This is a genomic window from Pandoraea sp. NPDC090278, assembly GCF_044772185.1.
Lineage (GTDB): Bacteria > Pseudomonadota > Gammaproteobacteria > Burkholderiales > Burkholderiaceae > Pandoraea.
In genome coordinates this window covers 1,383,583-1,440,694 of sequence record NZ_JBIVYJ010000001.1, presented here as the reverse complement: position 1 = coordinate 1,440,694, position 57,112 = coordinate 1,383,583, and the positions used below count along the sequence as shown (strand labels likewise).

The 57,112-nt window shown below is 64.2% G+C and carries 50 protein-coding genes (2 of these 50 running past the window's edge); 30 read left to right on the top strand and 20 right to left on the bottom strand.

Annotated elements, in window-relative coordinates; all coding sequences use genetic code 11:
* The 4 genes from bcsA to ACIQWO_RS06180 all read left to right on the top strand — a co-directional run.
* Positions 1 to 2,414 carry the 3' portion of a UDP-forming cellulose synthase catalytic subunit gene (gene bcsA, locus ACIQWO_RS06195; RefSeq protein ID WP_402820629.1) on the top strand. Its footprint begins 271 nt before the window's first position, so 2,414 of the gene's 2,685 nt are visible here — the last part of the coding sequence; its start codon lies off the left edge, out of view; the stop codon is at positions 2,412 to 2,414.
* Positions 2,415 to 2,432: 18 nt separating this feature from the next.
* Entirely contained in the window at positions 2,433 to 4,073 is a 1,641-nt protein-coding gene (gene bcsG, locus ACIQWO_RS06190; RefSeq protein WP_402820626.1) for a cellulose biosynthesis protein BcsG, read from the top strand.
* A gap of 127 nt (positions 4,074 to 4,200) precedes the next feature.
* Positions 4,201 to 5,199, top strand: coding sequence for an aldo/keto reductase (locus ACIQWO_RS06185; RefSeq protein WP_402820623.1), 999 nt, complete (start codon positions 4,201 to 4,203; stop codon positions 5,197 to 5,199).
* A 247-nt stretch (positions 5,200 to 5,446) separates the two neighbouring features.
* Positions 5,447 to 6,385, top strand: coding sequence for a universal stress protein (locus tag ACIQWO_RS06180; protein WP_402820620.1), 939 nt, complete (start codon positions 5,447 to 5,449; stop codon positions 6,383 to 6,385).
* Positions 6,386 to 6,411: 26 nt separating this feature from the next.
* Here the strand turns inward: ACIQWO_RS06180 and ACIQWO_RS06175 are convergent, their stop codons facing one another.
* Complete coding sequence (locus ACIQWO_RS06175) at positions 6,412 to 7,662, bottom strand: NAD(P)/FAD-dependent oxidoreductase (RefSeq protein ID WP_402820617.1); 1,251 nt, start codon at positions 7,660 to 7,662, stop codon at positions 6,412 to 6,414.
* A gap of 359 nt (positions 7,663 to 8,021) precedes the next feature.
* Between ACIQWO_RS06175 and ACIQWO_RS06170 the strand changes: the two genes are divergently transcribed.
* The gene (locus tag ACIQWO_RS06170; RefSeq protein WP_402820614.1) at positions 8,022 to 9,284 is read left to right on the top strand and encodes an MFS transporter; all 1,263 of its coding nucleotides are present in this window, start codon (positions 8,022 to 8,024) and stop codon (positions 9,282 to 9,284) included.
* 70 nt (positions 9,285 to 9,354) lie between these two features.
* Here the strand turns inward: ACIQWO_RS06170 and ACIQWO_RS06165 are convergent, their stop codons facing one another.
* The 4 genes from ACIQWO_RS06165 to ACIQWO_RS06150 are packed head-to-tail and all read right to left on the bottom strand — an operon-like array spanning position 9,355 to position 15,921.
* Positions 9,355 to 10,005 (bottom strand): TetR/AcrR family transcriptional regulator, encoded by a 651-nt coding sequence (locus ACIQWO_RS06165; protein WP_402820611.1) that lies wholly within the window; start codon positions 10,003 to 10,005, stop codon positions 9,355 to 9,357.
* Complete coding sequence (locus ACIQWO_RS06160; RefSeq protein ID WP_402820608.1) at positions 10,002 to 11,519, bottom strand: efflux transporter outer membrane subunit; 1,518 nt, start codon at positions 11,517 to 11,519, stop codon at positions 10,002 to 10,004. The genes ACIQWO_RS06165 and ACIQWO_RS06160 overlap by 4 nt, the downstream gene beginning before the upstream one ends.
* Positions 11,516 to 14,725 (bottom strand): efflux RND transporter permease subunit, encoded by a 3,210-nt coding sequence (locus ACIQWO_RS06155; protein ID WP_402820605.1) that lies wholly within the window; start codon positions 14,723 to 14,725, stop codon positions 11,516 to 11,518. The genes ACIQWO_RS06160 and ACIQWO_RS06155 overlap by 4 nt, the downstream gene beginning before the upstream one ends.
* The gene (locus ACIQWO_RS06150; RefSeq protein WP_402821862.1) at positions 14,722 to 15,921 is read right to left on the bottom strand and encodes an efflux RND transporter periplasmic adaptor subunit; all 1,200 of its coding nucleotides are present in this window, start codon (positions 15,919 to 15,921) and stop codon (positions 14,722 to 14,724) included. The genes ACIQWO_RS06155 and ACIQWO_RS06150 overlap by 4 nt, the downstream gene beginning before the upstream one ends.
* 694 nt (positions 15,922 to 16,615) lie before the next feature.
* Here ACIQWO_RS06150 and phbB point away from each other — a divergent pair.
* A complete protein-coding gene (gene phbB, locus ACIQWO_RS06145; RefSeq protein WP_402820602.1) occupies positions 16,616 to 17,359 on the top strand; it encodes an acetoacetyl-CoA reductase in 744 nt (247 codons plus the stop codon).
* A 42-nt stretch (positions 17,360 to 17,401) separates the two neighbouring features.
* Entirely contained in the window at positions 17,402 to 17,992 is a 591-nt protein-coding gene (locus ACIQWO_RS06140) for a hypothetical protein (protein WP_402820599.1), read from the top strand.
* Here ACIQWO_RS06140 and ACIQWO_RS06135 read toward each other — a convergent pair.
* On the bottom strand, positions 17,974 to 19,971 hold the full coding sequence (locus ACIQWO_RS06135; RefSeq protein ID WP_402820596.1) for an alpha/beta fold hydrolase: 1,998 nt from the start codon (positions 19,969 to 19,971) through the stop codon (positions 17,974 to 17,976). The genes ACIQWO_RS06140 and ACIQWO_RS06135 overlap by 19 nt on opposite strands.
* A 111-nt stretch (positions 19,972 to 20,082) precedes the next feature.
* On the bottom strand, positions 20,083 to 20,766 hold the full coding sequence (locus tag ACIQWO_RS06130) for a phosphatase PAP2 family protein (protein WP_402820593.1): 684 nt from the start codon (positions 20,764 to 20,766) through the stop codon (positions 20,083 to 20,085).
* Between the two features lie 200 nt (positions 20,767 to 20,966).
* On the opposite strand from ACIQWO_RS06130, the gene ACIQWO_RS06125 reads away from it, so the two are divergent.
* The 8 genes from ACIQWO_RS06125 to tam all read left to right on the top strand — a co-directional run bounded on the left by ACIQWO_RS06125 (position 20,967) and on the right by tam (position 28,413).
* Positions 20,967 to 22,118 (top strand): acyltransferase family protein, encoded by a 1,152-nt coding sequence (locus ACIQWO_RS06125; protein WP_402820591.1) that lies wholly within the window; start codon positions 20,967 to 20,969, stop codon positions 22,116 to 22,118.
* 125 nt (positions 22,119 to 22,243) lie between these two features.
* Positions 22,244 to 23,236 (top strand): diguanylate cyclase domain-containing protein, encoded by a 993-nt coding sequence (locus ACIQWO_RS06120; RefSeq protein WP_402821859.1) that lies wholly within the window; start codon positions 22,244 to 22,246, stop codon positions 23,234 to 23,236.
* 171 nt (positions 23,237 to 23,407) lie between these two features.
* Positions 23,408 to 24,331, top strand: coding sequence for a M23 family metallopeptidase (locus ACIQWO_RS06115; protein ID WP_402820588.1), 924 nt, complete (start codon positions 23,408 to 23,410; stop codon positions 24,329 to 24,331).
* Positions 24,332 to 24,475: 144 nt separating this feature from the next.
* Positions 24,476 to 25,462: a metallophosphoesterase family protein gene (locus ACIQWO_RS06110; protein ID WP_402820585.1), complete on the top strand. Its 987-nt coding sequence runs from the start codon at positions 24,476 to 24,478 to the stop codon at positions 25,460 to 25,462.
* A gap of 15 nt (positions 25,463 to 25,477) precedes the next feature.
* Positions 25,478 to 25,864, top strand: coding sequence for a cupredoxin family copper-binding protein (locus ACIQWO_RS06105; RefSeq protein ID WP_402820582.1), 387 nt, complete (start codon positions 25,478 to 25,480; stop codon positions 25,862 to 25,864).
* Between the two features lie 55 nt (positions 25,865 to 25,919).
* Entirely contained in the window at positions 25,920 to 26,690 is a 771-nt protein-coding gene (locus ACIQWO_RS06100) for an RNA polymerase sigma factor (protein WP_402821856.1), read from the top strand.
* On the top strand, positions 26,683 to 27,552 hold the full coding sequence (locus ACIQWO_RS06095) for an anti-sigma factor family protein (protein ID WP_402820579.1): 870 nt from the start codon (positions 26,683 to 26,685) through the stop codon (positions 27,550 to 27,552). The genes ACIQWO_RS06100 and ACIQWO_RS06095 overlap by 8 nt, the downstream gene beginning before the upstream one ends.
* Before the next feature lie 45 nt (positions 27,553 to 27,597).
* The gene (tam, locus tag ACIQWO_RS06090) at positions 27,598 to 28,413 is read left to right on the top strand and encodes a trans-aconitate 2-methyltransferase (protein ID WP_402820576.1); all 816 of its coding nucleotides are present in this window, start codon (positions 27,598 to 27,600) and stop codon (positions 28,411 to 28,413) included.
* Here tam and ACIQWO_RS06085 read toward each other — a convergent pair.
* The 3 genes from ACIQWO_RS06085 to ACIQWO_RS06075 form a co-directional block, all read right to left on the bottom strand.
* On the bottom strand, positions 28,344 to 29,753 hold the full coding sequence (locus tag ACIQWO_RS06085; protein WP_402820573.1) for a chloride channel protein: 1,410 nt from the start codon (positions 29,751 to 29,753) through the stop codon (positions 28,344 to 28,346). The genes tam and ACIQWO_RS06085 overlap by 70 nt on opposite strands.
* Before the next feature lie 112 nt (positions 29,754 to 29,865).
* Positions 29,866 to 31,380, bottom strand: a complete 1,515-nt coding sequence (locus tag ACIQWO_RS06080; RefSeq protein WP_402820570.1) for an ATP-binding protein — start codon at positions 31,378 to 31,380, stop codon at positions 29,866 to 29,868.
* Positions 31,373 to 32,182, bottom strand: coding sequence for a response regulator (locus ACIQWO_RS06075; protein ID WP_402820567.1), 810 nt, complete (start codon positions 32,180 to 32,182; stop codon positions 31,373 to 31,375). The genes ACIQWO_RS06080 and ACIQWO_RS06075 overlap by 8 nt, the downstream gene beginning before the upstream one ends.
* A 303-nt stretch (positions 32,183 to 32,485) precedes the next feature.
* Here ACIQWO_RS06075 and ACIQWO_RS06070 point away from each other — a divergent pair, with 303 nt between their 5' ends.
* From ACIQWO_RS06070 to ACIQWO_RS06045, 6 genes are all read left to right on the top strand, one after another.
* Positions 32,486 to 33,571 carry an ABC transporter substrate-binding protein gene (locus ACIQWO_RS06070; RefSeq protein WP_402820564.1) on the top strand — a complete coding sequence of 362 codons (1,086 nt, stop codon included), beginning with the start codon at positions 32,486 to 32,488 and terminating at the stop codon, positions 33,569 to 33,571.
* Complete coding sequence (locus ACIQWO_RS06065; RefSeq protein WP_402820561.1) at positions 33,568 to 34,704, top strand: FecCD family ABC transporter permease; 1,137 nt, start codon at positions 33,568 to 33,570, stop codon at positions 34,702 to 34,704. Before ACIQWO_RS06070 ends, ACIQWO_RS06065 begins: the two co-directional genes overlap by 4 nt.
* Positions 34,704 to 35,516, top strand: a complete 813-nt coding sequence (locus ACIQWO_RS06060) for an ABC transporter ATP-binding protein (protein ID WP_402821853.1) — start codon at positions 34,704 to 34,706, stop codon at positions 35,514 to 35,516. Before ACIQWO_RS06065 ends, ACIQWO_RS06060 begins: the two co-directional genes overlap by 1 nt.
* Positions 35,517 to 35,728: 212 nt before the next feature.
* Positions 35,729 to 38,221: a TonB-dependent receptor gene (locus ACIQWO_RS06055; protein WP_402820558.1), complete on the top strand. Its 2,493-nt coding sequence runs from the start codon at positions 35,729 to 35,731 to the stop codon at positions 38,219 to 38,221.
* A gap of 28 nt (positions 38,222 to 38,249) precedes the next feature.
* Positions 38,250 to 38,939: a Fe2+-dependent dioxygenase gene (locus ACIQWO_RS06050; protein WP_402820555.1), complete on the top strand. Its 690-nt coding sequence runs from the start codon at positions 38,250 to 38,252 to the stop codon at positions 38,937 to 38,939.
* A gap of 78 nt (positions 38,940 to 39,017) precedes the next feature.
* Positions 39,018 to 39,908: an AraC family transcriptional regulator gene (locus ACIQWO_RS06045; protein ID WP_402820552.1), complete on the top strand. Its 891-nt coding sequence runs from the start codon at positions 39,018 to 39,020 to the stop codon at positions 39,906 to 39,908.
* Here the strand turns inward: ACIQWO_RS06045 and ACIQWO_RS06040 are convergent.
* Positions 39,841 to 40,824, bottom strand: a complete 984-nt coding sequence (locus ACIQWO_RS06040) for a LysR substrate-binding domain-containing protein (protein ID WP_402820549.1) — start codon at positions 40,822 to 40,824, stop codon at positions 39,841 to 39,843. The genes ACIQWO_RS06045 and ACIQWO_RS06040 overlap by 68 nt on opposite strands.
* Before the next feature lie 170 nt (positions 40,825 to 40,994).
* On the opposite strand from ACIQWO_RS06040, the gene ACIQWO_RS06035 reads away from it, so the two are divergent.
* Positions 40,995 to 41,747, top strand: a complete 753-nt coding sequence (locus ACIQWO_RS06035; protein WP_402820546.1) for a sulfite exporter TauE/SafE family protein — start codon at positions 40,995 to 40,997, stop codon at positions 41,745 to 41,747.
* Positions 41,748 to 41,789: 42 nt separating this feature from the next.
* Here the strand turns inward: ACIQWO_RS06035 and ACIQWO_RS06030 are convergent, their stop codons facing one another.
* The gene (locus tag ACIQWO_RS06030; protein ID WP_402820543.1) at positions 41,790 to 42,683 is read right to left on the bottom strand and encodes a LysR substrate-binding domain-containing protein; all 894 of its coding nucleotides are present in this window, start codon (positions 42,681 to 42,683) and stop codon (positions 41,790 to 41,792) included.
* Positions 42,684 to 42,851: 168 nt separating this feature from the next.
* On the opposite strand from ACIQWO_RS06030, the gene ACIQWO_RS06025 reads away from it, so the two are divergent.
* Positions 42,852 to 43,382, top strand: a complete 531-nt coding sequence (locus ACIQWO_RS06025) for a sugar ABC transporter (protein ID WP_402820540.1) — start codon at positions 42,852 to 42,854, stop codon at positions 43,380 to 43,382.
* 48 nt (positions 43,383 to 43,430) lie between these two features.
* Positions 43,431 to 44,276 (top strand): MBL fold metallo-hydrolase, encoded by an 846-nt coding sequence (locus tag ACIQWO_RS06020; RefSeq protein ID WP_402820537.1) that lies wholly within the window; start codon positions 43,431 to 43,433, stop codon positions 44,274 to 44,276.
* Positions 44,277 to 44,294: 18 nt separating this feature from the next.
* On the opposite strand, the gene ACIQWO_RS06015 is transcribed toward ACIQWO_RS06020, so the two are convergent.
* A complete protein-coding gene (locus ACIQWO_RS06015; RefSeq protein WP_402820534.1) occupies positions 44,295 to 45,497 on the bottom strand; it encodes a YbfB/YjiJ family MFS transporter in 1,203 nt (400 codons plus the stop codon).
* Between the two features lie 177 nt (positions 45,498 to 45,674).
* Positions 45,675 to 46,604, bottom strand: a complete 930-nt coding sequence (locus ACIQWO_RS06010; protein WP_402820531.1) for a LysR family transcriptional regulator — start codon at positions 46,602 to 46,604, stop codon at positions 45,675 to 45,677.
* A 102-nt stretch (positions 46,605 to 46,706) separates the two neighbouring features.
* On the opposite strand from ACIQWO_RS06010, the gene ACIQWO_RS06005 reads away from it, so the two are divergent.
* On the top strand, positions 46,707 to 47,378 hold the full coding sequence (locus ACIQWO_RS06005; protein WP_402820528.1) for a glutathione S-transferase family protein: 672 nt from the start codon (positions 46,707 to 46,709) through the stop codon (positions 47,376 to 47,378).
* 119 nt (positions 47,379 to 47,497) lie between these two features.
* A complete protein-coding gene (locus ACIQWO_RS06000; protein WP_150808821.1) occupies positions 47,498 to 47,962 on the top strand; it encodes a nuclear transport factor 2 family protein in 465 nt (154 codons plus the stop codon).
* Positions 47,963 to 47,998: 36 nt separating this feature from the next.
* Here ACIQWO_RS06000 and ACIQWO_RS05995 read toward each other — a convergent pair whose 3' ends face one another.
* Together ACIQWO_RS05995 and ACIQWO_RS05990 are read right to left on the bottom strand one after the other, a co-directional pair.
* The gene (locus tag ACIQWO_RS05995) at positions 47,999 to 49,336 is read right to left on the bottom strand and encodes a DUF2252 family protein (protein WP_402821848.1); all 1,338 of its coding nucleotides are present in this window, start codon (positions 49,334 to 49,336) and stop codon (positions 47,999 to 48,001) included.
* Between the two features lie 54 nt (positions 49,337 to 49,390).
* Positions 49,391 to 50,245: an NAD(P)H-binding protein gene (locus tag ACIQWO_RS05990; protein ID WP_402820525.1), complete on the bottom strand. Its 855-nt coding sequence runs from the start codon at positions 50,243 to 50,245 to the stop codon at positions 49,391 to 49,393.
* A gap of 130 nt (positions 50,246 to 50,375) precedes the next feature.
* On the opposite strand from ACIQWO_RS05990, the gene ACIQWO_RS05985 reads away from it, so the two are divergent.
* Positions 50,376 to 51,290, top strand: a complete 915-nt coding sequence (locus tag ACIQWO_RS05985; protein WP_402820522.1) for a LysR family transcriptional regulator — start codon at positions 50,376 to 50,378, stop codon at positions 51,288 to 51,290.
* Positions 51,291 to 51,323: 33 nt separating this feature from the next.
* Here ACIQWO_RS05985 and ACIQWO_RS05980 read toward each other — a convergent pair whose 3' ends face one another.
* Entirely contained in the window at positions 51,324 to 52,553 is a 1,230-nt protein-coding gene (locus tag ACIQWO_RS05980) for an epoxide hydrolase family protein (RefSeq protein ID WP_402820520.1), read from the bottom strand.
* A 157-nt stretch (positions 52,554 to 52,710) separates the two neighbouring features.
* Here ACIQWO_RS05980 and ACIQWO_RS05975 point away from each other — a divergent pair, with 157 nt between their 5' ends.
* On the top strand, positions 52,711 to 53,295 hold the full coding sequence (locus ACIQWO_RS05975; RefSeq protein WP_402820517.1) for a TetR/AcrR family transcriptional regulator: 585 nt from the start codon (positions 52,711 to 52,713) through the stop codon (positions 53,293 to 53,295).
* A gap of 2 nt (positions 53,296 to 53,297) precedes the next feature.
* Here ACIQWO_RS05975 and ACIQWO_RS05970 read toward each other — a convergent pair whose 3' ends face one another.
* Together ACIQWO_RS05970 and ACIQWO_RS05965 are read right to left on the bottom strand one after the other, a co-directional pair.
* Entirely contained in the window at positions 53,298 to 53,744 is a 447-nt protein-coding gene (locus ACIQWO_RS05970; RefSeq protein ID WP_402820515.1) for a type II 3-dehydroquinate dehydratase, read from the bottom strand.
* A 4-nt stretch (positions 53,745 to 53,748) separates the two neighbouring features.
* Positions 53,749 to 55,092 carry an MFS transporter gene (locus ACIQWO_RS05965; RefSeq protein WP_402820512.1) on the bottom strand — a complete coding sequence of 448 codons (1,344 nt, stop codon included), beginning with the start codon at positions 55,090 to 55,092 and terminating at the stop codon, positions 53,749 to 53,751.
* 128 nt (positions 55,093 to 55,220) lie between these two features.
* Here ACIQWO_RS05965 and ACIQWO_RS05960 point away from each other — a divergent pair, with 128 nt between their 5' ends.
* Positions 55,221 to 56,006 (top strand): IclR family transcriptional regulator, encoded by a 786-nt coding sequence (locus ACIQWO_RS05960; RefSeq protein WP_402820509.1) that lies wholly within the window; start codon positions 55,221 to 55,223, stop codon positions 56,004 to 56,006.
* Between the two features lie 68 nt (positions 56,007 to 56,074).
* Complete coding sequence (locus ACIQWO_RS05955; protein WP_402820506.1) at positions 56,075 to 56,752, top strand: HD domain-containing protein; 678 nt, start codon at positions 56,075 to 56,077, stop codon at positions 56,750 to 56,752.
* 16 nt (positions 56,753 to 56,768) lie between these two features.
* Here ACIQWO_RS05955 and ACIQWO_RS05950 read toward each other — a convergent pair whose 3' ends face one another.
* Positions 56,769 to 57,112, bottom strand: partial view of a LysR family transcriptional regulator gene (locus ACIQWO_RS05950; protein WP_402820503.1) — the final stretch only. Its footprint extends 556 nt past the window's final position; the window shows 344 of its 900 coding nt (coding positions 557–900); its start codon lies off the right edge, out of view — the gene reads right to left on this strand; its stop codon occupies positions 56,769 to 56,771.

Sequence of the window (57,112 nt, the reverse complement as noted above, 5' to 3'; positions counted from 1 at the left end):
GTCCCGACTACCCGGGCCGGGCCTTCGCGTGGTTCAACGAACGTTTGACGCAACGGTTAGATGTCCCCGCCGATGCGGGCTTCTGGCAGATCGTGGGTGCAATGCTGTGGCGTCGCGCCGACCGGCGTCCGGCGTTTCCCCCCTATACGGCATGGCTCGCGTTTCGACGGGGCAACGAACGGCTGCGTCTGTGGCTCGTGCAGTCGCTCTTCGGCATTCCACCCGATACGCCCGCCGAACTCGCGCATAAGTTCGACCGGAAGCTGGAAAAGGTCATGCAATGGCGCGTGACGTCGACCGTCGTCGCCTTGCTGGGGCTGTTCGGCGTGTTCTGGATCGTCACCACGCCGTTCGATCCGTTCTCGCAGTTGCTGTTCTCGATCTGCACGCTCACGCTGGCGCTGGTGTTCCGGCGGCTCGACAGCCAGTACTCGGTGCTGGTGCTGATCGGCCTGTCGCTCACGTCGACGGTGCGTTACGTGTGGTGGCGTCTCACGCAGTCGCTCGCGTTCGATACCGTGGCGGAAGCGACCGTCGGCTACACGCTCGTCGCAGCCGAGATGTACACGTGGATGATTCTGCTGTTCGGCTACATCCAGACGATCTGGCCGCTGCATCGCCGCATTACGCCGTTGCCGCCGGACACGCGCGAATGGCCGACCGTCGACGTCTACATCCCGACGTACAACGAGGGGTTGGATGTGGTGCGCCCGACCGTGTATGCCGCGTGCGGCATCGACTGGCCGCCCGAGAAGCTCAACATCTATCTGCTCGACGACGGACGTCGCGAGGAGATGCGCGAGTTCGCGGCGCAAGCCGGGGTGCATTACGTGACGCGCCCCGACAATCGTCACGCGAAAGCGGGCAACATCAACCATGCGCTCGGCAAGACGCAGGGCGAGTTCATCGCGATCTTCGACTGCGATCACATTCCCGTGCGCTCGTTCCTGCAAACGACGATGGGGTCGTTCCTTAAGGACGAACGTTGCTCGCTCGTGCAGACGCCTCACCACTTCTTCTCCGACGACCCGTTCGAGCGCAACCTCGCCACACGTGGTGCGGTGCCGAACGAAGGGCGTCTGTTCTACGGGATCGTGCAGGACGGCAACGACTTCTGGAACGCTTCGTTCTTCTGCGGTTCCTGCGCGGTGCTGCGCCGCACGGCGCTCGACGAGGTCGGAGGCGTGGCGGTCGAGACGGTGACGGAAGACGCGCATACGGCGCTCAAGATGCACCGTCGCGGCTGGAACACGGTGTACCTCAAGGTCGTGCAGGCCGCAGGTCTGGCGACGGAATCGCTGTCGGGGCACGTCGGGCAACGCATTCGTTGGGCGCGCGGCATGGCGCAGATCTTCCGCGTCGACAATCCGCTGTTCGGCCGAGGCCTGAAGATCGGTCAGCGCATCTGCTACGCGAACGGCATGCTGCACTTCTTCTACGGCATTCCGCGCATCATCTTCCTGCTCGCACCGATCTGCTATCTGTTCTTCGGGCTGCATATCGTGCAGGCCGCGGCGTTGAGCATCTGCGCTTACGTGCTGCCGCACATCGCGCACGCGAACATCGCCAACTCGCGCATTCAGGGCAAGTACCGGCACTCGTTCTGGTCGGATGTCTACGAAGCGGTGCTGGCCTGGTACGTCGCGCTGCCGACGACGGTCGCCTTCATCAACCCGCGCTACGGCAAATTCAACGTGACCGCGAAGGGCGGGCTGATCGAACAGAGCTTCTTCGACTGGAGCATCTCGAAGCCGTATTTGGTGCTGCTCGGCTTTAACGTCGCGGGCTTTCTCGCGGGCATTCTGCGCTACTTCTACGGTCCCGCACACGAGTCGGGCGCGTTGGTGTTCAACCTGCTCTGGGTGATGTTCAACCTCGCCGTGCTGGGGGCGGCGGTGGCCGTGGCGACCGAAGTGAAGCAGGTGCGACGCACGCACCGGGTGTCGATGCGCATGCCCGCTACGCTTTATCTGCCGGACGGCCGCACCGTGGCCTGTCACACCCGCGACTTCTCGGGCGGCGGGCTGGCACTGGTGCTGCCGGTCGTGGTCGATCCGGCTGTGGGCACTGAAGCGCACGTGGCGCTTGCACGGGGCGCGACCGAGTACGGCTTCCCGGTGAGTGTCGTCGGTGCGCGCGGCAACCAGCTCTTCCTCGCGTTCATGCCGCTCACCGCCGAGCAGGACAAACATCTCGTGCAATTCACGTTCGGACGTGCCGACGCGTGGCGCGACTGGGATGCCGAGCGCACGCGCGACGAACCGATCAAGGCGTTGTTCGAGATGCTGGCGATGGGGTTGCGAGGGTATCAGGTGCTGGCCAATTACCTCCTGAGCAAGCTGGTAACGCGCTGGCAGAATAGTTTGCGTGGGGCACGGCAGGCGTGGCGCGATTCACCCGATACGCGTGCGTGAGACCAAGGAAACCATACGATGGGCATCTGGAACCTCTATTTCATTCTGAAGCTGTTGCTGCTGTGGGCGGGCATCCTCGGCTTTCACGTGCTGCCGAACTTCGTCTTCGCGCTGTTCCTCGTGGTGCGGTTGCGCCCGCGCTGGGCAAGCATTGCGCGACAGGTCATCGCCATCCCTGTCGGCGCGGCGCTGCTTTACTACGACTCGAATTTGCCGCCGTTCGGACGCTTCATCGAACAGTTGCCCGCGCTGATGCAGTTCCGTTTCTCTTACATCATCGAACTGCTCGGCCGCTTCGTTTCGGCGCGCGACTGGTTGTTGCTCGCCATCATGGTGCTGGCTTACTGGATCGTGAACCGCTGGGTGCGCGTGACGACGTTCGTCCTGCTGGCCTTGCTGATCGTGCCGGGCGTGTTGCGTGTCGGCACGCTCGTCTCCGTCTCGCCGGTCGTGGCCGCGCAGGGCGATACCACGGCGTTGGCGTCCGGTGCCGCGACGGGAGCACCCGCAGCAGGTGCGGCGAGCGGCAGCAGCGAGTTCCTGACGGGCGACGGCGACGTGCCGCTGGGCGCGAACCCGAACGCGGCGCTGAACAGCTTCTATTCGCGCGAGCTGACGCGCTCCGTCTCGTTGCCCGCGCAGGCGGGGGCAGGTCCGGACTACGACATCATCTTCCTGCACATCTGTTCGCTCGCGCAGGACGATCTCGACGTCGACAACCTCGACAACCTGCCGCTGCTCTCGCGTTTCGACTTCGTCTTCAAGAACTTCAACTCGGCCGCCAGCTATAGCGGCCCGGCGGCGATTCGCGTGCTGCGCGCCGGTTGCGGACAGCCGGAGCACAAGGCGCTGTACGACCCGGCCGGACCGCAGTGTTACATCATGAGCGATCTGAAGAACCTCGGTTTCACGCCGACGCTTGCGATGAACCACGATGGTCACTTCGACAACTTCATGCAGGAAGTGCAGCAGAACTTCAACGTGCAGGGCGTCACACCCTTCGACAATACGCACACGCGTGTGGCGATGCGCGCGTTCGACGAGACGCCGATCCGCTCGGACGGCGACGTGCTGCAATCGTGGTGGAAGCAGCGCACGGCCATGCCGGACAAGCGCGTGGCGCTTTACTACAACACGATCTCGCTGCACGACGGCAACCGTCTCGAAGGCTCGAAGCTCAGCAGCGTGCAGAGCTATCCGTTGCGCGCGAAGACGATGTTCGACGACTTCGGTCAGTTCATCGACACCATCGCGAAGTCGGGACGCAAGGCGGTCGTCGTCTTCGTGCCTGAGCACGGTGCGGCAATACGCGGCAGCAAGTTGCAGATCTCCGGCATGCGCGAGATCCCGCTGCCTGAGATTACGCACGTGCCGGTGGCCGTGAAGCTCGTCGGCTTCGGCGACGGGGCCGCCGCCTCACACGGCACGCCGGTGACGATCTCCACACCCACGAGCTATCTGGCGATGATGACGCTCATCTCGCATCTGATCGCCAACAACCCGTTCGCGGGCACGCCGGATCTGGCGCAGTACGCCAACGATCTGCCGCAGACGGCCTTCGTGTCGGCCAACGAGCAGACGACCGTCATGAAGTACGGCGGCAAGATGATGATCCGCGGCGCGGATGGCGTCTGGCTCGATCTGAAGTCGCTGGAATAGCCTTTGAGGCGCGTGCGTCGCCACAGCGTTGGGCGGCGCACGCGTTTTCCCGGAATCGCGCATACTGTGCACCTTGTCCGCGACGCCGGGCATCGCTATTCACCAGTACTTGCCTCCGGGAGTTACCGTGCAATACACGAAATTCGGCCGCACCGGCCTGACTGTTTCCCGCCTGTGCCTGGGCACCATGACGTTCGGTCTGCAAACCGAAGAAGCCGCCAGCCACGCCATTCTCGACCGCACCGCTGAGGCTGGCGTCAACTTCATCGATCTCGCCGACGTCTATCCGCTGGGGGCCGACAATTCGCTCGTCGGCCGCACTGAAGAAGTGGTGGGCCGCTGGCTCAAGGGCCGTCGCGATCAGTTCATCGTGGCGACGAAGGCCTGCGGACAGATGGGGCCGTCGCCGTGGGACAAGGGCGCGTCGCGCAAGCACTTGTTGAGCGCCATCGACGCGTCGCTTAACCGCATCGGCACCGATTATGTCGACCTGTATCAACTCCATTCGGACGACACCGACACGCCCATCGACGAGACGCTCGAAGCGCTCGACACTATCGTGAAGTCGGGCAGGGCCCGTTACGTCGGCGTGTCGAACTACCTCGCGTATCGTCTGGCACGCGCGCTGGGCCGTGCCGACGTGCTGCGTGTCGCGCGTTTCGTGTCCGTCCAGCCGCGCTACAACCTGCTGTTCCGTCAGATCGAACGCGAACTGCTGCCGCTGGCAAGCGAAGAAGGGCTGGCCGTCATCCCCTACAACCCGCTCGCGGGCGGTCTGCTGACCGGCAAGTACCGCCACGACGCTGCGCCGACCGAAGGCCGCTTCACGTCGGCCACGGTGGGCAAGGCGGGGGCGATGTACCAGCAACGCTACTGGCATGAGCGCGAATTCGAGACCATCGAAGCGCTCAAGGGCATTGCGAACGATGCAGGCGAGTCGCTCACGCGTCTGTCGCTCGCGTGGGTGCTGGCGAACCCGACCGTGACCTCGGCCATCATTGGCGCAAGCCGTGTCGAGCAACTGACCGAGACGCTGGGCACCATCGACTACACGCTGCCGCCAGAACTCAAGGCAAAGCTCGACGACGCATCGCACGCCTATCGCTGGGGCGACGCGGCACGCTGAGCGGTCGCCGCAAGCTTCGTCTCACGCTGACGCCACAGGCCCGCTATGCCGGGCCTGTGGCGTTTTTGCGTTGCGTCAAAGGAAGCGAAGTCCGACGCCCATTTCGGTCGGATAAGACGCGCGGAGGGTGGCCTTCGCGCCCTATCGAGCGGTATAGTGGAAACGTCGTGCAAGGTTCGTCAGATGAAACATCGGGATGGCCGGACACGCGCATGGCATTCCTTCGACTCTCAACGCGAGGCTGCTCATGACAAAACGCATTCTGCTGGCGACCGACGGTAGCGAGTCGTCACGCCGCGCATTGCGCGAGGCCGCTGCCTTTGCGCGTCACGGTGACGCGATCCGCGTCATTCACACCGTGGAAGACCCCGTCAATTTGCTGACGGCCGCCTTCGGCAAACTCATCGATCTCGAACAGGTGCGCCGCGATATGCAGCGCGAAGGCGAAGAGCATCTCGCACGGGCGGTGCTGTACTTGCGCGAAGAAGGCTTCGACGCGCAGGCGCATCTGCTCGACTTGCGCACCACGGGCGAAACGGTGCCTGAAGCGATGACGCGTGAAGCCATCGAGTGGGCTGCGGACATCATCGTCGTCGGGACACACGGTCGCAGTGGCGTTCGCCGCGCGATGCTCGGCAGCGTTGCGGAGCAGATCCTGCGCAGCGCGGAAGTGCCGGTGATGCTGGTGGCGGGCGAAGCACGGCCGCATCAGCGGTTGCGCGCGGGCGGCCATTACGAACGTATTCTCGTCGCGCTGGACAACAGCGAGACGTCGCGGCTCGCCTTCGAATATGCGTTGGCACTGGCGCGCACGCATGGCGCGTCGCTGCGGGTGGTGCACGTGCTCGACTTACCGGGACCGTTCCTCGCAGGTTTCGATCCGGAGCCGTTGCTCGACGCTGTGCGCGCCGTCGCCGAACAGGTGCGAAGCTGGGCGCAGAAGCGCTTGAAAGAGGCGGAAGTGCCCGGTGAAATCGAGATGCGGGAGATTCAGCCGGTGGGTGAGGGCGTGGCGGATCAGATCATTGCTGCGGGCCGCGATGCCGACGTCGACCTGATCGTGCTGGGCACGCACGGCCGACGTGGATTCCGGCGCTTCACGCTAGGCAGCGTGGCAGAAGATACGGCCCGTCATGCGGGCCGTCCGGTACTGCTGTTGCCCGCTCACGCGCCGTCCGCCAAGTAAGGTCGACGGCGCGCAGGCGGTCGCGATCAGCCGAGTTCGGCCAAGAGCGTCTTGAGCGGCGTGGCGGCATCGGCCAGACGCGCCGGATCGACCACCGCACGGCGGCCGACAAGTTCGCGCGCCGTCATGAATTCCTGCGCGCGGTTGATGCTCGCAGCGGCCACGATTGCGCCATCGCGCAGATAGAACAGCATGAAGACGGCAGCGCCCTGTGCATCGGGCAGACGGCGTTCGATCACGGCGTCGTGACCATCGGTCATACCGACCATCTGCAACTTCGCGTTGAACTGATCCGACCAGAACCACGGGGCGGTCGCGACGGCCTTCGGTGCGTCGCCATGCACCACGCTTGCGGCTACCTTCGCCATTTCGCTAGCGCTCGGCACCGACTCCAAACGGATGCGACGGCCGAGTGCCGGGTGTTCGTGATGCGCGCAATCGCCCACGGCAAGAATCGCCGGATCGCTGGTGCGGGCAAATTCGTCCACGACGATGCCGTTGTCGACGGCCAGACCGGCGGTTTGCGCGAGTTCGGCGTTCGGGATCAGGCCGATACCGACGACGACCACGTCCGCTTCCAGACGCTTCTCCCCGGCCACCACGGCCACCACATTGCCTGCGGCATCCTGTTCGAGGGCGGTGACGCCCACGCCCACTTGCACGTCCACACCGTTCTCGCGGTGCAGCGTTGCGAAGAAGCCTGCGAGATCCGCTTCGGCCACGCGGGCGAGCAGACGCGGCGCGGCTTCGAGCACCGTCACTGAAGCGCCTGCCTTGACGGCGCTCGCCGCCACTTCCAGACCGATGTAACCGCCACCGACGACCACGACACGCTTGCCCGGTGCGAGCGCTTCACGCAGGCGCTGTGCGTCGGCGATGTTGCGCAGGTAGTAGACGTTGGATGCATCGCCGCCGGGAATCGGCAGGGGACGCACACGGCCGCCGAGCGCGAGCACGAGGTTGTCGTAACCGAGCGTCTGGCCGTCGTCGAACGAGACGGTGCGCGCTGTGCGGTCGATGGCCGTGGCCGTCACGCCGAGGCGTACGTCGATCTCGGCTTTCTCATAGGCGTCGGCCGGGCGGATCAGCAAACTGGCTTCGTCGGCCTGACCGGCGAGGAACGCTTTCGAGAGGGGCGGGCGGCGATACGGCAGATGGGTTTCGCTGCCAGCAAGCACGATGCGGCCGGTGTAGCCGAGTTGACGCAGCGCGAGGGCGGTTTCGCCGCCGGCTTGACCGGCGCCGAGAATGACGGTGGTGGAGGTGGCTTCGGACATGGAATTGGAGACGTAGGAAGCTTGAACAAAGCGAATGAATTTGGCCGCCAGTGTAATGCATTGGCGTCATCAAAGCGTCTCGGATACCGTCAGATGGCGCTTGCGTCGCTCGATCTGGCGCATTCGGGCACGTAGGGCAGCGGGTCGCGCGGCGGTCGGACGTCGCGCAAACGTCGCCCGTCTCGCTCGCCTGGCACACGGGTTTGGTCAGGCAAAACCCCCGTCGGAGCCCTCGTCGTTTCGCGGTGTTCGAGCATCCATGCGGGCTACGGGCCGGTTTTGGACGCGCTTGCCTGATGGTCGGTTTTCAGGCGTAGAGTGATTTCGTCGCGCAACATTGCCGCCGATGGAGGGACACCATGGCCTGGACTAAAGAACAGAAGCATGTGGTAACGGCAAGCTATCTTGGGTGGACGCTCGACGCGTTCGATTTCTTCCTGATGGTGTTCGTGCTCAAGGACATCGCAAAGGAGTTCAATACCGAGTTGGGCAGCGTGGCGTTCGCGCTGTTGCTTACGCTGGCGATGCGTCCGGTCGGCGCGTTCGTCTTCGGTCGACTGGGCGACAAATTCGGACGCCGCCCGGCCATGATGGCAAGCGTGCTGCTGTACGCCTTGCTTGAGCTGGCCTCCGGTTTCGCCCCGAGTCTTACCGTCCTCCTGATCCTGCGCGCGCTCTTCGGTATCGCGATGGGTGGCGAATGGGGTGTGGGTGCGGCGCTTACGATGGAGAGTGTGCCGACGCACTCGCGCGGCATCGTCTCCGGCCTGTTGCAGGCGGGATATCCGAGCGGGTACCTGCTGGCGTCGGTCGTCTACGGACTCTTTTACGACAGCATCGGCTGGCGTGGCATGTTCTTCGTCGGCGTACTCCCGGCGTTGCTCGTGCTCTACATCCGACGGCACGTGCCCGAGTCGCCCGCTTGGCGCAAGGGCGAAGCGACCAGTGCCGCGCCACGCGCCAACTTCGTGCAGGTGCTGTCGCGCGACTGGAAACTGGCGTTGTACGCCATCGTGCTGATGACGGCCTTCAACTTCTTCTCGCACGGCACGCAGGATCTGTATCCGACCTTCCTGCAAGTGCAGCACAAGTTCGATACCCACACCGTGAGCTGGATCGCCATCACGTACAACATCGGTGCGATTATCGGCGGGCTGTTCTTCGGTGCGATTTCGGAGAAGATCGGACGCCGTCGCGCCATCATCATTGCGGCGCTGATCGCGCTACCGGTGCTGCCGTTGTGGGCGTTTTCCAGCGGCGCGGTACTGCTGACGGTCGGCGCGTTCCTGATGCAGATTTCGGTGCAAGGGGCGTGGGGCGTGATTCCTGCGCACCTAAACGAGCTGTCACCCGATGAGATTCGCGCCACGTTCCCGGGGCTCGTCTACCAGTTGGGCAATCTGTTTGCGTCGGTCAACGGGAATTTGCAGACGACCATCGCGAAGGCGCACGACGGCAACTTCGGTTTGGCGATGGCGCTTGTGGCCGGGACGGTGGCGGTGGTGATCGCCGTCATGATCTACTTCGGACGCGAGCGGCGCGGGGTGGTGCTGGGTACCGGTGCCGATACCGATACGCCGCAGACAGGGGCGATGCCGCCCGGCGCATCGATGTCGCACTAGCGCGCCAGCGAAAGGTGCGTGCCGGTGATGACTGCACCGGCATGCACCGCGCCGCCATTCGACCGTCGCTTCACTCGTCCGTTTGTGGCGGTGTAAAGAACACCATCTCGACTTGCTTGAGCAACGCCGGGCCGAACGCTTCGCCGCCGACTTCAGGTGCGATCACCTGCATGAGCACCGGCGAGCCGGGCGGCGGATGCAGCGCATGGGCGAGTACGCAGAAGTACATCGCCGGGTGTTCGGCGCGAATCACGCCTGCCGCCATCCCTTCCACGATGAGCTTTTCCATGCAGTTGTAGACCGGTTCGAGCAGGTGGCGATAGAGAATCGCGCCGCGCTCGCCTGTCTCGGACGCATGCAGGGAAATGAAGCACTTGTGTTCGGGGTGCTGCACCGCATAGGCCGCGATGAGCCCGATGGCGTCGCGAAGGCGGTCTCTGACCGGTCGCGTTTCGTCCACCGAAATCGCACGGAGCGTTTCGACGGGGGTGGCCAGCGCGGCTTCCAGCGTATCGACACAGGCGCGCCACAGCTGTTCCTTCGAGCCGAAGTGCACGCGCACGAGGCTCGCGTCGACCTTGGCGGCCGCAGCGATGCCGCGCAGGTTCGCGCCGTCGTAGCCGAGGTGCGAAAAAGCGTCGATGGCCGCGTCGAGCAAGGCGGCGCGGCCATCGGGGAGGTGTTTGGGGCGTCGGCCCCGGGTCGTCGTTCGGGTGGTCATCGTCTGGCTACGTCTTGCGACGGGGCCGGTTGTGCCGCAGCCGGGGCCTGCGCTGGGGCAGCATCGGCAGGCTCGGGCGGCACGCCCATCGCGTAAAACAGTAGCGCAGTATCCGACAAACGCGCGCCGGTTGCACGCACCGTCGTCAGGTAGGCGTTCCAGTACTGCTGCTCGCGACCGCGTGCGGACGACACCGGCAAGGCCCCCAGACGCACCCGTGCCGCCGTATCGCGATAGATCTGCTCGGCCGCCGCACTGGCGCTATCGGCGTGCAACAGCGACGTATTGTCCGCTTCGAGCGACGCCAGCGTGTCCGCCACGTTCTTGAACGCCGTCAGCACAGTCTGCTTGTACTGTTCGACGGCCGCCTCGTACGTCGCCTGTGCCGCGCGACGCTGCGCAAGCAACGCGCCGCCGTGGAAGATCGGCTGCGAGATCGACGCCGCGATGCTCCACAGCGACCCGGCGTTGGACATCACCGTCGGCCAGTTGAAGCCGCCTTTGCCCATCGATGCGCTGAGCGACAAGCTCGGGAACATCTGCGCCGTCGCCACGCCGACCTCGGCCGAGGCCGCCTTGAGCGCCATCTCCGCCGCCTGAATGTCGGGGCGCGATTGCAGCAGCGTCGACGGCACGGACACCGGCACGGTGCGTGGCACCTTCAGCTCGCCGAGCGCCAGATCGTCGGGGGCTTGATCGGGCGTACGGCCGAGAAGGACGGCGAGCGCATGACGCGTCGATTGCCACTGCGCACGCAGCCCCGGCAGCGACGCGGCCAGCGATTCGGCGTTCTGGGCAGACGCCAGCGCATCGGCGCGAGACACCGCCCCAAGGGCTTCGCGTCGGGCCATGTCGGTGGCATCGGCTTGCGCCAGCTCGACCAGTCGCTCGGTCGCCTTGACCTGCGCACCGAGTACCGACGCGCCAATCGCACCGGAGACGATGTTCGCCGCGAGCGCCTGACGCGCCGATTCCAACTGGAACGCCTGCTGATCGACTTGCGCGGCGAGCGACGCATTGGCGAAGCGAGACGCCCCGAAGAAGTCGAACGTATAGCGCGCCTGAATCTGTCCGACGAACATGTTGTACAGCGCCGTCGGCGGACGGATGTTCGGAATGCCGAGGTTGCGCTCGCGGGCCACTTCCCCGCCAAGATCGATGGAAGGGAACAGCGACGAACCGATCTGCGCCTTCAACTGCTCACGCGCGGCTTGCAGCGCATGATCGGACGCCGCCAGATTCGGACTGTTACGCAGGCCTTCGTCGACGAGTGCGTTGAGTTTGTCCGACTCGTAGGCTTGCCACCAGGCTTTCACCGGCGGGGCCCCCACGTCGAAGCGTTGCGAAGCCCCTTGCGCCGTGACCGTGCGCTCGGGCAGGGCGTTCGCGCCGTAGTGTGACGGCGACGGCATCGCTGGCGGTTTATCGCCCGGCGTGAACGAGCAGGCGCTCAGCCAGAACATCGGGACGAGCGGGGCGCACCGCAGTGCGCGTGAAACGATGCGCGAAGTCATGAGCGGTCTCCTTGCGAACTGCCGGACGAAGCCTGAGACGGATGATCGGCACGTTCGTCGTGACGAATACGGAACGCCGTCGCGTACAACGCGGGCAGGAAGAACACGGTCAGAATGGTGGCGCTGGTGATACCGCCCATCAGGGCTGTCGCCATCGGTCCGAAGAAGTTACTGCGCAGCAGCGGAATCAGGGCAAGCACGGCGGCAGCGGCGGTGAGCGTAATCGGACGGAAGCGTCGCACCGTTGCACTGACGATGGCGTCAAAGCGTGGGTGTCCTGCCGAAATGTCCTGCTCGATCTGATCGACCAGAATCACCGAGTTACGCATGATGATCCCGAACATGGCGATCACACCGAGCATCGCAACGAAGCCGAACGGTTTTCCGAACAGCAACAGTGTGGCGACGACCCCGATCATGCCGAGCGGCGCGGTCAGCACCACCAGCATTGTGCGTGCGAAGCTCTGCAACTGAATCATCAGCAGCGTGAGCACCGCGATCACCATGATCGGCATTTGCGCGTTGATCGACGCCTGACCCTTGCCCGACTCTTCGACCGATCCGCCGATCTCGATGCGATAGCCGACCGGCAATGCCTTGCGGATATCGCCGAGCTTCTTGTAGACGGCTTCGGTCACATCGATGCCTTGCTTGCCAGCGCGCACGTCGGAGCGCACGGTAATCGTCGGCTGACGGTCGCGCTCCCAGATCACGCCGTATTCCAGTTCGTCCACCACGCGGCCGAGCGTGGCGAGCGGCACCGGGCCGTTGGGCGTCGGCATGGCCAGCGTTGCGAGCTTCGCCGGGTCCATGCGTTCGGCCTTCGGCGAACGCAGCGTGATCGAGATCAGCTTGTCGCGTTCGCGGTACTGACTGATGTCGTAGCCGGTGAGCGTCATGGCGATGAAGTTCGCGATGTCCGACGAACTGACGTTCAACGCACGCGCCTTCTGCTGATCCACTTCGAAGCGCACCGAGCGTTGCGACGGCTCGTCCCAGTCAAACTGGACGTCGACCGTGTCGCCGTTGTTGCGCATCACGTCCGCCACTTGCTCGGAGATCTTGCGCACGGTGCCGATGTCGTCGCCGCTTACGCGGAACTGCACCGGGAAGCCGACTGGCGGCCCGTTCTCGAGACGCGACAGACGGGTGCGCACGCCCGGCATGGCCTCGCGCAGCTTCGGTTCGAGCCACTGCGCGAGCGCCTCGCGCTCTTCCACCGATTTGGCGGTGATCACGAGCTGCGCGAAGTTCGGCGTGGGCAGTTGCTGGTCGAGCGGCAGATAGAAGCGGGGCGCACCGGTGCCCACGAAACTCACCGTGTGATCGATCTCCTTACGGCCTTCGAGCAGCTTTTCGAGGCGTTCCGTCTCGCGCAGCGTGGCCTGATACGACGCACCCTCCTGCAAGCGCAGGTCCACCATCAGTTCAGGCCGGTCGGAACTCGGGAAGAACTGCTGCGGCACGAGCGAAAAGCCTGCCATCGCGATCAGGAACAGCACGACAGTGATGACGAGCACGATGAACTTGCGCTCGATGCACCACGTGAGCCAGCCGCGCAGACGGTTGTAGAACTTCGTATCGTAGACCTCGTGCTCGTGATCGTCGCCGTGATGCGCTTCGCGCGGGCGCTCCGGCAGCATCTTGTAGCCGAGCAGCGGAATGAGCACCACCGCCGCGAGCCACGACGCGAGCAGGGCAATCGCCGAGACTTCGAAGATCGAGCGCGTGTATTCGCCGGTGCTCGACTTCGCGAGCGCGATCGGCAGGAAGCCGGAGACGGTCACGAGCGTGCCGGTGAGCATCGGGAACGCGGTGCTGGTGTACGCGAACGCGGCGGCCCGCTTGCGATCCCAGCCCTGTGCGAGTTTCACCGCCATCATTTCGACGGCGATGATCGCATCGTCCACGAGCAGGCCGAGCGCGAGAATCAGGGTGCCGAGCGAGACCTTGTGCAGCCCGATGTCGAAGATGTACATGAACAGCGACGTGACGGCGAGCACGACCGGAATCGAAATCACCACCACCATGCCCGTGCGGAAGCCAAGCGAGACAAGGCTCACGACCAGCACGATAGCAACGGCTTCGGCCACGGCTTCGAGGAAGTCGTCGACCGAGTGAGACACCGACTGCGACATGCTCGCGACTTCCGTCAGCTTCAACCCGGCAGGCAACTGCGCACGCAATTCGCCCATGGTGTTCGCAAGCGCTTTGCCGAGGTGGATGACGTCCTGTCCCTTTTGCATCGTGATACCGATGCCGAGCACAGGCTTGCCGCCGAAGCGCATTTCCGAGACGGGCGGATCGACATAGCCACGCTTGATCGTCGCAATGTCACCGAGGCGGAACGTGCGGTTGTTCACGCGAATGAGCGTGTCGGCGAGTTCGTCGACATTGCGGTACTGACCGCTCGGGCGCACCACCACGCGATCGTTCGGCGCTTCGATGGTGCCTGCCGGTGAGACTGCGTTCTGACCGTTGACGGCTTGCGCAATTTGGTTCGGCGAGATGCCGAGACGGGTGAGTTGCGTGTTGCTGATTTCGACGTAAATGCGCTGATCCTGATCGCCGAAGTAGTCGACTTTCGCCACGCCGGGCACGCGCAACAGCACAGTGCGCAGCGCGTCGGCGTAGTCACGCAGTTGGGCGGGGCCGAAGCCGTCGCCTTCGAGCGTGAAGATGTGCGTGTAGACGTCGCCGAACTCGTCATTAAAGAACGGCCCCTGCACGCCCTGCGGCAACGTGTAGGCGATATCGCCGACCTTTTTACGCACCTGATACCACTCTTCGGGCACCTCGTTGGGTGGCGCGGAATCCTTCATCGAGAAGAACAACAGGGACTCGCCGGGGCGCGAATAGCTGCGCTGGAAGTCGATGTTGGGCATCTCCTGAAGCTTGCGTGCGATCCGGTCGGTGACTTGCTCCTGCACCTGCTTGGCGGTCGCGCCCGGCCAGAACGTGCGAATCACCATCACGCGGAAGGTGAACGGCGGATCCTCCGATTGCGCGAGACGCGAGTAGGCAAGAATGCCGAAGATCGTCGCCATCGCGATCAGGAAGATCACGAGCGACTTGTGACGTAGCGCCCACGCCGAGAGGTTGAAATGCCCCTCCTCGTGACGATAGTCCTTCGGTGCATCGGTGGCGGCGGCTGGACCCGGTTGCGGATCCTGGGGTACGGGCGGCTTCCCGTCCTGCGTGCTCATGACGCGAAGTCCTCAGGATGCAGCGGCGCGACCACGCGCACTTTCTGACCGGCGGTCACGGTGTGTACGCCTTGCCAGACGATGCGCTCGCCAGGCTCGATGCCACCTGCGACCGTGACAGTGCGCTCGCCATAGCGAACGATCGTCACACGGCGCAGGGCGAGCGTGTCGTCCTGCTTGACGACCCACACGGCAGGTTGGTTGCCATCATGGAAGAGTGCGGTGGAGGGCAGGGTGATGGGGTGCGCGTTCGCAGCAGTCGCGGCCGTCGCGCCGGATGCCGCAGCCGGTGCAGACGCATTCGCTACAGGGGCAGCGCCCGCGGGCAGCGGCTGGGCGAAGGCGACGTTGGCCGTCATGCCGAGTTTGACCTCGTTGCCGGGTGACAGCAGCGAAAGCTTCGCGCGATACGTGCGGCTCATCGGATCGGCAGCGGGCGAGATTTCTCGCACGCGTGCCTGCCACGTCTTGCCCGGAATCGCAGGGAGAGAAACGGTGGCCGTCTGCCCGATGCGGAACGCGCCGAGCGCGACTTCGGGGACGTCGGCGATCACATCGACATCACCCGTCCAGGCCAGTTGATACACCGGCTGACCGGCGCTGACGTTCTGTCCGGTGTCGGCTTGCTCGGCGGTGACGACGCCGTCACGGTCCGCCTTGAGGTTGCCGTAGCTCAACTGATCACCCGCGAGGGCGGCCTGTTGCGTAGCCTGATTGCGCTGCGCGAGGGCACTGGCATACGCGTTCTCGGACTGTTCGAGCTGCGCGGGGGCGATCAGATTCTCGCGCGCCTGCGCGCGGTCGCGGTTGACCGTCTGCGTCGCGTAATCGAGTTGATGCTGCGCGGCGTCGAGTTGCGCACGCGCGCTGGCGGCATTCTTCGACAAGTCGGCGGGGTCGAGTCGGGCGACGACCTGACCTGCCTTCACGGCGTCGCCAAGGCGCACCGAGCGGTCGACGATCTTGCCTGCCACGCGGAACGACAGCGGCGTCGTGTAGCGCGCTTCGATCTGCGCGGGCAGCGATGCAATCGGCGTTTGTTCGGTGAGCTTTGCGGCGACCGCGACGACCGGTCGCGGTGGCGGCTCCGGCGGCGCCTTGCGCGAGCAGGCGGCTAGTGCGGCGGCGGCAATGGCGGTGGTGGCGACAGCCAGCACGAGCCGACGTCGGGGAGCGGTATCAGGGGGAAAGGACATCATGCGCTCGTGACCCACAAAATAGGAATTCTGGTAGGAAAAACAACGAGTTACGACGACTTCAACGACGTGATCGCAATTGTGGTGTCCGCCCCGAGGACGGCCGTCTCCGCGCGATCCGGAAAAAATCTACGGGCGATGATATATGGATTGCCGGTGCGCTGCAACGGCCACGAAAGCGCTCGACGCGCACCCCTGTGACTATCGATAGGGGCGGGTCATTGGATTGTTGTTGGTGAGGTGCGAATGACCAACCAACAAATTATTTTGGAGTACGATGCCTGACAGGCGTACCCGCAAGCGTGTACGCGAGTGTAGTGTCAGCAGATCGTCACATTGCATGCAATCGACGCGGTGACGACGCGCGCTGACGCGCATGTCAGAAAGGCTACTCTCCGGGACAAATTGTCACAACCGAGGAACGTTGTCGCGCACATCGAGTCGCACTCGGGCCAGTTGCAATGACTGGTGACATCGCAGCGTTGACACCCGGCAGTTCACAACAAGAGCAGCACAGGAGGTCGATGCCGGCAGCGCGCTTTTCGATGCTGACGGTGCCGAGTGGCGCTGCGGCTTGACCAGGGTCAAGCGAAGTCTTTGCCGGGGTGTCGATTGCCACAGCAAGTCGGTCGTTCGCGACTATGCTGGATGTATCCGAAGTTTAACGACAGACGTTAACCAGAGACGGATAGCCATGACAACACGAACAGCATTGGTGACAGGTGGCATGGGCGGTTTGGGCGAGGCGATCAGCCTGCGTCTTGCCGATGCCGGGTACCGCGTTGCGGTCACCTGCTCACCCCAAAATCACGATTGCGAGGGATGGGTCGAGCGCATGCGCGCAACGGGCCGAGACTTCGCCGCTTATCGTGTCGACGTTGCCGACTTCGCGTCCTGCGAGGCTTGTGCGAAGGCCGTCGAATCGGACTCCGGTCCGGTGGACATTCTCATCAACAATGCGGGGATTACGCGCGACGCCACCCTGCGCAAGATGACGGCCGAAGACTGGCAGTCGGTATTGCGCACGGATCTGGATAGCGTTTTCAACATGACCCGGCCGCTGTTCGGCGGCATGGTCGCGCGTGGCTGGGGACGCATCATCAACATCTCCTCGGTCAACGGCAGTCGCGGCGCATTCGGGCAGGCGAACTATGCGGCGGCGAAAGCAGGCATGCACGGTTTCACCAAGGCGCTCGCGCTGGAAGTCGCCAAATCGGGTGTGACGGTCAACACGATCTCGCCCGGCTATCTCGCGACGAAGATGGTCACGGCCGTGCCGCAAGACGTGCTCGAATCGCGCATTCTTCCGCAGATTCCGGTCGGCCGACTCGGCCGTCCCGACGAAGTGGCTGCGCTCGTCGCCTTTCTTGTGTCGGACGACGCAGGTTTCATCACCGGCAGTAACCTCGCCATCAACGGCGGCATGCATATGGAGTGACGTGCAGCGACGCATCAAAACTACTGACTTAGGAGATTGACGATGTCACAGGAAACGAATCCGGCACTGGCGCTGGTCAAACTGGGTACGGCGAGCGCGCTGGGTGCTTACGGGATTCTGCTGGAAGCCGCGCAACGCACGCATCAGTTGCAAGTCGAGCGCGACGGCGAGTTGCTCAAAGCCCATTCAGAAGCGGCCAAATCCCTGGGCGGCGCGAAAGACTTCAATGGCCTGCTCACGGCCCATCTGCAACTGCTCAATGGCCAGATCGCTCAGCAGAACGAGTTCTGGCGCGAGTGGCTGGCCGTGTGTGCGAACAACCAGTTGCTGTGGGCGGAGCATTGCCGCAAGACCGGTGAGGAGCTACAGCACGGCATGGCCGGTGCCATGACGTTGCCCGACCTGATCGGTGCGGGCACGGCCGCAGGTGCGGCGACGCAGGCGGCCGAAGCGCCGTTACAGAAGTGGTTCCAGGCGTTCAACGAGGCGACGCAGGGCACGATGGACGCGTGGCGTCGTATGTCGACGGAAGCCGTCCAGGCGACCGAAGCCGCAGTGTCGCAGCAGTCGCCGCTTAACGGTCGTGTGCCGCCGAAGCGCGGCGGCAGCCACGCTCAGCGTTCGAGCACGTAAGTACCGGGCGCGTCGCCGAGCGAAGTCGCTGGCGGCCAGGGGGCGGCGACAGGTTTGTCGCCGCCCCCGTGTTTTCCTTGTGCCAGCAGCCACGCCTGCCATGCGGGCCACCATGAGCTTTGCATCGCGGGGGTCGCACCGAACCATTCGTCCGGATCGCGATAGGCCGAACCGGCCACGCGCGTGGCGACCCGGTGATGACTACGTGCATGTCCCGGCTCGCACACCACCCCCACGTTGTGCCCGCCCGAGACGAGCGCGAACGTCAGATCGCCGTGGTTCAACAGATGCATCTTGTAGACCGAGCGCCACGGAGAAATGTGATCGCGTTCGGTTGCCACGACGAACAACGGTACACGAATATCCGAGAGTGCCACCGGTTGCCCGCCGATTTTGAGCGTGCCCGTCGCCAGTGCACTGTTCAGATACAGTTCGCGCAGACATTGACTGTGCAGACGTGCGGGAATGCGCGTGGTGTCGGCGTTCCAGACGGTGAAATCGGTCGTCTGTGCCGGTGCGCCGAGCAGGTAGTCGTGCATGAGGCGTGACCAGATCAAGTCGCGCGAATTGAGCAACTGGAAGGTACCGGCAAGTTGCTCTCCGCCGATGAATCCCTGCCGCCACATCATCGCTTCGAGATACGCGACCTGACTCGCGTCGATGAACAGGCCCAACTCTCCCGGTTCGCTGAAGTCCGTTTGCGCGGCGAGCAGTGTGACGCTGGCCAGCATGTCGGCATCGTCCGCCGCCTTGCGTTTCGTTTGTCCTGACTGACCGGCTGACCCCGATTCACGCGCCAGCGTTGCCGCAGCGACGGCGAGCAGCGTGCCCCCGAGACAGTAGCCGCAGGCGTGCACGGGCACGTTGCCGGTCATGCGGCGCACTTCACGCAAGGCCGTCAGCAAGCCCGATTCCAGATAGTCTTCGAGGCCCCGGTCGCGATCTTCCGGACCGGGGTTATGCCAGGAAATCATGAAGACGCTATGGCCTTGCGACACCAGATAAGCCACCAGCGAATGCTGAGCTTCCAGATCGAGGATGTAGTACTTCAGAAGCCACGACGGCACGATCAGTATGGGTTCACGCCAGGTCTGCGCCTGCGCAGGCGCATATTGCAGCAGTTCGAAGAACGCGTTTCGATAGACGACCTTGCCCGGCGTGGCGGCGATTTCGTGTCCGACGCGAAACGCCTTGCACGCCTCGGGGCCTGCGCCCGGGGCGTTGCCTGCCGCCATATCCCGCAGATCCGACCACCAGCGTTGTGCACCCTTGACGAGGTTCTGCCCCTGCGTCTCGCGAATCGACAAGAGCACTTCGGGGTTCGCCCACCACTGATTGCTCGGCGAGAAGACGTCGAGCCACTGCCGCGTCATGAAGCGCACGACGTCGCGATGATGCGGATCGACGCCCGGAATCTCGCCGGTCATCTCATCGACAAACGCCTGCGTGCGCAGGAATCGCTCGCGCCACCAGGAAAACGGCGGTTTGTCCCACGACGGATCGCGAAAGCGCCGGTCGGCGTCGTGCGGACCACCGGCGTTCGTGGCATCGGTGCTTGCAGGCTTGTCGATGGCGGCGAACGCCTTGAACACATTCAACTGATGGCCGGGGGCGGTCGCTGCGTGCATGATCCAGTCGGCCCACGCAAGTGCGACGGCGGCGGGCGAGACGTTGCCGGTGAAACGCGCGGTCGTCGCCATGGCGGCGCGATCCAGATGATCGGTGAACGACGTTGAAGGGGAGGGCGAGGGTGTGGCTTGTGGCTTCGGTGCGACTGGCGTTGCCTTGTGCGTCACCGAGGCGTCAGCCGTCGCTCCATGCGGCACAGTCCGGCGCGTGGGTGGGCTAGCCGTCTTCGGTGCGCCCCGAGACCTCGATGCGGTGGACGATACGGGCGGCGGTGGGACATCCGCCGTCTTGCGGGACTTGTTGGATCGGGAAGTCGTGGAGCGGGACGTCTTGTCACTGCGAGCAGGCATGGCGGACTCCGTTCGGTCGCACGACGTGGGTCGCGCGTTTCACTGAATATAACGCACGCCACGTATGACTACTCTGATCTACGACAAGTTGCGCCCGCGCGCATCGATCGCCTAGCGCACTGGGGCGGGGCTTGGCGTTGGAAGCGCAGGCGTCACCGGTACCGTCGGTGCGGGCACGGGCTTGCGGGCCAGCCAGCTATAGCGTTTGAAGGGTTGTTCGCGGCCCGACATGATGAGCGCGATGTCGGTGATCCAGCGTTGCGTCGGCACACTCTCGCCGTGCAGCCACATCATGAGGACGAACAGACTCGCGGCCATCGGCAGCGTCTTCAGATTGGGCGCATCGTCGCCGCGCGTGTACCACGCGAATGCCGCACAGACCGAGAAGCCGACGATACAGCCCGCAATCGACTCCGAGACCGAATGCGCCGACAGCGCAACCCGTGAGACGCCCACGGCTACGCTCCCGGCGGCCGCGACCACCGTGCCGAGTACCCGCCACGGCCATGGCAGCTTGCTCAGCAGTAACCACGCGATGACCGGATAGACGGTCGCGGCAAAAAAAGTATGGCCGCTCACGCCGGTGAAGTCGATTTCGCGAACGCCAAGCCCCCAGCCGAGGAACATGACCTTCGAGACGGCTACGACGAGTGAGCCTGCGCCAAAGAGTGCAATCCAGGCGAAGGCAGCGTGCCATGCGCGTGCGGAAAGCAACCAGAGGATGAGGGCGGCGGCCAGCGGCACCGTGACGGCGGCGCTACCGTAATCGGTAATGGTGATCCAGAAGTTAGACATGACTGCCGAATGACGGCCCGGGAGCAGGGCGCTCCGGGCGAAAGCGCTATCTTACGCGTGCCGCCGTGACGAAACCAAATTGTCATGTGGCGGTGCGATAAGCACGCCGGTAACCCCGTCGAATTCGATGGGGTGTCACCGGGACAACGGCATAGTACGATGTCTGCGGTGTGACCCCCCGCACACCTTCCGGAGTTTTCATGGCTTTACCCCCGGCGCAAGCGCCTGCGCTGCGCACGCGCAACGACGGCATCGACCTGCTGCGCGGCTTGTCCATTCTGTTCGTGGTCGTTCACCACCTTGCCCTGAAGTTTCGTCTGCCGCTCGGCCCGAGTTTGCTGGGCGACGTCTTGCCCGAGCGCATCGTCAAGGGCATCAGTTTCAACGGTTACGAAGCCGTGTTCGTCTTCTTCGTGATTTCCGGTTTTGTGATTACGCGTCGTTCGCTGGAGCGCTACGGTTCGCTCGACGCCATGCGCTGGCGCCACTTCTATGCGCTGCGCGCTGTTCGCATCTTCCCGTTGCTGCTCCTGCTGCTGGCTGTGCTGTCGGTGATGCATTTGCTTGGTGTGCCGACGTTCGTCATCAACAAGCCGGGGCAATCGCTCGCCGGTGCCCTGACGTCGGCCCTCACGATGACCCTCAACTGGTACGAGGGCCGCACGAACTGGCTGCCGGGGGGATGGGACGTGCTCTGGTCGCTCTCCATCGAAGAGTGCTTCTATCTGGCGTTCCCATTGCTCTGTCTGTTGCTGCGCGGGCCGTGGCGCGTGTTCGCGCTCCTGGCGCTTGCCGTTTCGCTGCCTTGGACACGCGCGGCGCTGGCAGGCAACGAGATCTGGCAGGAGAAGGCTTATCTTCCGGGCATGGCGGCGATCGCCTGGGGCGTGCTCACGGCATTGCTGATGCAACGCGTGACGCTCTCGCGCGGTGTGGCACGAGGCCTCGGCGCGCTGGGCGTAACAGGGTTGCTTGCCGTCGTATTTTTCAACGACCTGTTGTGGCCGCGCCTGCACGACCACGTCATGTTGCTGCTGTGTCTGAGTGCGGCGCTGTGGCTTGCCGCCGCCCATGGCTCCATGCGCGCCATGCCGCGCGGCTTTGGCTGGCTGACGCAAATGGGCCGCTGGAGTTACGAGATCTACCTCAGCCACATGTTCGTCGTGCTGGCCGTGACGCCAGCGTACCGTGCGCTCGCGGGCGACGACATGCGCTGGACGTTCCTCGTCTACGTGCCCGTGCTGATCGTCTGCACGCTGCTCGGTGGTGCGCTGCACCGGCATGTGAGCGGACCGGCCGCACGGCGTCTGCTGCCGCGTCAGCCAGGTGTGACGCCAGCAGCAGCGTTGTGATTCGTTGACGCTTGCGACACTGCACCGGGCGTTTTGAGGTGAGTTTCCAAACGCACGATGGTACATTTCGGGTTCACGCTTTTTGAAGAACAGGATAGGTCGTGAGCCAAAACGCCGTCGCCGTTATGCCCGAAAGCAATACGCTTTTGGAGATCGTCAAAACACAAACCGAAATTGCCAAACTCGGCTTGGATCTTGGCGGCGTGATGGCCTTTGTGACGGAGCGGGTGCAGCACCTGACGCAGGCGAATGGCGCAGTGGTGGAGCTGGCCGAAGGCGACGACATGGTGTACCGGGCGGCGTCCGGTGTCGCAGCCAACCTGTTGGGCATGCGTCTGTCGCGCGACGGCTCACTCTCGGGCCAGTGCGTGAAGACGGGCGAGATCCTTCGCTGCGACGATTCCGAGACCGATCCGCGTGTCGACCGCGAGGCCTGCCGCAAGGTCGGTCTGCGCTCGATGATCGTCACACCGCTCAAGCATCTGGACACGACCGTCGGCGTGCTCAAGGTCTTCGCGCCCGAACCGTCGGCGTTCCCCGACGCCGACGTCCGCACGCTCGAACTGATGAGCGAACTCATTGCGGCGGCGATGTTCCATGCGGCGCGCTTCGAGACGAGTCAACTCTATTTGCAAGCCACGCACGACGCGCTCACCGGCTTGCCCAATCGCGCGTTGTTCTACGACCGCTTGCGACAGGCAGTGCACCTGGCGCTGCGTTCGTCGTCGTGCCTGGGCATTCTGAACATCGATATGGACGGGCTCAAGCCCATCAACGACCGCTACGGCCATCGTGCAGGCGACGCCGCTATTCGTGCCGCCGCCGAGCGCATGAACGCCACGGCGCGACGCTCGGACACCATCGCACGCGTGGGCGGCGACGAATTCGGCATGATTCTGTGCGGCATTCACTCGCGTGAAGACGCCGAAGCGCACAGCCAGCGACTGGCAAAGGAAGTGGGCGCGCCGTTCGAATTCGAGGGCAAGTCGCTCGAACTGGGGGTGAGCGTGGGTATCGCCATGCTGCCTGACGACGGCACCGATATGACGCAACTGATGGATCACGCCGACGAGGCGATGTACGCCATCAAGCGCACGCGTCCCGGCACACGACGCTGACCCGCCCGGCGACGCCGCATCCGGCGCTTGCCCATGTCCGTGCATCGTGTTGAGTAAAATCCCAATTCCCGGGGTTTTGGCCGCAACTTGCGGTAAGTTTGAGTCTTTTCCTATCAAATAACGCCACATCGCCCCGTAGACTGCGTCGTCTTCGACTGAGTTTTACGAGCGATGTCTTTCTCTACTCCTTTCGTTTGGTGCATGCGCGCCGCGTTGGGCAGCGCTGCGCAGCGCCAGCGAGGGCGGGGCGAGTGTACCCGTCCGCCCGGGGCTGCCTTCGCTGTTGCCTTCGGACTTTGGCTGGTCGTGCCGCTGTCGGCGCTGGCGGATGCGGACGGGCCGCTGCAGGCGCATCCGCGACTCACCACGGTACCGTTGTTCGTTCTCGAAGCGCCTGTGTCGATAGTGTCGTGGGCGTCACGTGGTCAATTCGGCAGCGGTGCAAGTGGTACAAGCGCGCCGAACTCTCCTATGCTCGTGTCGGCCGTCGGCCCGTGGATGCCGGTAGGGCTGGCACGTCCGGGTTTGTTTTCCCGGCCGACGAACATCCGCCCGTCAGCACAGACCAAGTCGTTTGTCATGCCGGTCGTCGGGGGGCGCATCACGTCTGAATTCGGCACGCGCCGCCATCCGGTCCGTCGGGTGTCGCACAGTCATACCGGCGTCGACTTCGCCGCACCCGTCGGCACGCCGGTACGCGCGGCCGCCGATGGCGAAGTGTCGTTCATCGGGTTCCAGCATAACGGCTATGGGCGGTACATCGTGATCTCGCACCGGTACGGGAGCGAGACCCTCTACGCGCATTTGTCGGCTGTCGTGGAGAACCTTCGCGTCGGCGACACCGTCGCAGCTGGTGAGCGGATCGGTGACATCGGACGAACGGGAACGGCCACAGGGCCTCATTTACATTTCGAGTTGCGTCGCAACGGAAATCCGGTCGATCCGGGGCCGCTGTTGCGCCAGCGCGCGACGGATGCCGACGGTGTCGGTCACGAATACCAAAAGGCAGTGCTGGACGTCTCTCCGGGCGCGCCGACCTGGGTGACTTATGGCCGTGCCGGCGTGCTTCCCCGCTGGAACTACTCGCCGCTCTGATCCCAGCTTAGAAGTTCGTCCCTTCGCAACGTCGTTCAGGCATTCGGGAATAAATCGTCGGGTGCGCCGGTATTACAGATAACGGCGCGCTCGCAACTCCGTCATGGTGACGAACCGGGCGCCCTCATTCTGTGGAGGTGTGCCATGAGCGGTCGGGATCCGAAGGACGATGGGAAAGACGTAGCCGACGCGCCAGCGATGTCGCGTCGTCGTGCGATGGCCTGTCTGGCGTGGGCCGGGGCAGGCATTTTATGGACGCTCGACGGCGGCGTGCCGCGCGGCCTCCCGCTGGCGACGATGCTGGGCGGCACGACGGCCTCGGCTGCCGAGAAGCCGTCGTCCGGCACGCTCTCGTTCGTCCAGATCAGCGATAGCCACATCGGCTTCAACAAGGCCCCCAATCCCGATCCGGCCGCTACGCTGCAATCCGCCATCGAGCGCATTCGCAGTGCCGCGCAGCGGCCCGCGTTCATGCTGCACACCGGCGATGTCAGTCATCTTTCGCGAGCCGAAGAGTTCGATACGGCGCAGCAGATCGTGAACGGCGCGGGTCTCGAGACCCACTATGTCCCGGGCGAACACGACGTCATCGGCGACGATGGCCGCGCCTTCTTCAGCCGCTTTTCGCCCCGTAGCGCGGGCAACGGCTGGTACAGCTTCGACCAGCAGGGCGTGCATTTCATTGCGCTGGTGAACGTCCTCAATCTCAAGGCGGGTGGCATGGGCTACCTCGGCGACACGCAGCTCGACTGGCTCGCCGCCGATCTCAAGGGCCGCTCCCGTAGCACGCCGCTTGTCGTGTTCACCCACATGCCGCTCTGGTCCGTCTATCCGGCGTGGGGATGGGGGACCGACGACGGCGACCGTGCGCTTGCGTTGCTGCGCCCGTTCGGATCGGTGACGGTGCTCAATGGCCACATCCATCAGGTATTGCAAAAGGTCGAAGGCAACGTGCGATTGCAGACGGCGATGTCGACGGCGTTTCCGCAGCCTGCGCCAGGTGACGGCCCGGGGCCGGGGCCGTTGAAGGTCGACGCAGCGCAACTGCGGCAGACGTTGGGGATTCGCCGCGTCGATTTCACCTCGCTGGACGGTGCGCCGCTGTTGGGCGACACCACGCTGGCGTCATGACCCGGGGGTGTCACCATGAAATCGTCTTCTTCGTCACACCTGAGCCTGCATGCCGCACAACGTCGCACGCTGCTGGCAGGTCTCACCGTCGCGGCGACCGGTATGTTCGTGCTCGCCGGGCGAGCCGAGGCTGCCGCCGCTGCCGCCGATCCGGGCGCAGTCCACATCGATAACTTCACCTTTTCGCCCGCGACGCTCACCGTCAAAGCCGGCACGCGCGTGACGTGGACCAATCGCGACGACGAGCCGCACACCGTCACGAGTTCGTCGAACCCTCGCACGTTCGCATCCGGCGCGCTCGATACCGACGGCACGTTCGCGTTCACCTTCGACAAGCCGGGAACGTACCCGTACTACTGTGCGATACATCCCCATATGACGGGGGTGATCGTCGTGAAATGACCGTGTGCGCGTGCAGATGTGATTCAATGAGCCCACTGACGTTGTTTGCGGATGCCTGCGACGATCATCGCGATGTTGTTCGCGCTGTTGTTCGCAATGTCGCGCGCGGCGTCAGTCCGACTCACGTGGGCACAGTGTTGCCCGATCTCGGGAGATCCCGGTGACCGATGCGGAAACCCCCGGCGCTCAGGCGTCAGGAAGATTCGAAGCGCTGGCCTTGCCACATCTCGATGCGGCGTACAACCTTGCGCGCTGGCTCTCGGGCAGCGCAAGCGATGCGGATGACATCGTGCAGGAAGCCTATCTGCGTGCGCTACGCTTTTTCGACGGTTTTCGTGGCGAGAATGCAAGAGCGTGGCTGCTGGCCATCGTGCGCAATACCTGGATGACCGAGTGGCGGCGCCGCTCCGACGCCGCCGACGGCACCCCGTTCGACGAAGCCATGCACGGTTCGCACGAGGCGGATCGTCTGCCGGGCTGGGACGACGCGTCACCGGGCGATCCGGAAATGCTGGCCGTGCGCCGCGACGAATGTGCGCTGGTGCGCGAAGCGCTCGCGGGCTTGCCTGTCGTGTTCCGCGAAGTGCTGGTCTTGCGTGAGATGGAGGATATGAGCTACCGGGAAATCGAGACGATCGTCGGCGTGCCTGCGGGCACGGTCATGTCGCGGCTCGCGCGCGGCAGACAGATGCTTGCGGCAGCATTGCGCGCGGCGCAGGAGCGCGGGGCGGCAGGCGCTTCATCGACTTCGTCCTCATCGGCGCAAGTGACACGCCTGACGCGCTTGCCGCTCGACGGCACGACTCGGGGAGGACGCGATGAGTAAGCAAGACAATGAGCAAGACGATATCCACAACGACCCCAAAGACCTGTCGACCGCAGGCGAGACAACCACGCTGGGCAAGATGCTGCGTGACGGCTCGCTGCATCACAAAGCGCCGCAAGCGTTGCGTGAGCGGTTGCGCGACGAGTTGGCAAAGGCCGAGCGTCATGCCATCGGACACGAGGCGGTGAGCGCATCGTCCGCGCCCGACGTCCAGCGCGAGCCTATGCAAGATGTAAAGCAGGATGTGAAGCAAGAAGCGAAGCCGCAAACCCGACCTGCGAAACCCGCCAGGTCCACCGGCGTGGAAGCCGCATGGGGGCCGAGTCTTGCGCCGTGGCTGTTCGGTGGCGCAGGCGGTGCGATCCTCGGTGGGCTGGCCGTGGCGATGGCGCTGCTAGTGACGCGTCCGCCCGCACCTGAGCCGGTGCAGGAACCGGCCGCTCAGTCTGGCTTGCAGCCGCAGGAGATCGTGTCGAGCCACGTGCGCGCGCTGTTGTCACAGCATCCGATCGACGTGATTTCGACGGACCAGCATACGGTCAAACCGTGGTTCAACGGCCGCCTCGACTACGCACCGCCGGTCGTCGATCTGGCGGACAAGGGATTCCCGCTCGCGGGCGGACGACTTGACTACGTCGGCGGTCGTACGGTGTCGGTGCTCATCTATCACACCGACAAGCATCCGATCGACGTCTACGTGTTTCCGGCACGCGACAAGGCGTCCGCTGCGCCCATGATCACCGGTAGCGATGGCTATGCGATTGCCCGCTGGCGACGCAATGGCATGACGTACTGGGCAATCACCGACGCGGAACCGTCGCATCTGCGTGTCTTCGTGGAGGCGTTGCAGGCGGCGACCTGATATCGTGACGGCTGTTGATCGATAGCCCCCCCGATGGAGTGATTCATGTCGCAAAACCAGCCGTCGAATACCTCGCACGCCCCGACCAATCCGGCATGGCAGGCGTCGCAGTACGTCAAGTTCGAAGACGAGCGCACGCGTCCCGTGCGCGATCTCGTTGCCGCGATCCCCGAGCTGCCCGGCCGCGATGCCGCGCGCGTCGTGGATATCGGGTGTGGCCCCGGCAACTCGACCGAAGTGCTGGCCGCGCGTTATGCGCAGGCACGAGTCCTCGGGCTGGACAGTTCGCAGGATATGGTCGACGCAGCGCGCAAACGTCTCCCGCAGTTTCATTTCGACGTCGCGGATATCGGTGCGTGGAAAGATGGCCCGTTCGACGTGATTCTCGCGAACGCCGTGTTGCAATGGCTGCCCGATCATGAAACGCTGTATCCGCGTCTCGTCGAGTGTCTTGCCCCCGGTGGTTCATTGGCCGTGCAGACGCCCGACAATCTCGATGAACCCGCTCACCGACTGATGCGCGAAGTCGCCGCCGACCCGCGCTGGGCCGACACGCTCAAAGGCACGGAACGAACCGCACGTCATGGTGCCGCGTTCTACTATCCGATGCTGCGCGCCCTGTGCTCGCGCGTGGATATCTGGCGCACGACTTACTTTCATCCGCTCGCAGGCGGTGCACCGGCTGTCGTCGAATGGTTCAAAGGCAGCGCGCTGCGTCCGTTCCTGACGAAGCTGGACGACGCGTCGCGCGAAGCGTTCCTCGCACGCTACACCGAAGAAATCGCGAAGGCTTATCCGGCGCTGGCCGACGGCACGGTGCTGCTGCCGTTCCCGCGACTCTTCGTCGTGGCCACGCGCTGATCGAGCCAGCGTGCCGTGCAGGCGGCACCGGCGACAGCCAGCAACATCGGCGCAAGGAAATCCTGATTCACGTGCGTGAATTCCAGCGCCAGCACCACGGCCGTGATCGGCATGCGCATCGACACGGCGAGGAAGGCGGTTGCCCCGATGAGGGCTGCCGCGCCAAGTGCGACTTCCATCTCCTGCGGCAACGCGCCATTCCACAATCCTGCCAGTACGACCGCGAGTAACGCGCCGTTCGCCAGTCCCGGTGTGAGCAGACCGCCAGCCGCACCAGCGCGCAAACTGCTCCACGTAAAGAGCACGCGCAACACGAGCAGCACGAATGCCAGCGCCGTCACCAGTTCGCCGTTGAACGCAAGCGATGCCGGGCCCTTGCCGTTGCCCGGCAATTGCGGGTACCAGGCGATGACCAGACCCAGCACCATGAAGTTGGCCAGTGTGAAGACCGGTGCGCGCCAGTCGCGCGGTGCAGCGGCGCGGGCGCTTTCCGTCAGACGCGAGAATGCCCATGCGGCCACCCCGATGAGCGGGCCGCACACGAGGGCCCAACCGACGAGCGGCGCGGTGACGTCGAACGCCGGGAGGGTGTACTGCTGTTCCGCGCCCATGCCGATCCATGCGACAGCGGCCGCAATCGCCGAGGTCGCAAAGGCGGGCAGCACCGCGCGCCATGCGAACGTACCGAGCAGCACTTCCAACACGAAGATCGCGCCACCGAGAGGCACGTTGTAGACGGCGGCGAGTCCCGCGCCTGCACCGCAGGCGACGAGCAGACGGCATTGTTCGGCAGACAGCCCGGCGCGACGCGCCAGTTGGTCGCCGATCAGCGCACCGATTTCACGCGGTGCGACTTCGCGCCCGAGCGGCGAGCCGAGCGCGACCGTCACGATCTGCAATAACGCATGGGCGAGCGTGCTGCCGACGGGCATCGGGCGCGAGCGTCCGACGGCTTCTTTGATGGAGACGAGCTTTGCGCCGTAACGATGCACGGCATACCAGCCGAGCCCGGCAACGACACCGCACACCGTCAGCACGGCAAAGCGACGCTCGGGCGAGGCGGCGGCGACACCGCTCAAGAAGCTCTGCGCACCGAAGACCTGATCCTCGGCATAGCCGAAGGCCAGATGCTGAACGATGTGGAGCAGGGCGGCGAGCAGTGTGCCGCCGATGCCCGCGCCAATGCCCGTCAGCACAGTGACGACGGCGAGCGTCACGAGCGGGGTAACTCGAACGCCCTCCGACTGCGCGGTCTCGCGGCCAGTCGGTGCGATGGCCGTGCGCGGGGTCGGTTGCCCGGTCTGTTGCGTTGGGATTTGCGTGGCTTGCGGGGTGTTCATCGTGCTGCGCCTTAACTCCAGATACTCAGGACGTCCCGACTAATCAGGGAATACCCGGAGTGTATGGCGCAACGCAACATAAGAGAAATGAATGTTGCGTTGATATTTATGATTATTTCGTATGGGTGTCGAGTGCGATGTCCGGACCGGCGACTGGCAGGTGCAATTCGGCACGCAGCCCGCCGCCGGGGCGGTTCGAGAGGATCAGCGAGCCATCGTGCGCCTGTGCGATGGTGCGGGCGATGGCCAGACCGAGACCGGCACCGTCGGGGCCACCGGGCACACCGTCATGCGCCTGTTCAGCGCTCTGACGATGGACCCCGGCGCGCACGAATGGCTCTACGGCTGCCGCCAGCTCGGCTTCGGGAATGCCGGGGCCGCGATCTTCCACCACGATTTCGAGATGCGTGCCCTGCGCCGACAGATGTGCCGACAGCCGACATCCACCGGCGTAGCGCAACGCATTGTCGACAAGGTTCTGCACGCAGCGTCGCAATGTGCGCGGATAGCCGCGTACGGTGCCGCTCGCGCTCTGGTCGCGCACGCGTACGTCGCCGCCTGTCTCTCTCGCGTCTTCCGCCACGGCGCGCAGCAAGGCTTCGATATCGACGTCGCGCAGCGCTTCGCCACTGGGCACGCCACGCACGTGATCGAGCGACGCGGCGATCATCGCTTCCATTTCCATCAGGTCCTGACGAAAGCGTTCGCGTTGCGCCGGGTCGCCGAGCGTTTCCGCGCGAAGCCGCAAGCGAGTGAGTGGCGAGCGCAGATCGTGAGAGACGGACGCGAGAAACGCCGTACGCGCCTGCATCGCTTCGATCAGCCGATGCTGCATGGCGTTGAACGTCTGTGCAGCGCGGCGCACTTCCACCGGGCCGTTCTCGTCGAGGGGCGGGCTGTGAATGTCGCGTCCGAGCCGGTCGGCCGCCGCCGACATGCGCGCCAGCGGACGTAATGCGATCCGCACCGTGATCACCGCGATCAGAATCACGGCAAAAATGCGCGCGAGATAGATGCGGACGAAGTAATCCGCGAACGCCGCGCCGGGACGCAGATCGAGCCCGGCCTGACCCGCCACCACGGCGAGCGACATCCATTGACCGTCTTGCAAACGCACGTCGGCGGCGAGGTGCGCCGTTGGGGCGTGCGCGCGAAGCAGCGTGGCAAGCGCCAGGGGTTCGCCGGTGTCGTCGTATAGCACGACCGGGTGCGCGACGAACGGATGCATCGGACCGAGTTGCGACGTGAGCACGCTGTCGAACAGGTCGTCGGAGAAGTGCGACATCCGTTGTTGCGCGGCAGGGGCGTCGATATTGCGCACTACGACGCCGGTCGCGCGAAGCCGCTGCATGAGTGCGCTGCGCTCGGCGGGCGGAACGACGTCGAACAATTTGACGGCGTCGGCGATGCGCGCGCCGCCCGAGCGCACCGGCACTTCGGCCACGCGGCCGTAGCGGGCGTCGAACCACACAGTGCCCGTGACGAGTTGCGTCGCGAGCATGCCGATGACGAGAATCAGCGCGAGGCGACCGGAGAGCGTGCTTGGCCAGCCAAGATAGCGGCCATAGCGTGCCCATCGCGAGGCGTACGACGGAGGTGCCGTCTGCGCACGGGAGACGTCAGACATGCGAAGCCATCACATCGGCGGCGAGCATATAGCCCTCGTTGCGAACGGTACGAATCAGCGGCGACGGTCGTGCACGCGTATCGAGATGGGCGCGCAGACGGCTCACGCAAACGTCGATGGCGCGATCGTTGGCTGCCCCATGACGACCGAACGCGCAGTCGAGCAGAAAGTCGCGCGAGAGCGGCCGGTGCGGATGCATTACCAGCGCCTGCAATGTGCGGTAATCGGAGCCGCCCAGTGTGATCACGCGGCCCTCCGGCGAAATGAGCTGGCGCGCGAGCGTATCGAGCCGCCATCCGTCGAAATCGAAGTACGCCGCCTGTGAAGTCTGAAGCGGCGCATGGTGCGGTGCGGGCGACGATGACACTGGCACAGCGCGCGCTGCCATCACGCCGTCGGACGTGACCGCCTGTGCGCTGCCCGGCGGCAGACGTGGCCCGCGTCGCAACACTGCCTTGATGCGCGCGAGCAACTCACGCGGATCGAAAGGCTTGGGCAGGTAATCGTCTGCACCGACTTCGAGGCCGACGATGCGATCGAGCAACGTGCTGCGCGACGTCAGCATCACGACCGAGACGTCGCCGCGTGCATGCAACTGTCGGCAAAGCGACAAGCCATCCTCACCGGGCAGCATCAGATCGAGCACCACCACGTCGGTGGGTTGCACGGCGAGTTGCGTCCACATCTGCACGCCGTCGGCGGCGGTCGCGACATCGAAACCCGACTCGCGCAGATAGTCCGAGAGCAGGTCGCGAATCTGCGGATCGTCGTCGACGACCAGCAACCGGGCGACCGAACGCATGGGAGAGACAGATGAAGAAGAGGGGGCGGCCGACATCACAAGGACATTCCAAAGAACGGGAGTCTACCGGCGGGCGCCCGTTTTGCGAGCGTCGCCCATATACCGATACACGCCAATACAAACCAATACATACCGAAATTCCGTCAACACGAAGCCAACACAACGCAACGCTACATTCTAATGGAAATGAGAATGGTTCTTGATTCTATGTTGGATGTCACTGTGATGCGGATGTTTTTCTCTCAGACCGTCAGACGCACTGTGTGCGCGGCGAGCGTTGTACTGTCGATAACCCTGGCGGCCATGACCGCATCCGTGGTTGTCACCCCGGCCCACGCGGGCGAAACCGTTACCGACATGGCTGGACGGCAAGTCACGTTGCCCGACCACGTCGACCGGATTCTGCTCGGCGAGGGCCGTCTGCTATATGCCGTGGCGTTGCTGGAAGGCAAACAGCCGCTCGCGCGCGTCGTCGGCTGGCAGGGTGAGTTGCAATCGCTCGACCCGCAGACGTGGCAGCAGTACGAAAAGATCTTCCCGAAGATCGACACCATTCCGAAGATCGGTCAGTCGTCGGAAGCGACGGTCAGTGCCGAGAAGGCGCTGGCGCTCAAGCCGGACCTCGCCATCTTTAGCATTGGTGGTCACGGCCCCGGGCGGCACAACGCGCTGGTCAAGGAGTTCGCTGCCGCGGGCGTGCCGGTGATTTTCGTGGACTTTCGTCAGAAGCCGCTCGAAGACACGGTGCCGAGTCTGCGCCTGATGGGCAAAGCCATGCACCGCGAAGCGCAGGCCAACGCGTACATCTCGCTCTACGAATCGCAGTTGAAAGCCGTGCGCGATGCGGTGGCGACGATCCCGGCGAGCGAACGTCCGAAGGTCTTCGTGCAGATGCTCGCGGGCGTGTGGCCCGGTTGCTGCCATACGGTCGGCAACGGCAACATCGGCGAGTTCGTCGACGCGGCGGGCGGCGTGAATATCGCGCGTGACTTGCTGCCGGGCGTCATTGGCGACCTGAACATCGAACACGTGATTGCGTCCCAGCCGGACGTCTACATCGCGACCGGCACGCGCGGCAACGCCAATCAGTTGCGCATTCACGTGGGTGCGGAGACCTCGGCGCGAGATGCGCGCGATTCGCTGAACGCCTTCGTGAAGTCACCGGGCATTGCGTCGATCAAGGCCGTGCGCGAAGGCCGCACGCATGGGCTCTGGCACAACTTCTACGACTCGCCGTACAACATTGTGGCGGTCGAAGCGATGCTCAACTGGTTCTATCCGGGCCGCTTCAAACAGATCGATGCGAACGCGACGTTTGCCGAGATTCACAAGCGCTTCCTTGCGGTGCCGTTCAACGGCACTTACTGGACAGACGGAGATAAGCCGTGAGTCTTGCAGGAGAAGTGGCGGATATGTCTCGCGCGTCAGGGCGCGCGTTGCCAGGTGATTCGTCGGCGAAGCTGGCGGCAGAGGACGTTTTGCACGCTGGGGTGGCGAGTGGTTATCGCCGGTTGAATCTGCGTCGTGCGCTCTGGCTCGTTGCTTTGGCGGCGCTGATCGTGTTCGCGTTGGCGCTGGACTTCACACACGGGCCATCGGCGCTAAGCTGGCGCGATCTGTGGCGAACGATCATCTCGCCCGCGACCGCTAGTCCCGACGCGCAGGTCATCGTCTGGCAGATTCGTCTGCCGTACGCCCTGATGGCGGTGCTCGTCGGAGGTGCGCTGGGTCTGGCCGGTGGCGAAATGCAGACGATCCTCGACAACCCGCTCGCCAGTCCGTACACGCTGGGCGTGTCGGCAGCGGCGGCCTTCGGCGCGGCGCTGGCCATCGTGCTCAATCTGCACGTGCCCGGGGTGCCGGACGTGTGGGTCGTGCCGGTGAACGCTTTCATCTTCGCGTTGATCTCGGCGCTGGTGCTCGACGGTGTGGCGCGCTGGCGCGGTCTGCCGACCTCCGGCGTGGTGCTTATGGGCATCGCGCTCGTTTTCGTCTTCCATGCGCTCGTCTCGCTGATGCAGTTCGTCGCCACCGAGGACGCTTTGCAGGGCCTCGTGTTCTGGACGCTGGGCAGCCTCACACGCAGCGACTGGACGCAGGTGCGTGTGTTGGGCGCAGTGCTCGTGATCATGGCGGTGTTGGCATGGCGTCAGTCGTGGGCGATGACGGCGCTGCGCCTGGGTGAAGACCGCGCGGCGAGCTTCGGCATTCGTGTGGCGCGCCTGCGGCTCGTGACACTGATGCGCGTGTCGTTGCTCTCGGCACTGACGGTGTCCTTCGTCGGCACCATCGGCTTCGTCGGACTGGTCGCGCCGCACATCGCGCGTGGCATCTTCGGCGAAGACCATCGCTTCTATCTGCCGGGCTGCGTGATCGTCGGTGCGCTGGTCATGTCGCTTGCGTCAATCGCGTCGAAGACGCTGCTGCCCGGTGTGATCATTCCCGTAGGCATCGTGACGGCGCTCGTCGGTATTCCGTTCTTCCTCGTGATCGTGGTGCGTTCGAGCGGGAGGTCGCTGTGATCGCCTCAACTCACACGCTTGCCCTGTCGGCGACGGGCATCGACGTCACGCTCGGCCGTCGTCACATCCTGCATGACGTGTCGCTGCCGCCGTTGCTTGCTGGCAGCGTCACCGCGTTGCTCGGACCGAACGGCTCGGGGAAATCGACGCTGCTGCGTACGCTCGCAGGACTCGTGTCCGGGCGCGGTGAAGTGACGTTCGGTGGTGAGGTTCTGCACCGCTGCTCGGGCCGCGCCCCCGCGCGCGATGTCGTTTACCTGCCGCAAGCACTGCCCGCTGGCGTGCATTTGCGCGTACTCGAATCGGTGCTGGCCGCCGGGCATGGTGCGCGCCGAGCTGCGCGCGATTCGGTGAGCGTGACAGCCCCGACACCCGCCGTCGTCATGGCGTTGCTGACCCAGTTGGGGATCGAAGCGCTGGCCATGCGGTTTCTCGACGAACTCTCCGGCGGTCAGCGACAACTCGTCGGGCTGGCGCAGGCGCTAATTCGTGCGCCACGCATTCTGTTGCTGGACGAGCCACTGTCGGCGCTCGATCTTCACCACCAGTTTCAGGTCATGCGACTGATTGCGCGCGAAACAGTAGCGCGCCAGATGATCACTGTCGTGGTCATGCACGACCTGTCGATTGCTATGCGACACGCCAACGCGGCCGTGATGTTGCGCGACGGACGCGTGGTCGCCGCAGGCGAAGTCGGCGACGTGGTGACGGCTGACGCCATCGCCCGCGTTTTCGACGTGCAGGCCCGGGTCGAGCGCTGCTCGCGCGGCTTGCCACAACTGATCGTGGACGACGTCGTGACACCCGTCTAGACGCCGTTCGCCACCACGACGCGGCCCGCCGGGCTTCGCTGCTCGAGTCCTCTGCCCAGCAGCCACAGCACCGGCGCGCCCAGCCACATCGCCACGCCGGTCGCGTCGTTTTTTCCTTGTTGTCCGAGTCAGTCCGAACGCATCGGCGGTGTCGCACACCCCGGCGCGCGGGGACGCTTTTTGTCTATTCATCTCATAACGCACAACACCAGATGAAGCACTTGAATTCGATGGAATCCGACACCGCCGACACCGCGTTGGCGCTATTTGCCTTGCCGCTGGGGGCGGCGTCGCAGACGGCTACGCGCCAATCTCGCCTGCGTCTGAACACGCGCATGACGCTGGCCGCCGCGTTGGCCGCCGCGTCGCTGCACGCAGCCGCACAGACGGCACCGGCAACGGAAGCGTCCGCCGCGACACAGCCCAACGGCACAGCAGCTCCGGCGAAAGCCTCAGCGGATGCCGTGGCGCTGCCCGCAACGTCGGTCACCGCCACGGTCGATGCGCCGTACAAGGCCGAGACGGTCTCATCGTCGAAATACACCGCACCGCTGCGCGACATCCCGCAGAGCATCACGGTCGTGCCCAAGAAGGTGTTGGACGAGCAGAACGCGCAGTCGTTGCAGGACATTCTGAAGAACGTCCCGGGCATCACGTTCATGTCAGGCGAGGGCAATCTGGGCTGGGGCGACCTGTTCTCGATTCGCGGTTTCTCGTCTGAGCAGAGCATTACCATCGACGGCGTGCGCGACGCGGGTCTGTCGAGCCGTAACGACACGTTCGATCTCGATCGTGTGGAGGTCTACAAGGGCACCGGGACCATCGAGTCGGGCGTGGCGGCGCTGGGTGGCTCCGTCAATCTCGTGTCGAAGGAAGCCGAACTCGGCAGCTTCTATCGTTCCTCGTTCGGACTGGGGAGCGATAACTACCGACGCATGACAGCCGACCTGAATCAGCAGCTCGGCGATTCCACGGCGCTGCGTCTGAACCTCATGTCGCATCACAACGGCGTGGCCGGGCGCGACGAAGTGAAGAACGACCGCTATGGCATTGCGGCGTCGCTGGGTCTCGGGCTGGGCACCAGCACCCGCGTGATCTTCGACGTCTTCCATCAGAAGGACAACAACGTGCCCGACACGGGCCTGCCGATTCAGCGCGGCAACGGTGGTCAACTGATGCCAGGTGTGCAACAGAGCAACTGGTACGGCGCAGCGGGCATCTACACACAGCAGACCGAAAGCACGTCGCTGTCAGGTCGCATCGAGCATGACTTCAACGACACCACGCGAATTCGCAGCCAACTGCGCTGGCAGCGCACGGACAACTTCTCCGTGCTGTCGCCCGCGCGCTTCTTCGCGGCGACCGCCAACGGCAACAAGGTCTGTACCGGCACGCGTTGCGCGACGCTCGGCTATGCGGGTGTCGGGCCGCTGTCGAGCATCGGTGGCGTGAATTCGTACACCGATTACACGCTGACGGGGGCGCAGTACGGCATTCTGCGCGGCAGCAATTTCGGTAACTCCACGCGTTATCAGATTCTCGATAACCAGACCGATCTCAAGTTCACGGCGAACACCGGACCGTTCAAGCATGACGTGGTGACCGGCTTCGAGCTGTATCGCGAGACCTACGGTGGCAACCCTCGCGCGGCCTACATCCCGGCGGGCGACATGTTCTTCAACATGGCGAACCCGTCGAATTCGTTCGCGGGCACCTGGTCGATGGAGGGCAACAACCAGTCGAGTTCGACCGTCAACGACGCAGCCATCTTCGCCAGCGACACGATCACGCTGTCGCCGCACTGGCAGGTGCTTGCGTCGTTGCGCTACGACCGCTGGCGTGCGGAGACGAACTCGCCGACGGGTGCCACGCTCACGTCGAGCACCAACGGCGCGTGGAGCGGCCGTGCGGGTCTCGTCTACAAGCCGGTGGAGCCGGGCAGCATTTACGTGTCGTACAGCCGCGCCACGCAGCCGACCGCCATTGGCGCGAGCACGAACAACCTGATCTACGGCACGGCAACGACGGCCAAGTACGACCCGGCGACGTCGCAGACATACGAGCTGGGCACGAAGTGGGATCTGGCGGGTGGTGCACTCGGCCTCACGGCGGCGGTCTTCCGTACCGAGCTGAGCAACTCGTGGCAGTACACGAGCGACGACACGTCGCCCGTGCGGGCGCTTCCCGCCAAGCGTGTCGACGGTGTCGAACTCGGTTTGCAGGGCAACATCACCGACAAGTGGTCGATCTTCGCGGGCATCTCGCGCATGAAGAGCCGTATCACCAAGGGCGCGAACGAGGGGGCTGAGGCGGCCAACGTGCCGGACTGGAGCGGATCCATCTGGACGTCCTATCAGGTCACGCCGGACCTCGCGCTCAGTTACGGCGTGCAGTACGTGGGGCATCGCCGCTATACGGACAACCGCTATGTCGGCGGCCAGAACAACAACAGCAGCAATGCGTCGGGGCCGTCGGGGGTGAACCCGATCTACACGGCGGACAACGAGAAGGCGCCGAGCTACTGGGTGCATAACCTCGCGGCGCGCTATCGCGTGAACCGCCATGTGCACGTCAACCTGAACCTGAACAATGTGTTCAACAAGTTCTATTACGCACAGATCGGCGCGTCGCTCGACGGCTTCCAGTTGTACGGCGTGCCGGGCGCAGGACGTACGGTGACGGTTAGCGCCGATATCGCGTTCTGAGCGTGGTCTGAACGAAAGGGAAAGCACCATGATGATCGAGATTCCCGGCGTCTTCAGCCGCGACGAAGCGCGCGCTCTGTGCGAGCAATTGCAGGCGCAAACGTGGGTCGACGGTAAAGCGACGGCGGGCATGCAGTCGGCGCAGGCCAAGGAAAACCGGCAGCTTCCGGAGGACGACCCGTGGGGGCGTCGTCTGGGTGACGAGATTCTGCGACGTCTGTCGCAGGACGCTGTGTTCATGTCGGCTGCGCTGCCGCGTCGGATCTATCCGCCGCTGTTCAACCGGTACGAGGGCGGCGAGGCGTTCGGGTATCACGTCGACAACGCCGTGCGCGGCATCAAGGGCGCGCGCGAGCGGGTGCGCACGGACTTGTCCGCCACGTTGTTCCTCGCGGAGCCGGATAGCTACGACGGCGGCGAACTGGTGGTGCGCGACAGCTTCGGCGAGCGCGCCGTCAAGCTGCCCGCCGGTCACATGGTGCTTTACCCCGGCACGAGCGTGCACAAGGTCAATCCGGTTACGCGGGGCGTGCGGCTGGCCTCGTTCTTCTGGATCGAGAGTCTGGTGCGTGACGACGCCCAGCGCAGCGTCTTGTTCGACATGGACGTAGCGATTCAGCGTATGACGCAGCAGGGAGCCGATCGGGTCTACGGCGAATCGCTGGTGCAACTGACTGGCAGCTATCACAACCTGCTGCGGATGTGGGCTGACGTCTAGCCGCGAGGATGGTGAGCGCTCCCGGCCGTCCTGGTGCTTGCCGGACGGCCGTGTGCGACGCAGTGTAAAGTAGCGGGCATGGATGCCTTGTTTCAGCCCGTTCAACCGTTTCAGCCGTTCCGCAATGCCCCTTTGTACTGGCGCTCGACGCTCGTACCCGGGGGCGACATGCTCACGGCCGAATACAACGACCATACGTTCGCGCCGCACTGGCACGACACGTACACGTTCGCGTGCATCGTGGCCGGAGCGGAGCGCTATGCGTACCGAGGCGGCGAGCACGTGGCGGACGCCGGGTCGATCGCCATCATCCATCCCGGCGAAGTCCACACGGGCGCGCGGGAAACCGACTTTGGCTGGCGTTACCGCGTGTTCTACCTGCCCGTCGGCTTTGTGAAGGGCGTGCAACGTCAGTTGGAAAGTCCGCTGGATATGCCGTGCGGGGCGTCGTCGGTGGACGAAGCGATGCCCTGGTTCGGCGAACACGTCATTTACGACGTGCAGGCCATGGACCGGCTGCTCGAAGCACATCGACTGCTTCAGATCGGCGCGGATCCGCTATTGGCCGAAAGCGTGCTGATCGAAGCCGTGTCGATGATGCTGGTCCGTCACGCGCAGGCGCGCGTGCCAGCGCTGGAGATGCATCGCGACGCCGTGCGCGTCGAGACGATGAAAGCGCGTCTGTCGGCCGATCTCACCGAATCGCTCTCACTGACGGCACTCGCCGAAGCCGTCGATCTTTCGCCGTTCCATGCGGCGCGTCTGTTCTCCCGCGAGACCGGACTCGCACCGCATGCGTGGCGCAATCAGTTGCGTCTCGTGCGCGCGTTGCCTGCACTGCGCGCCGGAGCCTCGGCAACCGACGTCGCGCTCGCACAGGGCTTCAACGATCTGTCGCACTTCACCCGGTACTTCCGTCGCGCGTTCGGCGTGTCGCCCGGGAAGTGGAGCGTCGGGCCGGGGGCCTAACCTGTGAAGCAGGGGCGTGTGCTGCTTCATGTGCGGCTGCATGCACCCACGTCAGGAAATCCCGCAACGGTCTCGATTTGTCGGCGTCGCGTGGCACGAGCGTGACGTAGGTCGCCCCATCCGCCTGAATGTCCGGAAACGGCATCACGAGACGACCGGCCGCCAGTTCTCGATCAAGCGTCGGCGTGCAGCCGATACCCAGCCCCAGTCCATCCACCACCGCCTGCAAGCTCACGTGATAGTGGTCGAAGCGATGGAATCGCACCGGCCGAAGCGCAGGCACACCCGCCACACTCAACCAGTCTTCCCAGGCACCGACGCGCGTTTGCGTGGCGACGAAGGTGTGCTTCGCCAGATCCTTCAACCGACGTAACGGCAGCGCTTCCAGCAGCGAGGGGGCGGCCACGACGCTTGCGCGTTCGGTGAACAGCAGCGTCCTCTCATAAGGCTGCCATTCGGGGCGCGCTGGCGGATCGCGTCGGATGGCGACGTCGAACCCGCCGCGAAACGCCGGATCGGCCCCGCTCGACGTGGTGACGACCACCTGCACATCCGGGTGGGCCGCATAAAACGCAGGCAGCCGCGCGATCAGCCAATGCATGGCCAGCGTGGTCTGCGCGTTGACGCGCACCACGCGCGTTTGTGGCGCTTTGCCAAAGCGCAGCGCGGCGTCGCCAATGAGGTCGAACGCTGCACTGATCTCGGCCGCGAAGGCCCGTGCGTGGTCCGTCGCGACATTGCGCTGCCCCTGACGGACGAACAACGTTTGCCCCAGCCACTCTTCAAGCAAGGCGATCTGACGGCTCACGGCACCGTGCGTGATCGACAATTCCTGCGCAGCGGCGCTGAGGCTCTCGGCGCGTGCGGCGGTTTCGAAAACACGCAAGGCATGCAACGGCGGTAGTTGGCGCGACATGTTGGGGCTCTGGGAGGCGACGTCGTCAATGAACTGTGACTTTTTATCACAGAAGGGCGGCGAATTTGTCGATGGTGTGAGTGTGCATCATGCTTTATCGTCGCGGCTAAGGTTCACGCTGCCCGAGACGGCTTGATAGCGTGACGGAATCGGCAAATCGCGAGGCACGGATGTTGGCAGGACTCTTGGCGGGACACGCGTGGGGCATGGTCATGATCGCCATCGTCGGAACGGCGGCGGGGGCGGTCAGCGGGGTAGTCGGCACGGGATCGTCGATGATGCTGCTGCCGGTGCTGGTGTACACGTACGGTCCAAAACAGGCGGTGCCGATCATGGCCGTCGCGGCCATCGTCGGTAATCTCTCGAAGGTGGTGGCGTGGTGGCGCGAAATCGACTGGCGCGCTGTGCTGGCCTATTCGGTGCCGGGCGCACCGGCGGCAGCCCTCGGTGCGAAGACGCTCTGGAGCCTTCCGTCGACCGCCGTCGATATCGCGCTGGGGTTGTTCTTCGTCGCCATGGTGCCGACCCGGCACTTCCTTCGCCGTCATCAATTTCGTCTGTCGCTCTGGCAGTTGGCGGTGGTGGGCGCAGTGATCGGTTTCCTGACCGGCATCGTGCTGTCGACGGGCCCGCTCAGCGTTCCCGCATTCGCCGCGTACGGCCTGTCGGGCGGTGCGTTCCTCGGGGCGGAGTCGGCCAGCTCCGTCTTCATCTACGTGGCCAAGGTGTTGATGTTTTCGGGACTGGGTGCGCTGCCACCCGCAGCCTGGGCCAATGGCCTGATCGTCGGCATGACGCTGATGCTGGGCACCATGCTCGGCAAGCGCTTCGTCCTCGGCATTACACCGACCGTCTTCCAGCGCTTGCTCGATACGATGCTTGTCGTCTCCGGCGGCGTGATGTTGAGTGCGGCGTGGCGTTGAGTTGAGTGGGCGCGCATCCGTCGCCCAATCTACCTGCGGGCATCAGGCAGGCGTCGCGCCTGCCTCATTGAGTAGCCAGTCCGAGAACGTGCGAATCGGTCCCTGATGCAATTCGAGTGGTTCGGGCAGCACCAGACAGAAGTTCTTCGCCACGGCGCTGTCTTGCGGCCAGGGTGCGACCAAACGACCTTGTTCAAGCTCTGCCCCGACGTAAAGACGCGGCACCAGCGCCACGCCCAGACCTGCCAATGCGGCTTCGATCAGCATCGCGTGAAGGTCGTAACGGGCACCTACGGCAGAGTTCGTCAGCGTGATGCCCGTGCCCTGCGCGTAATGCTGCCAGGCGTCCGGATTCTGGCGACGATGCAGGCGCGGCAGATCGTCTAGCGACGCGTTTTCTCCCGCGCGGGCCAACAGCGACGGACTGCACACCGGAATCAGCACTTCCTCCAGCAGACGATGCACATGCATCCCGGCCCATGCCGGATGCTCGAAGTGGATCGCTGCATCGAAACCGCTGCCTGCCAGCAGGAATGGCGCCATGCATTCCGAGAGGTGGACGGTAATGTTCGGATGCTTGTCCTGAAAACGCGCCAAGCGGGGGATGAGCCAGCGCGTGGCGAAGGTCGGTGTCGCCGCAATATCGAGACTCGCGCCCTCGGTCGGTTGCCCCATCAGATACAGGCTGTCGCGCTCCAGCCGATCCAGCGTTTCGCGCACCTGCGCGGCATATCGCGCACCGTTCGGCAGCAGCCGTACCCGGTTGCCGATGCGCTCGAACAACGCCACCTCCAGAAATTCCTCCAGACGTCCGATCTGACGGCTGACGGCACCTTCGGTGCGGGCCAGTTCGTCGGCGGCACGCGCGAAGCTTCCATGTCGGGCGGCAGCCTCGAAGGCCAGTAGGGCGGAGTGGCTCGGAATTTTGCGGCGCATCTGGGTTCGTTCGGTGGGAAGGCAAAGGCAGTCAGCTTGATTAAATGTCACTGAAGGCTGATCGGAAATCGTTATGGGCGTGGAAAACGCCAGATTAGCATTACGTTAATGCAATGAAAACGCACGATTCACATGCGAATGCTCAACCTCCCGGAACGACGAAACCTCATGATCTACACCGTCGAATGCACCTTCGCCGACCCTGCGAGCGAAGCCGAATGGAACGACTTCTATAGTCGCGAAAAACTGCCCGCGCTCATTTCGGTGACGGGTTTTCAATCGTCGCAACGATTCAAGGCGGTTACCGGGGGATGCCCCGTGTATCTCGCCATCCATACGGTCGACGGGCTGGACGTGCTGACCAGCGACGAATATCGCCAGAGGGGCGGTGGCAACTTCGCGCGGTGGCAGCAGCACATTACGGACTGGCACCGAAATCTGTACAGCGACATCGGCTTGGCACCTGCCGTGCGGATCAACGAGCGTCTGGCGCTCTGCGCAAGCGGACCCGAGCCGCTGACCGACATGGGGCTTAAGCCGCTCGCGATGCAAGCGGTGGCGTTGGAGAAGGCTCCGGCGTACCGCTGGCTTGCCGTGGTGTCCGCCGACGATGCCGTGCGTCTCGCCGAGCCGCCGCAAGGCGTGCATCTCTACTCGCCGATGGGCGAACAACTCGCGCGCAGCGAGACCCCGCGCTGAGACGCGCCGAATGTCGGCGTACGCAACAACCCGTTCAGGAGTCGCAAGATGTCTTTCTCTCACTTCCCTCGCCAGCAGATCGGCGATTTCACCGTGACCGCCATCAGCGACGGCTACCTCACGGCAAGTTTCGAGTTCCTGTCGAATATCGATGCCACCGACGCCGACAGCATTCAGCGTGCTGCCGGTGAGTCCAATCCATTGGCCGTCCACATCAACTGCTACGTGGTGCAAGGGGGTGGACGCACCGTCCTCATCGACAGCGGGGCGGGTGGCATCAAGCAGTGGGGTGGGCATCTGAATGCGAACCTTAGGCATGCGGGGATTGCACCCGATGCCATCGATACCGTGCTGCTCACGCATGCACATCCGGATCACGTCGGTGGGTTGATGACGTCGGATGGACAGTGCGCGTTCCCGAACGCGGAGCTTGTCGTCAACGAGAGAGAGCTTGCGTTCTGGCAGGACGACGCCAATCTGGCACGCGCAAGTGAACGGGCGCGGGGCAACTTCAAGATCGCGCGCGGTGTGTTCGATGGCTACCACGATCAACTGCGCACCTTCAGCACCGGTGAAGTACTCCCCGGTATTCAGGCGATGCCGCTACCCGGACACACGGAGGGCCACACTGGTTTTCTAGTCGCATCGCACGACGCGGGGCTGCTCATCTGGGGCGACATCGTGCACTTCCCGCACATCCAGATCCAGCGGCCCGAGGTCACGATTGCGTTCGATCAGGATGCCTCGCTTGCCGCGGCGACCCGCTCGCGGTTGCTCGATAGCGTCAGCGCTGACGGCGTGCTGATCGCAGGGATGCATCTGGGCGAGCTTGGCTTCGCCAGGATCCGTCGCTCGAAGGGCGAGTACGGTCTCGCGTACGAGACCGATGCCTGATCATCGCTGAGCGCGGCGTCAGGCCCGCGCCATCCTCGCCGCGATGAGGTTCACCGCCAAGCCGAGCGTCATGGCGACGCCGCCCACGACGAACAGCAGCGAGTAGTTGCCGGACGTTGCCGCGAAGAGGAACGACAGCCCGTAGGCAGCGCCTGCCTGAAAGGTGGCGAAGCTGGTCGTCGCGGTACTCCACGCGCCTTTTTGCGCGGCGGGATGATGGGCGAGGAGTTCGTTCACCCGGCCGAGTACGAGCGGCACGATGCCCGGCGTGAATGCGCCCATTACCATGCTGGAGACGATCAGGGCGGGCAACCCGAGGCCAAGCACCGGCAGGATCACGGCAAACATCTGTGCGACGTACGCGACGCGCAAGGCACGCGCAAAGCCAATGCGATCGGCGAGGTGTCCGACAAAAAGCGGTCCGACGATGGCCCCCAGTCCGTACAGCACCCAGTAATTCGCCCCCGCATCGAGCCCTTTGCCCAGACCGCGTGCGACGTAATCGACCAGGAAGATCATGTGCGGCACCAGTGCCACGGCGTTCAGCGCGTACTCGATATAAAGCGAGCGCAACGTGATGGGGACGGCAGGGCGGTGCTTCGGATGTGCGGCCGTCGCTGCTGCCGCTGGCGCACTCGCGGGCCAGCCGCGCCACGCCACGACCGTGAGGACCAGCGACAACACGCCGAGTCCGATCCACGTTTGCGCGAGGCCCTGACGCAGCAACAGCGGCACGAGCGTGCCCGATGCGGCGATTCCCAACCCAAGACCTGCGAAGATCGCGCCGCTCACAATGCCGCGCCGCGACGGCGTGACGTGCGCCAGCACAGAAGGAGCGGCAATCACCATCAACACCCCGCCCGCGAAGCCCGAGACGAAACGCCATGAGAAGAACCACAGAAACGAAAGTGGCCATGCGCAGGCAAAGAATGCCGCGACAACCAGCAGCATCATCACGCGCAGGATCGTCACGTTCGACGCATGACGCGACAACACGCGCGCGCCCAGCGCACCGGCGAGATAGCCGCCGAGATTTGCGGCACCCAGATAGGCCGCCGTCGAGGGCGCGAACCAGTGGGCGCCGATGATCGCGGGGAGTAGGGCGGTGTAGGCGAAGCGGGCAAAGCCGATACCGATGAGACTCGCGCAGGCGGCGCAAAGCGTGGCGCGCCAGGCGTTGAATGGGGCGGTCGATGTGCCGCCGAGGACTGCATTGGACATGAGGACTCCGGGGGACGCTACGTCGCGTCGCGTATCGAACGGCGCGGCGCGCAAAGGCGATGGAGTCAGTGTAGGTTGCTGCGGTGCGTCAGAGAACGGCTGTGCGTCGGAAGTCATTCTTCCGCGCGACGTACGAATCGGTGCCCGTTTTGCCCGTCCGATGTGGCGGGTCACCCCTTAGCGCTTGCCTGCCGCCAGCTTGTGCGCATGCGAGAAATGCTTGCGCAGACGCGGCACCGCGAAGTCCACGAACGCACGCACTTTCGGCACGGCCAGCCGTCCCTGCGGGGTGATGACGTGCACCGGCATCGGCGGATGTTCGTAGTTCTGGAGGACGATCTGCAACGCCCCGCGCTCCAGTTCGTCGACGATGTGATACGAGAGCATGCGCGCCACACCGTGCCCCGCCACGACCGACGCGATGGCCGCCCGGATCGAGTTGACGATCAGGCGCGGCGTGAACTGGACGATCTGCGGTACGGTGCTGCGCCCCGTGGGCGGGAAGCGCCACGAGTCGATGCCGAAATACGTCATGGAAACGATGCGATGTTTCGCGAGATCGGCAGGTGTTTCGATGGGGGGGTGTGAGGCGAGATACTCCGGGGACGCGGCGATGATGCGTCGCACTTCACCGACCTGCGTCGCTACCAGTGACGAGTCGGGCAGGTGTGCCACGCGGACCGCCACATCGACGCCTTCGTCGATCAGGTTCACCGGCAGGTCGCTCATTTGCAGACGCACCACAACGTCCGGGTAGCGCTCGATAAACGCTTCGGCGATCTCGCGCATGAACGTCTCGCCCGCGGCGAGCGACATGGAGACGGTCAGTTGTCCGCGCGGTGCAGACCGCTCACCGGCGGCGATGACATCGGCTTCCTCGAGGTCGAGCAGAATGCGTCGGCAGGCGGCTGCATAGCGCTCGCCAGCGGCGCTGAGCTTGAGCGTGCGCGTGGTGCGATGAAGCAGCGCGGTGCCGGTGTGCGTCTCCAGATAGGCGATGGCGCGGCTCACCGCGGCGGCCGAGCGTCCGAGACGCCGGGCTGCTCCGGCGAGGCTGCCTTCGTCGACGGTGGCGACGAAGACCTTCATGGCGTCGATTCGGTCCATGAGCTAACGATGATGGCGAAGACGGTCAAGCGTACCCGAAACCCCCGAAACCGGCTAATGCGGCGACAATGGCGTGCGGATTTCCCGCCGGAGCCAGACACCATGCTGACGGTTCATCACCTGAACAACTCCCGCTCACAGCGCGTGCTGTGGATGCTCGAAGAGCTTGGGGTGCCGTACGATCTGCAACGCTACGAACGCGATCCGAAGACGATGCTCGCGCCGCCGGAACTGCGCCGCATTCATCCGCTCGGCAAATCTCCCGTCATTACCGACGGCGATCTGACGCTGGCCGAATCGGGCGCGATCATCGAGTACCTGACCGACCGCTACGGTCAGGGACGTCTCGCGCCGCCACGCGACACGCCCGAGCGTCTGCGCTGGACGTACTGGTTGCATTATGCCGAGGGCTCTGCAATGCCGCCGTTGCTGCTCAAACTGGTTGCCCTGCGTATTGCCAGCGCGCCGATGCCGTTCTTTGTACGACCCATCGCGCGCAAGATCAGCGGCACGCTGCAATCGAGTTTCGTCGATCCGCAACTGGCGCTGCATTTCGGCTATGTCAACGACGCCTTGACCAAGACCGGATGGTTCGTGGGCGATACCTTCAGCGCGGCCGATATTCAGATGAGTTTCCCGCTGGAGGCCGCTGCGGCACGGGGAGATGCGAAAGACCGCTGGCCCGCGATCGCCGACTTCCTCGAACGTATCCATGCACGCGACGCTTACCAGCGTGCGCTGACGCGCGGCGGTCCTTACGAACTGCTAAGCTGATTGCTCGCCCGCGCCACACCACACATTTGCCAAACGTTATGAAAAATCCGATTGCTTCGTTGCTCGCCACCGCCGCCGTCTGCCTTGTGGCAACGGCGTCCGTTCATGCCGCCGAAGGTATGGCGCCGTTGCCCGGTTCGGCGATTTCAGCGGCCGCCACCGAAGGACTGGGCGCATCGGGCAGTGCGACGCCTGCCGTGCCCGCGTCGCAACTGGCCGCGAACAAGCAGGCCGTGCTGGCCTTCTATGAAGCGGGGTTGAATCGCAAGGACTTCGCTGCCGCGCGTCAGTATCTGGGCGACAAGTACATTCAACACAACCCGAATGCGCCCGACGGTGTCGAAGGTTTTGGCAAGTTCGTCGACTTCCTGCGCAAGAATCAGCCGGACTCGCATAGCGACATCGTGCGCGCGTTCGCCGACGGCGACTTCGTCATTCTGCATGTGCGCAAGGTGCCGCATCCCGGCGATCTGCCGATTGCCATCGTCGACATCTTCCGTCTGGAAAAGGGCAAGATCGTCGAACACTGGGACGTCTCGCAGCAAACCCCCGCGAAGACCGTCAGCGGCAACTCGATGTTCTGATTTTCCGGCATAACGACATGCGGACGCGCGCTCGCGTTAGCCGGGCGCGTCGCCGGAGAACAGACGTTTGCAGTGTTCGAGGTAAGCAGCTTCGTGTTCGCTCGTGAGCTGAACCACGCTGGTCCAGAGCCAGACCGGCGTGTCGATGGTCTTCGAGCGGTTGCGTTGCAGGTCGGCGAGCCACGCACGACAGGTGGCGTCGTCCATTTGCCGCGCGTGCGCGTGGCCGACGACACCCCCGAGGTACTGCGCCACTTCGGCGGCGTCGTGCTGCGTAAGGGTGTCGATCTCAAGCTTCAGGTCCTGCGGTAGCAACTCGCGAATCACGACGGAGCGATCCATCAGTCGCGCTGCACGCATGCGCTCGCCAAGCGATGGTGACAGATGTCGCGCGCCGGTGACGACACGTTCGGCGTTGTCGCGAGGCATGCGAACGCCCGCGTAGCGAGGCGCTGCCGCTTTCACACCTTCTTTCAGGTCCATGAGACAGAGGTCGTCGCCCTGCACGACGCCACCGTCCACGTCTAGCAACACGGCGTAGCGCAGACGTCCGAGCGAACTGCACCCCTTCACCCAGTAGGCGGCATCGAGCACTTCGACGGCACCGTCGTTGGGCCGTCCGCGCAATGACGTGGCCAGACTCGCGATGGTGTCGAGCTGAAACAACGCGTCGATCTGCTTTTGCTCCGTCGCGCTCAGGGGCCAGAAGCGTCTGCCCAGTGGAATCTTCGGGTGAATGTCCTCGATGCGCTCCAGCGCCAGATGCTTCCATGAGCGTTTGACCGCACGTCGCATGATCAGATCGACGATCTCAGGGCGCTCGTCCTGTGCCTTCCCGTTGTGCGATTTGGCGCGCCCCTTGCCGTTTTTCGAGCCGCGCGATTTGCTGGCTTTCGGATCGTCCTTGCCATCGCTTCGCTCAAACGCCGCCATATAGCCATGCGTGAGCGCTTCGAGCATGTGGATGATGGTCAGCCCGGAGAGCGCGGAGCCGCGCGCGGCGCTGGCCAGCGAGAGGGCGAGGCGGATGAGGTCGTGGACGGGGTTGCCGATGACGGTCTGGTCGAGATCGCGGATCAGCACGTCGACGTGACCGTGGGCGTCCGCGAGCGGGCCGAGATTGCCGGTGTGACAGTCCCCACAAATCCAGATGGCAGGGCCTTGCGGCAGATTGACGTCGGCCTCGGCCAGCCATTCGTAGAATCGTGCGGTGCTGCCGCGCACATAAGCGTGGGGTGATCGCGCCATCTTGCGATCACGTTCACGGGTAAGTCGTTCCAACCGGGCCTTGGGCGTGGCCCATTGTTTCTTCTTACCCGCTTTGACGCGCTTGCCGTTCGCCATTCGACGCTCCCTGAGGGCGCGTCGCGCCAGCCACGCAGGTGGCTGGACGCGATGCAATGTGCCCAGTGTCGGGCAAACGTTGCATCAATGGCAAGCGGCGAGCGTCTTGAGGACGTCGGCAAGCGAGGTCGTGCCGCGTCGCGGCGTGCCTTCGAACGTCATCCAGCCCTGGTTGAAGCCGTCGAGCATTTGCATGCGCGGCGTGGGGTAACGCATACCTTGTGCGAGGAATCGCGCTTCCCATTCATCGCGCGCAATGACTTGCGGCGCGACATCTCGACCGAGCGCGTGGCCCAGCGTCTTTGCCAGCAAGTCAGGCGAGACGAGTTCAGGCCCGCACAACTCGACGACGCGCTTGCCCGCCCAAGGTTCGCGCAGCAGATGGGCGGCGGTCGTGCCGACATCGGCGGTGGCGACCATCGGGATCGCCCGGTCGAGCGGCGACAGGTAGCTCTCCAGCACACCGTCCGTGCGGGCACGTACCACGTCCCACGCCGCGTTCTCCATGAACCATGCCGCGCGCAGGAAAGTCACCGGCAGGTCGAGTGCGCCGAGGTGCTGTTCGAGCAGTGAGAGTTGCGAGAGCAGGCTGGGCTGGGTGGCTTGCGCACCGACGGTCGACAGGCAGACCACGCGCGCCGGTCGTGCGGCCTGCAGCGCTTTGACAATCCCCGCGATATTGGCGCGCGACTCAGCGAAGTCGGGGGACGGATCGAAGTGCGGCGGCAGCAGCACGAACACGCCTTGTGCACCGGTGAAGGCGCGGGTGAGGGCGTCGGCATCGGCCACATCGGCGATGGCGACGTCGCAGCCACGGGCTTGCCATGCCGCGCCCTTAGCGGCGCTGCGCACCACGGCGCGTACAGCGTCGCCCTGATCGAGCAGCGTTTGAGCGACGACACCGCCGACTTGTCCGGTAATTCCAGTAATGGCGTACATCTCGAATCCTTGAATAGATCGCGGTCCCTACCGCGCTGGTCGCTATTCTCGACAGATGTCATGCATTTCGCGATAACATCAATGTCATTTGATTCATGCCAATCTGGCATCTGATGCGGTGGAGGGCGACGTGGCCGGATTCGATGAACGCATGCTCAACGGCATGGGCGTGTTCGTGGCGATTGTGGAGGCGGGTAGCTTCGCGGCGGCGGGCGAGCGGCTGGATATGTCGCAACCGGGCGTGAGCCGTGCCGTGTCGCGACTGGAGGGGAGGCTCGGCATCCGGCTTTTCGACCGGACGACGCGCGTGGTATCGCTCACGGACGAAGGGCGTCGCTTCTACGCGCAGGTCACGCCGTTGCTCGCCGGGCTGGAGGATGCTGCAGCGACGGCGTCGGGCGGTGCTACGGCCGTGCGCGGCCGTCTGCGGGTGAACATCGATCCCTTCTTCTCACGCCTGATTCTCGGGCCGAGTCTTGAAGCATTCCTTGCGCAATATCCCGCGTTGCATCTGGAACTGATCACGCGCGACAGTCTGGGCGACATGATCGCCGACGGCTTCGATCTGGCAGTGCGTTTCGGCGTGCCGCCCGACTCGACGCTCGTCGCGCGAAAACTGCTCGACACGCCAATCCTGACGGTTGCAGCGCCCGCCTATCTCAAGCGCTGCGGGCGGCCGCTCAAGCCGGAGGAACTGGCGTCGGACGCGCATACCTGCATCGAGTTTCGCGATCCGCGCACGGGACGTCCGTTCCCGTGGGAGTTTCATCGCAAGCGCAAACACCTCGTGGTGCCGACGAACGGGCGACTCGTGGTGAACGATGCAGGCACGCTGCTCAGCGCCTGTCTGGCAGGTTATGGTGTCGCGCAGGTGATGGGCTTCGGCACCGAAAGCTGGCGCGAGAGCGGCCAACTCGTCGATCTGTTTCCTGACTGGCCCGACGAGCGGTTTCCGCTCTATGCCTATCATCCGTCGCGTCATCGTCCGCCTGCCAAGACGCGGGCGTTTCTCGACTTTGTGACGTCGCTCACGGCGAAGACATAGGGACATCCTCGCAATGAGCGACGTTGCAGAGCGTCACTGCCCGCGCGCCTGCCCACGGAAGGCACGGAATGCGTGCCACATCTCCTGCGCAAAGATCTCCGGTTCTTCAAAGGCCGCAAAATGTCCGCCTGCGGCGACTTCATTCCAGTAGAACACCGTCTCCCACGCCTGCTCTGCCCAGTGGCGCGGCGGGTTGAACGTCTCCGCGGGAAAGAGGCTCGCGCCCATCGGAATCTCGATCTTGCAGCCGCCCGACCGGCCCGGCGAGAAGAACTCGTGACTGCGGATCGTCTCGCCGACCCCTTCCCAATACAAACGCGACGCCGATGTGCCTGTACCGGTGAACCAGTAAAGGGAGATGTCGTCGAGCATCTGGTCGAGACTTAGCGCGTCTTCCGGTTTGCCCTGATTGTCAGTCCAATCCCAGAACTTCTCGTACATCCACATGGCGAGCGCCAGCGGTGAGTCGTTCAGCGCATAGCCGATGGTCTGCGGACGCGTGTTCATCTGGTCGGCGTAACCCGTCCCCTTGGTCACGAAGTACTCGATGCCCGCAAGCGCTCTGGCTTCCGCCTCGGTGGGGTTTTCGGGCAGTTCAGCAGGAACCACCATCGGCAGATTGACGTGTGCCGCGAGCAGGCCGTCGGGCTTCTGACCGGCGAGTGCCGTCGTGATGGCGGAGCCCCAGTCGCCGCCTTGTGCGACCCAGCGTCGATAGCCGAGACGTTCGGTCATCAACACGCCCCACGCTCGCGCGATACGGGCCGGATTCCACCCGAGGTCGCGCGGCTTGTCGGAGAAGCCATAGCCGGGAATCGCCGGGACGACAACGTGGAAGGCGTCTTCCGCCTTGCCGCCGAACTTGACCGGGTCGGTCAGCCGCTCGATCACATTGACGAACTCGGCCACCGATCCCGGCCATCCATGCGTGAGCAGGATCGGCATAGCGTTCTCGTGAGGCGAGCGGGCGTGAATGAAGTAGATGCCGACGCCGTCGATACGCGTGCGGAATTGCGGAAAGCTGTTCAGACGCGCTTCGAAGCGTCGCCAGTCGTAGCGATGCAACCAGTGCTCGACCAGCTGCTGTGCAGCGGCCAGCGGAACGCCTTGCGACCAGTCGTCCACGAGTTCGCGATCGGGCCAGCGAATGCTCCCGAGTCGGCGATGCAGGTCGTCAATGGCGGCGTCGGGCACATGAACCTCAAATGGCGTGACGGCTTCTGTGACTTCGGGCAACGTCAGGAATTGCGGCAAAACAGACATGAAAAACTCCGTGAACCGATGTCGATCAGCGATGTGACCGACATCGAAAAGGGAAAATCAACGCTTAAATATAGCGAGTGCTACAATATTAAACATGCGACGGCATGCGCATCAAGTGTTTTTTAGCGGTCGCTACATTTGGAGTACACTTCGCGTCATGGCACGCAAACTTGCATTCGACTACGAGCAGGCGCTCGACCGCGCGACCACGTTGTTCTGGCAACGGGGGTACGCCGCGACCGGGCTGCGCGATCTTCTGAAAGTGATGGAGATCGGGGAGGGCTCGTTCTACAACACGCTCAAGAGCAAGAAGCACCTGTATCTGCTGTGTTTGCAGCGTTATCAGGATCAGGTCGTGAGCACGCGCATGCATGCGCTAGCCGCCGCGCCGGATGCCGCATCGGGCATCCGCGCTTTCTTTGCCGCCGTGCTCGACTGCCTCGATGACCCGCAGACGCCACGTCTTTGCATGCTGGCGGCGATGGAGGTCGACGAGGTGCTAGCCGAGCCGGAGCTACGTGAGCGCGCCGAGCTGGGGCTGCATCAGTTGCGCTCGGCGTTGGTGAAGCGGTTGAAAGAAGACCGCAAGACAGGCCGATTGCCGTCGACGCTGGACGTCGAGACCGTCGCCCAGATTCTCGTGACGTTCCTGCAAGGCCTCTGGCGCATGGCGCTGGTCAAGTACGACAAACCGGCTTATGTGCGCCAGATCGATGGCCTGTTGACGGGACTCGGTCTCTGAGGTCAGCGCGGGGCGTTCCACAGATCGTCAATCGCGCGGATGGCGAGCAGATACCCGTTCGCCCCCGCGCCGCAGATCACCGCCGTCGCCGCGACGGAAATCGTTGAATGGCGATACTCCTCCGAGCGTCGATGAATATTGGTGATGTGTAGCTCCACCACGGGCCGCGCCAGCAGCTTGACGGCGTCCAGCACGGGAATCCGTCCGAAGGAAAAGCCAGCAGGATTCAGGATCAGCGCCGCGTCCTGAAGGAACGCCTCCTGAATCCAGCCAACCAGTTCGCTCTCGCTGTTCGTTTGACGGAACACGCAATCGAATTCCAGCGTCGCGGCAAGCTTCAGACAGTTTTGCTCGATGTCTGCCAGCGTGGTGGTGCCGTAAAGTTGTGGCTCTCGCAAACCCAGCATGTTCAGGTTCGCGCCGTTGAGGATGTAGAGTTTTCGGGTCATGACGTCAGTGAGTGGATGATCGGTCCAGGGGCGTGCCCTTCGATTCGGGCGAGATGGCGATCATCAGGAAGGAAAGCAGATTCAGCGAGCCGCACACCGCGACGATGGCCCAGGGTGAACCGTGGAAGGCGTTAAGCAGCGCCACGGCGACGATGGGCATCGGCCCGCCCGTCAGCAGATTGGCCCCCGAGTACGACAGGGCTGACCCGGTGTAGCGGGCTTCGGTCGGGAAGGACTCCGCGAACCACACAGGCTGAATGCCGCTCTGGAATTGCGTGAAACCGAGGAACGCGCCCATCACGACCATCGTCAAGGCCAGCGAGTTCTGACCCAGGATCGGGAAGTAGATCAGGCAGCAGACCAACGTGCAGAACGAACCGAGCAGCAGGGCACGCTTGCGTCCGATCCGGTCGCTCAGATAGCCGCCTGCGAGCGCGCCCACGATGGCGCAGACGTTCGCCACCATCAACAGCATGAACCCCGTTTGCTTGGGCACGCCGAGCTGTTTGGTCAGGTAGCTGAGCGAGAACACCACGATCAGATAGAACAGCGCGGCGGGGCCGCAGAAGAACAGCGTCAGACGAAGGGCCGTGCGCCAATGATGCTTGAAGACGATGCCGAGCGGGTTCGACACGCGGGCGCGTTGCCCGTCTTTCTTGAGTGCTTCGAATGCGGGCGTCTCGTTGACCTTGCGGCGAATGTAAATCCCCAACAGCACGAGCACGAAGCTGGCGAGGAACGGCACGCGCCATCCCCACGATTCGAAGGCGTCCGGCGAGAGCAGGCTGGCGAGTGCGAAGAGCGAGAAGTTGGCGAGGATCTGGCTCAGCGGCGAGCAGATGCCCAGCAAGCCGGAATACCACCCGCGCCGCTCGGCGCTCGCGTGCTCCACGGCCATCAGTTGCGCACCGGTCGACTCGCCGCCAAGGGCGAAGCCCTGAATGATGCGCAGCGTCACCAGCAGCGTCGGCGCAATGATGCCGACTTGCGCGTACGTGGGAAGCAGCCCCATCAGAAACGACGAAGCGCCCATCACCGACACGGTGATCAGCATCAGTTTGCGACGTCCCCAGCGGTCGCCGAGCATGCCGCAGATCACTGCACCAAGCGGGCGTGCGGCCAGTCCGGCCCAGAAGCTCGCAAGCGAAGCGAGTAGCGACGCCGTCGGATCGAGTGACGGGAAGAACAGCTTGGGAAAGATCGTGGCCGCGACCACACCGTAGAGCGCGAAGTCGAACCATTCGAGCGCGGTGCCGACCGTCGCCCCCGCGACCGCCCGACGCGCCATCATTTGGGCCTGCGTGGATTGTGCTTCCACGCTCAGGTCCGAATCCACCAAAGTTGACATGTTGTCTCCTGAGTTCTCGATATATTGAAACGTTCGTTTCTGGCGACGAACAAGTGCTATTGTTTGCGCGCACCGGAGAGGTCGTTCCAGACCGGAACTCCATTCCACATTATGGAAGATGACGTCGGATGTCACTAAAAAACGGGCTGAAAATTCTCGATTTGCTGGCGTCGGAAGGTGAGGGCGCGGGCCTTGTCGCGATTGCCGAAGCGCTGTCGTTGCCGCGCAGCACTTGTCACCGCGTGCTGACCGAACTGGTCGAGAGCGGGTATGTCAGGCAACTGGTCGATCATGGCCGGTACATCCTCACGATGCGCATGACGTCGAACGGCCTCGAATTCCTGAGCCTGACGGGCATCGCGGACATCGCGCAGCCGATCATCGAGCGTCTCGCTGCGCAGACGGCCGGGCTGGTGCGTCTGTCGCTGGTCGACTGCGACGCCATCATCTGGGTGGGCCGCGCCGACGGACAGCGAACGGGTTTTCGCTACGACCCGGACATGGGGCATGCCGCGCAACTCTCCTGCACGTCGACGGGCCATGCATGGCTCATGACGATGACCGACGAACAGGCCGCGTCACTCGTGCTCAAGCAAGGCTTCGGGCAGCCGAACGAGTTTGGCCCGAACGCGCCGACGACGCTCAAGGCGCTGCTGGGTTTTCTGCATGCGGCGCGCGTGCGCGGTTACGCGATGATCGACGAAGTCTTCGCGCCACGCATGGCGGCGGTGGCGGTGCCGGTCGTGAGCGGCTCGCGTTGCGTGGGCGTTATCAGTCTCGCAGCGCCCCGGGTGAGGCTCACGGCGAAGAAGATCCACGAGTTCTCCGGGCTGATGCTCGAAGCGGCCAACGAGCTGGCGCAACTGAGCAATATGGCGGGCTTTCCGAGCCGTCCGCCGCTGGGCAAGGGATAAGCGCTCATGCTGATGCACCATGAACGGGAATCGCGGCGATAATCGTGGGCTACCCAATGGAGCATCAGATGGACAAGCGTAATCAACGCGACGCAGCGCACGCAGAACCGGAGGCGGTGAGCGTAAACATTCCGAGCGATTTCAGCAGAATCGACGTGCCTGCGCGTCTCAAGGCACAGTTGTTGTTCATGCGCGAGGTGGATGCGCTCAAGGAAACCTGGCGCAATACGTTGCTGATCACTGGCAAGCGTTTCGAGAACGACGCTGAGCACAGCTGGGAAATGGCGTTGATGGCGACGGTGCTGGCCGAATATGCGCCTCAGGGCACTCAGATTCCCCGCGTCATGCTCATGCTGCTAATCCACGATCTGGTCGAGATCGATGCGGGCGACACCTACGCCTACGACGCCGTGGCCGCGCAGGATCAGCACGAACGCGAGCAGGCGGCGGCCGAGCGCATCTTCAATCTGTTGCCCACGGATCAGGCGCAATCGTATCGTGCGCTCTGGGAGGAGTTCGAAGCGCGCGAAACCGTCGACGCGAAGTTTGCACGTGCGATGGACCGGCTTCAGCCGCTGCTTCACAGCTATCACACGCATGGTCGCGTCTGGGGCGAGCGCTCGATCAAAGCGTCGCAGGTGCGCAAGCTGATGCATGTAATCGGCGATGCATCCCCCGCGCTCGGAGAACTCGCTGACCGGATGATCGCCGACGCTATCGACAGCGGCTTCCTCGAAGACAACTGACGGCAAGCGGTGGATTCTAGCGGCAGATCTCCGCGATCTGCTCGCGCAGCCACCGATGCGCGGGGTCGACGTCGCGACGGGCATGCCATACCGCTTGAAACAGGAACGGCGGTATCGCGAACGGCGCGGCGAAGCGTCGCAACTGCCGGTCGTGACGCAGATGCGCGACAGCGGTTTGCGCGACCGTCAGAATCAGATCCGTCCCCGCAATCAACTCCGGCGCGATGCTCCAGTGCGGCAGCGTGACGGCCACGCGCCGCGTGTGTCCTAACTCTGCGAGCGCCTGATCGATTTCGTTGTCCGCCCCCGGACGCATCGCGACCAGCACGTGCGGGCGCGCCAGCCATGCCGCCATCGCCA

Bases quoted from the DNA above. Each gene is read 5' to 3' on its own strand.
- bcsG (WP_402820626.1), top strand. From the start codon at position 2,433: ATGGGCATCTGGAACCTCTATTTCATTCTGAAGCTGTTGCTGCTGTGG.
- ACIQWO_RS06180 (WP_402820620.1), top strand. From the start codon at position 5,447: ATGACAAAACGCATTCTGCTGGCGACCGACGGTAGCGAGTCGTCACGC.
- ACIQWO_RS06175 (WP_402820617.1), bottom strand. From the start codon at position 7,662: ATGTCCGAAGCCACCTCCACCACCGTCATTCTCGGCGCCGGTCAAGCC.
- ACIQWO_RS06170 (WP_402820614.1), top strand. From the start codon at position 8,022: ATGGCCTGGACTAAAGAACAGAAGCATGTGGTAACGGCAAGCTATCTT.
- ACIQWO_RS06165 (WP_402820611.1), bottom strand. From the start codon at position 10,005: ATGACCACCCGAACGACGACCCGGGGCCGACGCCCCAAACACCTCCCC.
- ACIQWO_RS06160 (WP_402820608.1), bottom strand. From the start codon at position 11,519: ATGACTTCGCGCATCGTTTCACGCGCACTGCGGTGCGCCCCGCTCGTC.
- ACIQWO_RS06155 (WP_402820605.1), bottom strand. From the start codon at position 14,725: ATGAGCACGCAGGACGGGAAGCCGCCCGTACCCCAGGATCCGCAACCG.
- ACIQWO_RS06150 (WP_402821862.1), bottom strand. From the start codon at position 15,921: ATGTCCTTTCCCCCTGATACCGCTCCCCGACGTCGGCTCGTGCTGGCT.
- phbB (WP_402820602.1), top strand. From the start codon at position 16,616: ATGACAACACGAACAGCATTGGTGACAGGTGGCATGGGCGGTTTGGGC.
- ACIQWO_RS06140 (WP_402820599.1), top strand. From the start codon at position 17,402: ATGTCACAGGAAACGAATCCGGCACTGGCGCTGGTCAAACTGGGTACG.
- ACIQWO_RS06135 (WP_402820596.1), bottom strand. From the start codon at position 19,971: ATGCCTGCTCGCAGTGACAAGACGTCCCGCTCCACGACTTCCCGATCC.
- ACIQWO_RS06130 (WP_402820593.1), bottom strand. From the start codon at position 20,766: ATGTCTAACTTCTGGATCACCATTACCGATTACGGTAGCGCCGCCGTC.
- ACIQWO_RS06125 (WP_402820591.1), top strand. From the start codon at position 20,967: ATGGCTTTACCCCCGGCGCAAGCGCCTGCGCTGCGCACGCGCAACGAC.
- ACIQWO_RS06120 (WP_402821859.1), top strand. From the start codon at position 22,244: ATGCCCGAAAGCAATACGCTTTTGGAGATCGTCAAAACACAAACCGAA.
- ACIQWO_RS06115 (WP_402820588.1), top strand. From the start codon at position 23,408: ATGTCTTTCTCTACTCCTTTCGTTTGGTGCATGCGCGCCGCGTTGGGC.
- ACIQWO_RS06110 (WP_402820585.1), top strand. From the start codon at position 24,476: ATGAGCGGTCGGGATCCGAAGGACGATGGGAAAGACGTAGCCGACGCG.
- ACIQWO_RS06105 (WP_402820582.1), top strand. From the start codon at position 25,478: ATGAAATCGTCTTCTTCGTCACACCTGAGCCTGCATGCCGCACAACGT.
- ACIQWO_RS06095 (WP_402820579.1), top strand. From the start codon at position 26,683: ATGAGTAAGCAAGACAATGAGCAAGACGATATCCACAACGACCCCAAA.
- tam (WP_402820576.1), top strand. From the start codon at position 27,598: ATGTCGCAAAACCAGCCGTCGAATACCTCGCACGCCCCGACCAATCCG.
- ACIQWO_RS06085 (WP_402820573.1), bottom strand. From the start codon at position 29,753: ATGAACACCCCGCAAGCCACGCAAATCCCAACGCAACAGACCGGGCAA.
- ACIQWO_RS06080 (WP_402820570.1), bottom strand. From the start codon at position 31,380: ATGTCTGACGTCTCCCGTGCGCAGACGGCACCTCCGTCGTACGCCTCG.
- ACIQWO_RS06075 (WP_402820567.1), bottom strand. From the start codon at position 32,182: ATGCGTTCGGTCGCCCGGTTGCTGGTCGTCGACGACGATCCGCAGATT.
- ACIQWO_RS06070 (WP_402820564.1), top strand. From the start codon at position 32,486: ATGACCGCATCCGTGGTTGTCACCCCGGCCCACGCGGGCGAAACCGTT.
- ACIQWO_RS06055 (WP_402820558.1), top strand. From the start codon at position 35,729: ATGAAGCACTTGAATTCGATGGAATCCGACACCGCCGACACCGCGTTG.
- ACIQWO_RS06050 (WP_402820555.1), top strand. From the start codon at position 38,250: ATGATGATCGAGATTCCCGGCGTCTTCAGCCGCGACGAAGCGCGCGCT.
- ACIQWO_RS06045 (WP_402820552.1), top strand. From the start codon at position 39,018: ATGGATGCCTTGTTTCAGCCCGTTCAACCGTTTCAGCCGTTCCGCAAT.
- ACIQWO_RS06040 (WP_402820549.1), bottom strand. From the start codon at position 40,824: ATGTCGCGCCAACTACCGCCGTTGCATGCCTTGCGTGTTTTCGAAACC.
- ACIQWO_RS06035 (WP_402820546.1), top strand. From the start codon at position 40,995: ATGTTGGCAGGACTCTTGGCGGGACACGCGTGGGGCATGGTCATGATC.
- ACIQWO_RS06030 (WP_402820543.1), bottom strand. From the start codon at position 42,683: ATGCGCCGCAAAATTCCGAGCCACTCCGCCCTACTGGCCTTCGAGGCT.
- ACIQWO_RS06025 (WP_402820540.1), top strand. From the start codon at position 42,852: ATGATCTACACCGTCGAATGCACCTTCGCCGACCCTGCGAGCGAAGCC.
- ACIQWO_RS06020 (WP_402820537.1), top strand. From the start codon at position 43,431: ATGTCTTTCTCTCACTTCCCTCGCCAGCAGATCGGCGATTTCACCGTG.
- ACIQWO_RS06015 (WP_402820534.1), bottom strand. From the start codon at position 45,497: ATGTCCAATGCAGTCCTCGGCGGCACATCGACCGCCCCATTCAACGCC.
- ACIQWO_RS06010 (WP_402820531.1), bottom strand. From the start codon at position 46,604: ATGGACCGAATCGACGCCATGAAGGTCTTCGTCGCCACCGTCGACGAA.
- ACIQWO_RS06005 (WP_402820528.1), top strand. From the start codon at position 46,707: ATGCTGACGGTTCATCACCTGAACAACTCCCGCTCACAGCGCGTGCTG.
- ACIQWO_RS06000 (WP_150808821.1), top strand. From the start codon at position 47,498: ATGGCGCCGTTGCCCGGTTCGGCGATTTCAGCGGCCGCCACCGAAGGA.
- ACIQWO_RS05990 (WP_402820525.1), bottom strand. From the start codon at position 50,245: ATGTACGCCATTACTGGAATTACCGGACAAGTCGGCGGTGTCGTCGCT.
- ACIQWO_RS05980 (WP_402820520.1), bottom strand. From the start codon at position 52,553: ATGTCTGTTTTGCCGCAATTCCTGACGTTGCCCGAAGTCACAGAAGCC.
- ACIQWO_RS05975 (WP_402820517.1), top strand. From the start codon at position 52,711: ATGGCACGCAAACTTGCATTCGACTACGAGCAGGCGCTCGACCGCGCG.
- ACIQWO_RS05970 (WP_402820515.1), bottom strand. From the start codon at position 53,744: ATGACCCGAAAACTCTACATCCTCAACGGCGCGAACCTGAACATGCTG.
- ACIQWO_RS05965 (WP_402820512.1), bottom strand. From the start codon at position 55,092: ATGTCAACTTTGGTGGATTCGGACCTGAGCGTGGAAGCACAATCCACG.
- ACIQWO_RS05960 (WP_402820509.1), top strand. From the start codon at position 55,221: ATGTCACTAAAAAACGGGCTGAAAATTCTCGATTTGCTGGCGTCGGAA.
- ACIQWO_RS05955 (WP_402820506.1), top strand. From the start codon at position 56,075: ATGGACAAGCGTAATCAACGCGACGCAGCGCACGCAGAACCGGAGGCG.